The sequence below is a fragment of the Pseudomonas sp. GW821-FHT02H09 genome (genome assembly GCF_059421425.1).
Map to the genome: position 1 here is coordinate 112,554 of NZ_JBWKVA010000016.1, position 45,964 is coordinate 158,517.

39 protein-coding genes and 2 pseudogenes (1 of these 41 running past the window's edge) are annotated in these 45,964 nt (G+C 61.2%); 28 read left to right on the forward strand and 13 right to left on the reverse strand.

Annotated elements, in window-relative coordinates; translation table 11 throughout:
- The 4 genes from AC07VR_RS21050 to AC07VR_RS21065 form a co-directional block, all read left to right on the forward strand.
- Positions 1–879 carry the 3' portion of an NAD(P)/FAD-dependent oxidoreductase gene (locus tag AC07VR_RS21050; protein ID WP_495012431.1) on the forward strand. Its footprint begins 276 nt before the window's first position, so the window shows 879 of its 1,155 coding nt (coding positions 277–1,155); its start codon lies off the left edge, out of view; its stop codon occupies positions 877–879.
- Positions 876–2,033: an acetylornithine deacetylase gene (gene argE, locus AC07VR_RS21055; RefSeq protein ID WP_495012432.1), complete on the forward strand. Its 1,158-nt coding sequence runs from the start codon at positions 876–878 to the stop codon at positions 2,031–2,033. Before AC07VR_RS21050 ends, argE begins: the two co-directional genes overlap by 4 nt.
- A gap of 250 nt (positions 2,034–2,283) precedes the next feature.
- On the forward strand, positions 2,284–3,741 hold the full coding sequence (locus tag AC07VR_RS21060; protein ID WP_495012433.1) for an NAD-dependent succinate-semialdehyde dehydrogenase: 1,458 nt from the start codon (positions 2,284–2,286) through the stop codon (positions 3,739–3,741).
- A gap of 26 nt (positions 3,742–3,767) precedes the next feature.
- A complete protein-coding gene (locus tag AC07VR_RS21065) occupies positions 3,768–4,847 on the forward strand; it encodes a tartrate dehydrogenase (RefSeq protein WP_494992991.1) in 1,080 nt (359 codons plus the stop codon).
- Between the two features lie 126 nt (positions 4,848–4,973).
- Here AC07VR_RS21065 and AC07VR_RS21070 read toward each other — a convergent pair whose 3' ends face one another.
- Positions 4,974–5,900, reverse strand: a complete 927-nt coding sequence (locus AC07VR_RS21070) for a 2-hydroxyacid dehydrogenase (RefSeq protein ID WP_495012434.1) — start codon at positions 5,898–5,900, stop codon at positions 4,974–4,976.
- Between the two features lie 272 nt (positions 5,901–6,172).
- On the opposite strand from AC07VR_RS21070, the gene gabT reads away from it, so the two are divergent.
- From gabT to AC07VR_RS21115, 9 genes are all read left to right on the forward strand, one after another.
- Complete coding sequence (gene gabT, locus AC07VR_RS21075; RefSeq protein WP_495012435.1) at positions 6,173–7,465, forward strand: 4-aminobutyrate--2-oxoglutarate transaminase; 1,293 nt, start codon at positions 6,173–6,175, stop codon at positions 7,463–7,465.
- A gap of 95 nt (positions 7,466–7,560) precedes the next feature.
- Positions 7,561–8,217, forward strand: coding sequence for an HAD family hydrolase (locus tag AC07VR_RS21080; protein ID WP_495012436.1), 657 nt, complete (start codon positions 7,561–7,563; stop codon positions 8,215–8,217).
- Between the two features lie 45 nt (positions 8,218–8,262).
- A complete protein-coding gene (locus tag AC07VR_RS21085) occupies positions 8,263–8,751 on the forward strand; it encodes an Lrp/AsnC family transcriptional regulator (protein ID WP_003174918.1) in 489 nt (162 codons plus the stop codon).
- A 334-nt stretch (positions 8,752–9,085) separates the two neighbouring features.
- Positions 9,086–9,853: a COG4705 family protein gene (locus tag AC07VR_RS21090; RefSeq protein WP_495012437.1), complete on the forward strand. Its 768-nt coding sequence runs from the start codon at positions 9,086–9,088 to the stop codon at positions 9,851–9,853.
- A gap of 29 nt (positions 9,854–9,882) precedes the next feature.
- Positions 9,883–10,320: a hypothetical protein gene (locus AC07VR_RS21095; RefSeq protein ID WP_495012438.1), complete on the forward strand. Its 438-nt coding sequence runs from the start codon at positions 9,883–9,885 to the stop codon at positions 10,318–10,320.
- 139 nt (positions 10,321–10,459) lie between these two features.
- Complete coding sequence (locus AC07VR_RS21100; RefSeq protein ID WP_495012439.1) at positions 10,460–11,125, forward strand: response regulator transcription factor; 666 nt, start codon at positions 10,460–10,462, stop codon at positions 11,123–11,125.
- Positions 11,101–12,486: a sensor histidine kinase gene (locus AC07VR_RS21105; protein ID WP_495012440.1), complete on the forward strand. Its 1,386-nt coding sequence runs from the start codon at positions 11,101–11,103 to the stop codon at positions 12,484–12,486. The genes AC07VR_RS21100 and AC07VR_RS21105 overlap by 25 nt, the downstream gene beginning before the upstream one ends.
- 84 nt (positions 12,487–12,570) lie before the next feature.
- Positions 12,571–12,942 (forward strand): hypothetical protein, encoded by a 372-nt coding sequence (locus AC07VR_RS21110; protein ID WP_495012441.1) that lies wholly within the window; start codon positions 12,571–12,573, stop codon positions 12,940–12,942.
- A gap of 3 nt (positions 12,943–12,945) precedes the next feature.
- Entirely contained in the window at positions 12,946–13,128 is a 183-nt protein-coding gene (locus tag AC07VR_RS21115) for a DUF1289 domain-containing protein (RefSeq protein ID WP_494992983.1), read from the forward strand.
- Between the two features lie 45 nt (positions 13,129–13,173).
- Here the strand turns inward: AC07VR_RS21115 and AC07VR_RS21120 are convergent, their stop codons facing one another.
- The 4 genes and pseudogenes from AC07VR_RS21120 to AC07VR_RS21135 form a co-directional block, all read right to left on the reverse strand.
- Positions 13,174–13,368, reverse strand: a complete 195-nt coding sequence (locus tag AC07VR_RS21120; RefSeq protein ID WP_494992982.1) for a hypothetical protein — start codon at positions 13,366–13,368, stop codon at positions 13,174–13,176.
- A 237-nt stretch (positions 13,369–13,605) separates the two neighbouring features.
- Entirely contained in the window at positions 13,606–14,928 is a 1,323-nt protein-coding gene (locus AC07VR_RS21125; RefSeq protein WP_495012442.1) for an ABC transporter ATP-binding protein, read from the reverse strand.
- A 14-nt stretch (positions 14,929–14,942) separates the two neighbouring features.
- Positions 14,943–16,685, reverse strand: a complete 1,743-nt coding sequence (locus AC07VR_RS21130) for an ABC transporter permease (RefSeq protein ID WP_494992980.1) — start codon at positions 16,683–16,685, stop codon at positions 14,943–14,945.
- 557 nt (positions 16,686–17,242) lie between these two features.
- A pseudogene (locus AC07VR_RS21135) lies at positions 17,243–17,476 on the reverse strand (flavohemoglobin expression-modulating QEGLA motif protein); the annotation flags it as partial.
- A 217-nt stretch (positions 17,477–17,693) separates the two neighbouring features.
- Here AC07VR_RS21135 and ggt point away from each other — a divergent pair.
- Both ggt and AC07VR_RS21145 read left to right on the forward strand, forming a co-directional pair.
- Positions 17,694–19,421, forward strand: coding sequence for a gamma-glutamyltransferase (ggt, locus tag AC07VR_RS21140; RefSeq protein WP_495012443.1), 1,728 nt, complete (start codon positions 17,694–17,696; stop codon positions 19,419–19,421).
- Positions 19,422–19,586: 165 nt separating this feature from the next.
- The gene (locus AC07VR_RS21145; protein WP_495012444.1) at positions 19,587–20,057 is read left to right on the forward strand and encodes a YbhB/YbcL family Raf kinase inhibitor-like protein; all 471 of its coding nucleotides are present in this window, start codon (positions 19,587–19,589) and stop codon (positions 20,055–20,057) included.
- A gap of 237 nt (positions 20,058–20,294) precedes the next feature.
- On the opposite strand, the gene AC07VR_RS21150 is transcribed toward AC07VR_RS21145, so the two are convergent.
- From AC07VR_RS21150 to AC07VR_RS21160, 3 genes are read right to left on the reverse strand one after another with little or no spacing between them, the layout of a single operon-like run.
- A complete protein-coding gene (locus tag AC07VR_RS21150) occupies positions 20,295–21,455 on the reverse strand; it encodes an iron-containing alcohol dehydrogenase (protein ID WP_495012445.1) in 1,161 nt (386 codons plus the stop codon).
- A gap of 2 nt (positions 21,456–21,457) precedes the next feature.
- Positions 21,458–22,849 carry an aldehyde dehydrogenase family protein gene (locus AC07VR_RS21155; RefSeq protein WP_495012446.1) on the reverse strand — a complete coding sequence of 464 codons (1,392 nt, stop codon included), beginning with the start codon at positions 22,847–22,849 and terminating at the stop codon, positions 21,458–21,460.
- 37 nt (positions 22,850–22,886) lie between these two features.
- Positions 22,887–24,260 (reverse strand): glutamine synthetase family protein, encoded by a 1,374-nt coding sequence (locus tag AC07VR_RS21160; RefSeq protein ID WP_494992974.1) that lies wholly within the window; start codon positions 24,258–24,260, stop codon positions 22,887–22,889.
- 275 nt (positions 24,261–24,535) lie between these two features.
- On the opposite strand from AC07VR_RS21160, the gene AC07VR_RS21165 reads away from it, so the two are divergent.
- From AC07VR_RS21165 to AC07VR_RS21205, 9 genes are all read left to right on the forward strand, one after another.
- Positions 24,536–24,853 carry a Rieske (2Fe-2S) protein gene (locus AC07VR_RS21165; protein ID WP_495012447.1) on the forward strand — a complete coding sequence of 106 codons (318 nt, stop codon included), beginning with the start codon at positions 24,536–24,538 and terminating at the stop codon, positions 24,851–24,853.
- Positions 24,854–25,091: 238 nt separating this feature from the next.
- Positions 25,092–26,540: a Fe-S cluster assembly protein SufB gene (gene sufB, locus AC07VR_RS21170; RefSeq protein WP_494992972.1), complete on the forward strand. Its 1,449-nt coding sequence runs from the start codon at positions 25,092–25,094 to the stop codon at positions 26,538–26,540.
- Between the two features lie 15 nt (positions 26,541–26,555).
- Positions 26,556–27,320: a Fe-S cluster assembly ATPase SufC gene (gene sufC / locus AC07VR_RS21175; protein ID WP_495012448.1), complete on the forward strand. Its 765-nt coding sequence runs from the start codon at positions 26,556–26,558 to the stop codon at positions 27,318–27,320.
- Positions 27,317–28,636, forward strand: coding sequence for a Fe-S cluster assembly protein SufD (gene sufD / locus AC07VR_RS21180; protein ID WP_495012449.1), 1,320 nt, complete (start codon positions 27,317–27,319; stop codon positions 28,634–28,636). The genes sufC and sufD overlap by 4 nt, the downstream gene beginning before the upstream one ends.
- Positions 28,633–29,907 (forward strand): SufS family cysteine desulfurase, encoded by a 1,275-nt coding sequence (locus tag AC07VR_RS21185; RefSeq protein WP_495012450.1) that lies wholly within the window; start codon positions 28,633–28,635, stop codon positions 29,905–29,907. The genes sufD and AC07VR_RS21185 overlap by 4 nt, the downstream gene beginning before the upstream one ends.
- The gene (sufU, locus tag AC07VR_RS21190) at positions 29,904–30,362 is read left to right on the forward strand and encodes a Fe-S cluster assembly sulfur transfer protein SufU (RefSeq protein WP_494992968.1); all 459 of its coding nucleotides are present in this window, start codon (positions 29,904–29,906) and stop codon (positions 30,360–30,362) included. The genes AC07VR_RS21185 and sufU overlap by 4 nt, the downstream gene beginning before the upstream one ends.
- A gap of 6 nt (positions 30,363–30,368) precedes the next feature.
- Complete coding sequence (gene sufT / locus AC07VR_RS21195; protein ID WP_495012451.1) at positions 30,369–31,217, forward strand: putative Fe-S cluster assembly protein SufT; 849 nt, start codon at positions 30,369–30,371, stop codon at positions 31,215–31,217.
- A gap of 10 nt (positions 31,218–31,227) precedes the next feature.
- A complete protein-coding gene (locus tag AC07VR_RS21200) occupies positions 31,228–33,216 on the forward strand; it encodes a thioredoxin domain-containing protein (protein ID WP_495012452.1) in 1,989 nt (662 codons plus the stop codon).
- Positions 33,217–33,738: 522 nt separating this feature from the next.
- Complete coding sequence (locus tag AC07VR_RS21205; protein ID WP_495012453.1) at positions 33,739–34,632, forward strand: pirin family protein; 894 nt, start codon at positions 33,739–33,741, stop codon at positions 34,630–34,632.
- Between the two features lie 166 nt (positions 34,633–34,798).
- On the opposite strand, the gene AC07VR_RS21210 is transcribed toward AC07VR_RS21205, so the two are convergent.
- Positions 34,799–35,350 (reverse strand): GNAT family N-acetyltransferase, encoded by a 552-nt coding sequence (locus tag AC07VR_RS21210; protein WP_495012454.1) that lies wholly within the window; start codon positions 35,348–35,350, stop codon positions 34,799–34,801.
- 798 nt (positions 35,351–36,148) lie between these two features.
- Between AC07VR_RS21210 and AC07VR_RS21215 the strand changes: the two genes are divergently transcribed.
- Positions 36,149–36,811, forward strand: a complete 663-nt coding sequence (locus AC07VR_RS21215) for a hypothetical protein (RefSeq protein WP_495012455.1) — start codon at positions 36,149–36,151, stop codon at positions 36,809–36,811.
- 110 nt (positions 36,812–36,921) lie between these two features.
- Positions 36,922–37,442 (forward strand): annotated as a pseudogene (locus AC07VR_RS21220) (IS5 family transposase); the annotation flags it as partial.
- 36 nt (positions 37,443–37,478) lie between these two features.
- Here the strand turns inward: AC07VR_RS21220 and AC07VR_RS21225 are convergent.
- From AC07VR_RS21225 to AC07VR_RS21240, 4 genes are read right to left on the reverse strand one after another with little or no spacing between them, the layout of a single operon-like run.
- Positions 37,479–38,945: an efflux transporter outer membrane subunit gene (locus tag AC07VR_RS21225; protein WP_495012456.1), complete on the reverse strand. Its 1,467-nt coding sequence runs from the start codon at positions 38,943–38,945 to the stop codon at positions 37,479–37,481.
- 21 nt (positions 38,946–38,966) lie between these two features.
- Positions 38,967–40,532: a DHA2 family efflux MFS transporter permease subunit gene (locus AC07VR_RS21230; protein ID WP_494992961.1), complete on the reverse strand. Its 1,566-nt coding sequence runs from the start codon at positions 40,530–40,532 to the stop codon at positions 38,967–38,969.
- The gene (locus tag AC07VR_RS21235; RefSeq protein WP_495012457.1) at positions 40,529–41,656 is read right to left on the reverse strand and encodes an HlyD family secretion protein; all 1,128 of its coding nucleotides are present in this window, start codon (positions 41,654–41,656) and stop codon (positions 40,529–40,531) included. Before AC07VR_RS21235 ends, AC07VR_RS21230 begins: the two co-directional genes overlap by 4 nt.
- Before the next feature lie 23 nt (positions 41,657–41,679).
- A complete protein-coding gene (locus AC07VR_RS21240; protein ID WP_494992959.1) occupies positions 41,680–42,201 on the reverse strand; it encodes a winged helix-turn-helix transcriptional regulator in 522 nt (173 codons plus the stop codon).
- A 671-nt stretch (positions 42,202–42,872) separates the two neighbouring features.
- On the opposite strand from AC07VR_RS21240, the gene AC07VR_RS21245 reads away from it, so the two are divergent.
- Together AC07VR_RS21245 and AC07VR_RS21250 are read left to right on the forward strand one after the other, a co-directional pair.
- Positions 42,873–44,810 (forward strand): DUF47 domain-containing protein, encoded by a 1,938-nt coding sequence (locus AC07VR_RS21245; RefSeq protein ID WP_495012458.1) that lies wholly within the window; start codon positions 42,873–42,875, stop codon positions 44,808–44,810.
- Positions 44,811–44,819: 9 nt separating this feature from the next.
- On the forward strand, positions 44,820–45,964 hold a 1,145-nt coding region (locus tag AC07VR_RS21250), incomplete at its 3' end, for a PEP/pyruvate-binding domain-containing protein (protein WP_495012459.1).

A 45,964-nucleotide genomic window follows, 5' to 3' on the forward strand; every position in this document is an offset into this window, starting at 1 on the left:
TGTTACCGCGAAGACGAAATCGCCGAGCTTGAAGCCTATGCCGCAGCCCCGGAGGCGGCGCAGCTTGACCTGAAAATCTATCAAGGCGCCGAGCTGCACCAGCGTTTCCCGTTCCTCGGGCCGGATGTGAAGGGCGGCTCCTACGCACCCCACGACGGGCACGCCAATCCGCGTCTGGCGGCACCGGCGTTTGCCCGGGCGGCACGACGCCTCGGCGCGCGGATCGAAGAACAGACGGAAGTTGCCGAGGTGCAGAAGGTGGGCGGTGAGTTCAACATCACCACCACCGATGGTCGCCAGTTCAACGCCGAACGCTTGTTGATTACCGCCGGTGCCTGGGGGCAGAAGCTTTCGGCGCAGTTCGGCGAGCCGGTGCCACTGGATACCCATGGCCCGCAAATGGCCGTAACCGAGCCGGTGCCGTATGCCTTGCCGACGGTGATCGGCGTGTACACCAGGATCCCCGAGGAAGTGATTTATTTCCGCCAGATCCCTCGCGGCAACATCGTCATCGGCGGTGGCTACCGCAGCAAACCGGACATGCTCACCCGCAGGGCTCAGGTCGAGCCGCGCAGCATTCTCAACCAGATCCAGCAGATGCGCCGCCTGTTGCCGGGTGTCGGCAACCTGAACATCATCCGGGTCTGGAGCGGCATCGAAGGTTACCTGCCCGATTCCCTGCCGGTGATGGGTCCCAGCGGCACCGTCGACGGGTTGTTCTACGCGTTCGGTTTCTGCGGTCACGGGTTTCAGCTCGGCCCGGGCGTCGGCGATGTGATGGCCGAACTGATCAGCACCGGCAGCACCAGCACTTCGATTGAGCCGTTCTCCATCCGCCGGTTCGCCCCTTCAGCCGAGCAACGGAGCAAGGCCTCATGAAACCCCGTGTACTGGATATTCTCAAACGCTTGATGGCCTTCGATACCGTCTCCTCGGAGTCAAACCTGGCCTTGATCGAGTATGTGCGCGAACTACTGCTGACCAAGGGCATCGAGTCGCTGATCGTCAAGGACGAAAGCGGCCACAAGGCCAACCTGTTCGCCAGTACCGGGCCTGGCGAGTTGCCTGGCATCTTGCTGTCCGGGCACACCGATGTGGTCCCGGCGGCAGGCCAGGCCTGGACCTTCCCGGCGTTTCAGGCGACGGTGCAGGACGGGAGGATTTACGGCCGCGGCAGCTGCGACATGAAGGGCTTCATTGCCCTGGCCATCGACGCCATGCTCGATGCGGCGGACAGCCCGTTGAGCCGACCGCTGCAGCTGGCGCTGTCCCATGACGAGGAGACCGGTTGCGTTGGCGTGCGGCGTTTGCTGGACGTGTTGCACCTGGCACCGGTGCGACCGTTTTTGTGCCTGATCGGTGAACCGACCAATATGCAATTTGTGCTGGGACACAAGGGCAAGGGCTCCTACCGCACGTACTGCCGGGGCCAGGAAGCCCATTCCTCGCTGGCGCCGCGATCGGTCAACGCGATTCACGTGGCTTGCGATTTCATCGCGGCACTGCGTCAAAGCCAGCAGCAGTTGCAAGAGCAGGGCGCCCAGGATGCGGACTACGACGTGCCTTACAGTACCGTGCATGTCGGGCAGATTGTCGGCGGCAAGGCGCTGAACATCGTGCCGAACCTGTGCACCCTGGATTTCGAAGTGCGCAACTTGCCGGCGGACGATCTGGATCAGTTCCTGGAGCAGATGCAAGAGCGTGCCGAAGTGATCGTGCGCGAGGCTCAACGGCTGTCCAGCGTCGCGGCCATCGAGATCGAAACCCTGAATGTCTATCCCGGCCTGGAGACACACCCGAGCGTTGAAGCGGTGCGCTTCCTGAAGAACTTCGCCGCGCCGGATACCAGCATTGCCAAAGTGTCTTTTGGCACCGAGGGCGGGTTGTTCAAACAGCGTCTGGATGTGCCGGTGGTGGTCTGCGGGCCAGGCTCCATCGAACAGGCGCACAAGCCGGATGAGTTCATCGAGATCAGCCAGATGGAGGCCGGGGAGCGCTTTCTTGAAGGGTTGCTCGGGTCGTTGAAATTGTGATGATCGTTCCCACGCTCCGCGTGGGAATGCAGCCCGGGACGCTCCGCGTCCCAAGAGCGGACGCAGAGCGTCCATTGAGGCATTCCCACGCGGAGCGTGGGAACGATCAGTAACGGACCATAAAACACCTCGGTAGAGCCTGCCGTCCCACCGCGATTTTCAGCATCCGACGCTGCCGTTGCGACGCTTTCAGCATCCTCGGTCGTGGCACCTCCCTAGACTGGCAAGTGTCTCGGATCAGGACTCGACCATGCTCAAGAATCGTTTGAAAGACCCAAGCCTGCTGGTAGAACGTGCCTACATCGACGGTCAGTGGATCGGCGCCGACAACGCCGCGACCCTGGACGTCATCGACCCGGCCAACGGCCAATGCCTGGCCCGGGTGCCGGCCATGCAAGGCGCGGAAACCCGCCGCGCCATCGAAGCGGCAGAGCGGGCGTGGCCGGCGTGGCGTGCACGTCCGGCGGCGGAACGTGCGGCGCTGCTGGAGCGCTGGTATCAGGCCATGATCGACAACCTTGACGATCTGGCGCTGATCATGACCTGTGAGCAGGGCAAACCGTTGAATGAAGCCAAAGGCGAAATTCGCTACGGCGCCGGTTTCGTCAAATGGTTCGCCGAGGAAGCTCGGCGGGTTTACGGCGAAACCATGCCGGCCCCCAGCGGCGACCGCCGACTGTTGACCCTCAAGCAACCGGTCGGGGTCTGCGCCGCCATCACCCCGTGGAACTTCCCCAACGCGATGATCACTCGCAAGTGCGCGCCAGCCTTGGCGGCCGGCTGTCCGATCATCGTCAAACCCTCGGACCTGACGCCGCTGTCGGCGCTGGCCCTGGCGGTACTGGCCGAGCGTGTCGGCATCCCGGCCGGGGTGTTCAACGTGCTGACCGGGATGCCCACCGGCATCGGCGAAGAGCTGACCGGCAACCCGACGGTGCGCAAGATTTCCTTCACCGGTTCCACCGCCGTGGGCCGCTTGCTGATGCGCCAGAGTGCCGAACACATCAAGCGCTTGAGCCTGGAACTGGGCGGCAATGCGCCGTTCATTGTGTTCGACGACGCCGATCTGGAACAGGCGGTGGCCGGCATCATGCTCAGCAAGTTTCGCAACGCCGGCCAGACCTGCGTCTGCGCCAACCGCATTTTGGTGCAGGACGGCATCTACGAACGCTTCGCCCAGCGGCTGGTGGAGGAGGTGGGCAAGCTCAAGGTTGGCAACGGCCTCGACGCCGACGTCACTATTGGCCCGCTGATCAATCCGGCGGCGGTGAGCAAAGTCGCCCGGCACATTGACGACGCCCTGAGCCAGGGCGCGCGTTTGCTCTGCGGCGGTGTTCCCGAGGGCGACAGCCAGTTTGTCCAGCCAACGGTACTCGGCGAAACCCACGCCGGCATGCTGCTGGCCAATGAAGAAACCTTTGGCCCGGTGGCGCCGCTGATGCGCTTTACCGATGAAGCCGAAGCACTCGCATTGGCCAATGCCACGCCCTATGGCCTGGGCGCCTACTATTTCACCCAGGACTTGCGCCGCTCATGGCGTTTCGGCGAAGCGCTGGAGTTCGGCATGGTTGGCCTCAACACCGGAATCATTTCCATGGAAGTCGCGCCGTTCGGCGGCATCAAACAGTCGGGGCTTGGCCGTGAAGGCAGCAAGTACGGCCTGGATGAATACCTTGAAGTCAAAGCCTTCCATATCGGTGGGCTGTAATTCACAGACACGGGGAGGCATGATTGATGAGCAAGACATTCAGAATCGCCGCGATTGCCGGCGATGGCATCGGCAAGGAAGTTCTGCCCGAAGGGCTGCGAGTCCTGGAGCAGGCCGCGAAGAAATGGCAGCTGGATTTGAGCATTGAGGTGCTCGATTGGGCCCACTGCGATTACTACCTGGAGCACGGGCAGATGATGCCCGACGACTGGTTCGAACAGCTCAAGGGCTTTGACGCGATCTACTTCGGCGCCGTGGGCTGGCCGGACAAGGTGCCGGATCACATTTCCCTCTGGGGTTCACTGCTCAAGTTCCGTCGGGACTTCGACCAGTACGTGAACATCCGCCCTGTGCGGCTGTTTCCGGGCGTGCCGTGCCCATTGGCCGGGCGCAAACCGGGGGACATCGATTTCGTGGTGATTCGCGAGAACACCGAGGGCGAGTATTCCTCGGTCGGCGGCAAGATGTTCGAAGGCACCGAACATGAGTTCGTCTTGCAAGAGTCGGTGTTTACCCGGCGCGGCGTGGACCGGATTCTCAAGTTCGCCTTCGAGCTGGCCCGGACCCGACCACGCAAACGCCTGACGGCGGCGACCAAGTCCAACGGCATTTCCATCAGCATGCCGTACTGGGACGAGCGCACGGCGTTGATGGCCGAGCAGTACCCGGACATCACCTGGGACAAACAGCACATCGACATTCTGTGCGCGCGTTTCGTGCTGCAACCGGACCGCTTTGATGTGGTGGTGGCGTCGAACCTGTTCGGCGACATCCTCTCCGACCTCGGGCCGGCCTGCGCCGGAACCATCGGCATCGCGCCTTCGGCCAACCTCGATCCGGAGCGGCGTTTTCCGTCGCTGTTCGAGCCGGTGCATGGCTCGGCACCGGATATCTATGGGCAGAACATCGCCAACCCGATTGCGATGATCTGGTCCGGGGCGTTGATGCTGGATTTCCTCGGCAACGGTGACGAGCGTTATCGCGCCGCGCATGACGGGATTCTGCAGGCGATCGAGCGGGTGATTGCCGACGGGCCGATCACCCCGGACCTGGGCGGGAAGGGCTCGACTCAGGAGGTGGGCAGAGCGATTGCCGACAGACTCTAAACCCAATGATCGTTCCCACGCTCTGCGTGGGAACGCAGCCCGGGACGCTCTGCGTCCCAAGCGGACGCGGAGCGTCCGGTGAGGCATTCCCACGCGGGAGCGTGGGAACGATCAATGGGGGTGTGTTCAGTAACCTTGTTTTCGATCGATCTGGCCCACCATCGACTCGCCCCGTTGATGCCGGCGAATGTTCTCCAGCAACACCCCGAACGCACTTTCCGGTTGAGTCATCGCCGCGATATGCGGCGTCAGCAGAATCTGCGGATGATCCCAAAAAGGATGGTCCGCCGGTGCCGGTTCTTCCTGCAGCACATCGAGTACGGCGCCGCTGAGCTGTCCGCTGTCCAGCGCCTCAAGCAGATCACTTTCCACCAGATGCCCGCCACGTCCCATGTTGATCAGCGCCGCGCCATGGGGAAGTTGCCGGAACAGCCTGCGATCGAGGATGCCCTGGGTCTGTTCGGTCAGTGGCAACACACACAACAGAATGTCGCACTGGCTTAGAAACGCCGGCAGTTGTTCGGCACCGGCATAGCAATCGACGCCCGCGATCCGGTGGGCACTGCGCGCCCAGCCGGACAACGCAAAGCCCAGGGGCTGCAAAGTGGCGAGAATCTGCCGGGCCTGGGTACCGAGGCCCATGACGCCCACCCGGCGCTTGGCCGCTGGTTGCAGTAAGTGGGCTTGCCAGCACCGCGCCGCCTGTTGCTGGCGATAGCGGAGCATGTCCCGGTGCAGGCTGAGCACCGCAAAACTGGCGTATTCGCACATGCCGCGGGTGATGCCGGGGTCCAGCAGGCGCACCACCGGCAAGCTCGCCGGCAGGCGGCTGAGATCCAGTTGATCGACTCCTGCGGACAAGGCGAACAGCACGTGCAGATTGGGCAGCAGAACCTCGAGATCGTCAGGTGCCTGCCAGGCAGCGAGGTACTGAATGTCCTTGGCGTCGCCGATGTCCGGCCAGGCGCGCCATTCGATATCCGGGGCGTGCGCGGCGAACAGCGCTTTCCACTGTTCGCCGCGCACAGGGTCGGCTTTATAAAGCAGGGCCATGGGCATTTCCTGAAAGGTGAAGGTGCTGTCCAGCATGGCGCAATGACAGAGCAGGATCTGTCGAAAGGGCCGGATTAAACGCGTTGCGCCACGTTCTATTGGCCATGACCCGGCAGAATCGACGGGCTGAAGGAATCTGCCGTTTGGCAGGGTGAAAACAGTCGATCCGAATTTCTCAGGGGGCAAGTTCGGCGTAGTTCGTTTCGCGCAAGCCTTAACCTGAACACCATCGCAACCACTTCCCGGTTGCCGGACTCACGATGGGAAATGCCATGAATAGCAAAGTCGACGAAACCCCTCATTTGCTCCGTCAGCGCGATCAATTCGTGCCACGTGGTCTGATTACCGCTCACCCGTTGGTGATCGATCGGGCCCAGGGTGCCGAGTTGTGGGATGTGGATGGCAAGCGTTACCTGGATTTTGTCGGCGGCATCGGTGTGTTGAACATCGGTCACAACCACTCGAAGGTGGTCGCTGCGGTGCAGGCCCAGTTGCAAAAGGTCTCCCACGCGTGTTTCCAGGTGGTTGCCTATAAGCCTTACCTCGATCTGGCCCAGCGTTTGTGTGAGTTGGTCGGTGGTCAAGAAGCCTATAAAGCGGCCTTTTTCACTTCCGGTGCCGAAGCCGTGGAAAATGCGGTCAAGATCGCCCGCGCCCACACCAACCGCTCGGCAGTGATCGCGTTTCGCGGCGGGTTTCACGGTCGCACCTTGCTCGGCACCACGCTGACCGGCATGAGCCAGCCGTACAAACAGAACTTCGGACCGTTCGCGCCAGAGGTGTTTCATACCCCATATCCGAATACCTATCGCGGTGTCAGCAGCGAGATGGCACTCAAGGCACTGGACGAGTTGCTGGCCACCCAGGTTGCCCCTGAGCGGGTCGCGGCCATCATCATCGAACCGGTGCAGGGCGACGGTGGTTTCCTCTCGGCGCCGGTGGAGTTCCTCCAGGCCTTGCGTGCCCTCACTGAAAAGCACGGCATCGTGCTGATTCTCGATGAAATCCAGACCGGTTTCGGCCGTACCGGCAAGTGGTTCGGTTTCCAGCACGCCGGCATCCAGCCGGACCTGGTGACCGTCGCCAAAAGTCTTGCCGGTGGCTTGCCGCTGTCCGGAGTAGTCGGTAAGGCCGAGATCATGGACGCACCGCTGCCCGGCGGCTTGGGTGGCACCTACGGCGGTAACGCCCTGGCCTGCGCTGCTGCACTGGCGGTGATCGAGGCCTACGAGCAGGAGCAATTGCTGTCCCGTGGCGAAGCCTTGGGCGAGCGTCTGCGTCAGGGGCTGCTGCGCTTGCAGGCCCGCCACCCGCGTATCGGCGACGTGCGAGGCACCGGGTTCATGCTCGCACTCGAATTGATCAAGGATGATGAGGCCCGTAGCCCGGATGCAGACCTGACCCAGCGGCTGATCGATGAAGCCCGGGCAGGCGGCCTGCTGGTGATCAAATGCGGGGTGTACCGCAACGTGCTGCGCTTCCTCGCGCCGCTGGTCACCCGGGAAGAACAGATCGACGAAGCGCTGCGGATTCTTGAAGCGGCACTGGCACGAGTCTTGAACTGAACTCATGCCTGCTCGGGGCGGTGCCGCAGGCTATCGCCCGGGAGCATTTATGGAGCATGAATTGATGGAACGCATCATCGGAGGCTTTGTACACCATGGGGCTGACTGATTATCGAGCACTGCTCATCGATTGCGATGAGGTCCTGGTCGATCGGGACTCGGGTGTCTGGACGGCATTGCAACCGCTGCTCGAAAGCTTGGGCGGTAATCCGGACAAGGAACAGGTGCTGGCCGAGTACGGCGAGGTCGTGCGTGCGCTTTACCCGCGTTTCGGTGAGCTGGGCTTCAGTGGCCTGCTGTGTTTCGCCCATCGCCAGTTGGCCGAGCGCTGGGGGCTGAGGGCCAGTTGGGAGGAGGGCATGAGCTTTGCCCGCTCGGTCACCAGTTGGTCGCTGTTCGAGGATGCGCCCGGCGCGATGTTGTACCTGCGCAAGTTCTATCGCATGCTGGTGCAAGGCGACCGGGATGCCGAAGATCGAGGGCTGCTCTGTGAGCGTTTGGGGATCATGCCCGATGATTTCATTTCACTGGCCAGCGATCCCTTGCTGGATCACGACTGGTTGCAGGCCAATGAGCTTGAAGTCGGGACAATTCTGCAAGTGACCCGGCCATCTGCCGGTCGGCAGGCTGCCACCCATGTGTGCCTGATCTGTCGTGGTCGGGCGAAACACCTTCAGCCTTGCGCCGCGGATTACTGCATAAACAGCATGGCTGATCTGGTGGCTCAGCATCAGCTGTCTTTACGGCGCTGATTTTGCTAGAAGATTGTCCTACAAACGGCAATCAAGAGGTACCCAATGGAAGGTTTAGTGAAACTGGACCGGATCGATATCAGCATCTTGGTTGAGCTGCAGAAAGACGGTCGCATGACCAACGTCAGCCTGGCCGATGCCGTGGGATTGTCGGCAAGCCCCTGTTTGCAACGGGTCAAACGGCTTGAATCGGCCGGGTATATTTCCAGCTACAAGGCTCACCTGAATCTGGCGAAGATCACCGATTCGGTCACGGTCTTCACCGAGATTACGTTGAGCGACCACAAGCGTGAAGACTTCGCCAAGTTCGAATCCAATATCCGTCTGGTGGACGAAGTGCTCGAATGCCATTTGATCAGCGGTGGCTATGATTATCTGGTGCGCTTCATGACCCGCAGCATCCAGCATTACCAGGAAGTGGTCGAAAGCCTGCTGGACAAGAACATCGGCATCTCCAAGTACTTCAGTTACATCGTCATCAAGTCTCCGGTGCTCAAGGACGGCGTGCCGCTGCGCAAATTGCTGCGTCACTGAACTGACTCTGCAAACATCCTCCTGTTATGCAGCTTGCCGCGCCTTTAAAAGAGGCGCGCGACGGGCTGCTTTGACGTACCAATCAATCGGTAGCGTATTTGGAGTGCGCCTCGATAGAGCCTTGGGCCTGCTGGGTCTCTCGTTGCGCCTGATTTTGGTGTGTTTCGCATAAATAGCTGTTTCCGGCCACAAAAATGCTCGTCGAGGGCACCGTGTGCAGCGGGTTCGCAACAGCGCTCCCGACGAATGTCGACGTTCCTCAGTCCCAGCTAAGTTTGCCTGCGTAGTCTCTCTCCTGCGCCAATTGCAGCGCTGTTATGGAGACGCACCCCACATGAAGCCGCTTACAAAAGCCGATTGGCTCAACAAAGTCCCCGAAGTGACGCTGTCGTTCTGGGTCATCAAGATCATGTCCACCACCGTGGGTGAAACCGGTGCCGACTTTCTTGCCGTCGATGCGGGTTTAGGACAGGGTTTGACCAGCATCGGCATGGCTGTGCTGCTGGCGATCGCACTGTTCGGGCAACTTCGCACACGCGCCTACACACCCTGGATTTACTGGCTTACCGTGGTGCTGGTGAGCGTTGTCGGGACGCAGATTACCGATGTGCTCACCGACAAGCTGGGCATCAGCCTGTATGCCAGCACGGCCGTATTTTCCGTACTGCTGGCGATCAATTTCATGGTCTGGTTCAGGTTTGAACGCAGCCTGTCCATCAATGAAATCGTCACGCCGCGCCGGGAGTTGTTCTATTGGGCGACGGTGCTGTGCACCTTTGCGCTGGGCACGGCGGCCGGCGATCTGGCCACCGAGGCGCTGGGCCTTGGCTTCACACTGGGCGCTGTGATTTTCGGCGGGCTGATCGCCGGGACTTTCGCCGCCTGGCGCCTGGGTGGCAATACGGTCCTGACTTTCTGGATCGCCTACATCCTGACCCGTCCTTTCGGCGCCTCCCTGGGAGACTTGCTGACTCAAGCCAAGACCTATGGTGGCCTCGGCATGGGCGCCATGTGGACCAGCGCCATTTTCCTCAGTGTCATCCTGATTCTGGTGGCCGCCGCGCAGATGAGCGTCGGCAGTCGCAAACTCGTCACTGAATAACACGTTCAAAAGCCTATCAAGGAATCATCATGGTCTACGTTCAAACCGCCATCCGTAAAGCCGCCATCCTTTCAGCCATCGTCGTATTTGGCCTGGCCGCCGGGTGTTCGAAACCTGCTGACGCCCCAAAAACGAGCGCTACTTCGGGCGCGGCCAGTGTTCAGCAGAGCTCGGCCTCGAAACTGGGCGACCTGTCGGCGTTCCAGAGCATTGCGGCAAACGTCGCCGATCTCGTCGACAAGAACGACTTGCCGGGCGCGAAAACACGTATCAAGGACCTGGAATTGTCCTGGGACTCCGCGGAAGCCGGCATCAAGCCTCGTGCTGCCAGTGACTGGCATGTACTGGACAAGGCCATTGACCTAGCACTTGAGGCCTTGCGCGCCAGCACCCCGAAACAGAGCGACTGCAAGGCGGCAATGGATGATTTGCTGAAAACCTTCAATTCGCTGCAAGGAAAGAAATGACGGCAAGAAGCGAAGGGGACGGCTTTCAATCCAGATAAATCTCTTCGCGCACGCTTGAACAGGTGATTCAATGCGGGCTCGACACTCACGCAGGTATACCCGCGTGAGTGTCGAGCCTCACTTATCACCGGAGAGGGCCATGCGGATATTGCTGGTCGAAGACGATCCCATGATCGGGGATGCGATCCAGGGCGCGCTGACGGATGCCAGTTACGCCGCCGACTGGGTCAGGGATGGGCTGACCGCCCTTACTGCGCTGGACACTCAACATTATGACCTGGTGCTGCTTGACCTTGGCCTGCCCGGCAAGGACGGCCTTGCGGTATTGAGCAGCATTCGTGCCGGCAACAACGGCGTTCCACTGCTGATCATCACTGCCCGCGACAGCCTCGACGATCGCTTGCGCGGCCTCGATGGCGGCGCTGACGACTACCTGCTAAAACCCTTTGAAATGGCGGAATTGCTGGCCCGCATGCGTGCCGTTCTGCGCCGCAAAGGTGGCAGCGCGTTACCCGTGTTCAGCAACGGCGTGGTGTCGCTGGATCCGATCTCGAAACAAGCCAGCACCGAAGAAAATCCCGGCGTCCAGCTCTCCAGCCGTGAGTTCTCGCTGCTGCAGGCGCTGTTGATCAGGCCGGGCGCGATTCTTTCGCGCAGCGATCTCGAAGACCGTATCTATGGCTGGGGCAATGAAGTGGAAAGCAATGCGGTGGAGTTCCTGATCCATGCACTGCGTCGCAAGCTGGGTAGCCACATCATCAAGAATGTCAGGGGTATGGGATGGATGGTTTCAAAAAGCGACTGAGCGAGTCAGTCCAACTCAGGCTGTCCGTTTCCCTGTCGCTGGTCATCCTGATCGTCGCTATCGTGGCCGGTATTTTCGCCTTCGTCTCTGCCTTCGATGAAACCCTCGAAATGCAGGACAATACCTTGCGTCAGGTGGCCGCGCTGTTCGAGCGTCAGCAGATGACGCTGGCCTATCCGCAGCACGGCGGGGGTATCGAGGGCGACGATGAAGAATCCAGGGTCATCATTCAGCACCTGACCGATGGCAGCAAGGCGTCGGGCAACGTTGATGCCGGGGCACCGCTGCCACTGCCGACCACGCTGGCCGATGGGCTGTCGACGCTGGAAGTCGGTGGCGAACCGTTTCGTGTGTTGGTCAAGACCATGAAAAGTGGCGAACGCATCGCCGTCGCGCAGGAAACCGGCGCGCGCGACAAGGACGCCCGCGAGAGCGCCTGGCGCGGCCTGCTGCCGTTTTTCATCCTGTTTCCCGTGCTCTTGCTGGTGGTTGCCGATCTGGTGCGCAAGCTGTTTCGACCCATCGCGGTACTGGCTTGTGAAATCGACCAGCGCGGCGAGCAGGAACTGCACCCCATTGACGAAAACCATCTTCCCGCCGAAATCCGCCCCTTCGTGCTGGCCATCAATCGATTACTCAACCGTGTGGCTCAGTCGATGGAAACCCAGCGCCGCTTCGTCGCCGACGCCGCCCACGAACTCCGATCGCCGCTGACGGCGCTGTCCCTGCAAGCCGAACGCCTGGCTGGCGCAGACATGTCGACTCTGGCCCGGGAGCGTCTGTTTCCGTTGCGGCGGGGGATCGAGCGCGGCAAGAATCTCATTGATCAACTGTTGGCGCTGGCCACCGCACAATCGACCTCGATGCTGCCCACATCGCCGGTTTCCGTGCATGGTGTCTATCGTCGCGTGCTGGAGGACCTGCTGCCGCTGGCCGAAATCAAGCAGATCGACATCGGCGTCGAGGACGAACAGGATGTGCAGGTGCTGATCAACGAGATCGACCTGCTCGCCGTGGTCAAGAACCTGGTCGATAACGCCATTCGCTATACACCTGCGGGCGGGCGGGTGGACCTTTCGGTGGGCATGGAGGCGGGCGGGGCGCTGTTGCAGATCAGGGACTCCGGCCCCGGGATTGCGGCTGAGGAACGGGAGCGTGTATTCGATCCGTTTTATCGCAGCCTGGGGAGCCATGAGGTGGGGTCCGGACTGGGGCTGTCCATCGTCAAGGCGATAGCGGATCGCAACGGGGCACGGATCCGCCTGGGATTTTGCGATGAGACGGGAAGAAGCGGGTTGTGTGTTTCGGTGTGGTTGCCGTCAGCGATCACCCGCAGAGCCCCCGTCGTCGCCCGTCTGTAGGAGCGGATTCATCCGCGAAAAGAACACATGGCTGGCCCATATACCCCTTCGGCCAGCTCTGGATACTCATACAAGGATCAACCCATGCTTTTAAGCAAACGCGATCAGGCGCGAATCGAGCGTCGCCTGGTGGCTACCCTGACCGAGGCTTGTGAGACGGCCAAAGCGGAAATTACAGGGTTCTCCTGGCTGACCCACGAGGTGGATTACACGGTGTTCCCCGCCAGCCTGATGGTTACCTGGATCTTCGACACGCAGGTCAACAAGAGCCAGGCCCTGGCCAGCGGGCGAGGTGAGCGCATGGTCGAACTGACTGCCGCGGCGTTCAGTGACGCGGATATTGTCGTCAGTCCGGTCTCGGCCTACGTGCAATTTGACACTGAAGAGCAATGTCAGCGCGCCAATGCCGGAAACTGGCAGCAACGCCTGGCGCGCAAGCGCTCGACTCGAGGTTGACGCATGGCCAAAGATATCGAAAACCCGTGTATTGCCGTTTGTCAGCTGCGCGGTGAGCTGTGTGTGAGTTGTGGCCGCACCAAGGAGGACATCAGAAAATGGAAGCGCATGAAGCGCCCCGAAAAGATGGCCGTCGTGCAACGAGCGAGCCTGCGCCTGCAAAGTCTGCAAAAAAAGAACGCGTAAGCCGCTGGCTTCATCGCGGACAAGCCATCCGACACTGGAACCGTTTCAGTCGTGCAACAGTCCCGAACTGTATTGATTGAAACTGTTACCCAGCGTTGCCCCCCCAACATTCAGCTTGGGGTTACTGGTGTCAGACTGACGGCAACTCTCTGAAAAACAAGTGCTGGTAGTCATTCCAGAGCAGGCGCTCAACAATAAAGTGCTGACCATTAAAAAAACTTTGACGTGATTCAACTTCATTTTTCAGTCTCGCCTGGCTGGAAGCTACACAATGCATGATCCGATAACCTTCCGAACGCCGCCACATACCCTGCCATTGTTCCAATCTGTCGCAGGAGTGGCGCAGCATTAGCGTCAAACGCATGGCTGTTGGAGTTTGGTACAGGTTCTGTATTTTTCGTATTTCTTCATGGGGATCCTGTCGGCCAGCAGGGCACACAATCGTGCTCTGCCTTGGCCTGTCTCCCGTGGCGAGTGCTACAGGCTGCCTTCGACGTCTTCCAGACTGAACGTCTCGGTGTGGTCGTTATAGGAAAAAATTTCAGCGTATCGTCCCCAGCTGATTACGCTTTCCAGTGTTTCTTCCACAAAAGCTTCACTGAGTGAATCTTCCAGTTCCTGCTCGAAACGTACACGTGGCGCCCAGTGCCCGTGCCGTTCCTGCAATACCTGGCGGATTCGCGCGGCCAATGGCACCTGTCTGAGCAGATGTTCCGCGAACATGACTTTGCGTTCCTGGGTGCCGTACTCGGCGAACAGCTTGCCAGCCTCGGTGAGTGTGATCTCGGCACCCTTGAGTTCAGCAAACCCCAGATGTTCCAGCATCTCTGCCACCGGGAACAAATCGTCCACTTCCAGCAACAACCGCTCTGCAACGTTCGGCAAGCCTGCATGGCCGTTATAGGGTTCGGCCGCCAGTGCTTCGATCAGGCCAGCCATCAGGTTGGTTGAGACATCCGGCAACTGACTGCCCACCTGCAGTTCGGCCTTGCCGGTCTTGGCGTCGGCTCTTCGCCGGTTGGTCATCAATGCATAGATGTCATCGACCATCTTGCGAAAGGGCTTATCCAGACGGTTGCGTGGGTGGGCGAACGGCACCTTGATTTCCGCCACAACCCGCCCGGGATTTGACGACAAGACCAGAATACGGTCGCACATCAATACCGCTTCTTCGATATTGTGAGTCACGATCAGGATGGATTTGATCGGTAGCTGCTCCCCGCTCCACAAATCCAGCAAATCGGTTCTCAGCGTTTCTGCCGTCAGTACATCCAGGGCAGAGAAAGGCTCGTCCATCAATAACAAGGTGGGGTTGACCACCAGGCCTCGGGCGAAGCCCACCCGTTGACGCATCCCGCCGGACAGCTCACGCGGGTAGGCGTTTTCAAACCCGTCAAGGCCGATCAGGTCAATCGCGGCCAGCGCGCGCTTGCGCGCAGCTTTTGGTTCTACCTGCAGCGCCTGGAGACCGGCCTCTACGTTTTCCAGTACGGTCAGCCACGGAAACAGGGCAAAGGTCTGAAAGACCATGGCCACACCTTCAGCGGGACCCGACAACAATGAGCCGTTGTATCGGACCTCGCCAGAGGTGGATTGTATAAGGCCGGCGATGATGCGCAGCAACGTCGACTTACCCGAGCCGGAGCGGCCCAGCAGGCCCACAATCTCGCCTTCGCGCAGGGTCAGGTCAACGTTGCTAAGAACTTGCCGCTCATCCTTGCCATTGCCAAAGCCCTTGCTCACCTTGGTGAGCGAGTAGATTTCGGAGGCTGCGCTGGAGTATTCGGTATGGCTATTCATGAGACCGACTCGGGTTAATTCAAACGGAGTTTGTTTTCAGCAATGGCGTACATCGGTCGCCACACCAAACGATTGAAGGCCACGACAAACAGCGACATGACCACCACGCCCAAGGTGATTTTCGGAAAATCGCCGGCCGCCGTGGTTTGCGCGATATAGGCACCCAAGCCATGTGCCACCACCTTGTCTTGTCCCCATGAAACGAACTCGGAAACGATACTGGCGTTCCAGGCCCCGCCAGAGGCGGTAATCGCCCCGGTCACATAATACGGGAAGATGCCGGGGAGCATTACTTTGCGCCACCACTGCCAGCCGCGGATGCGGAAATTGGTAGCCGCCTCTCTGAAGTCATTCGGAAACGCACTGGCGCCGGCAATCACGTTGAACAGAATGTACCACTGAGTACCCAGCACGATCAGTGGGCTCAGCCAGATATCCGGGTTCAACTTGTAGTGCAGGATCACTATGACAAACACTGGAAACAACAGGTTGGCCGGGAACGCCGCAAGGAACTGGGCCAAGGGCTGGATTTTTTCCGCAAGGTGCGGACGCAGACCAATCAGCACCCCAAGTGGAACCCAAATGAGTGACGCGACGGCAATCAGCAGAACCACCCGCAACAGCGTGATCAAGCCCAGACCGAGCACATGCCAGAGCTCTGCAAAGGTCGCTTCGCTGCTGACGTAGAGCACTATGTGGTACAGCGCGTAGAGGGCGAGCGCAGTAATCAGCCCGCCCCAGACCCAGTCAATGATTCGTGAGGTTGCCGGGCTCGTGTTCATCGCTATGGCCTGGGCTCGTGGCAAGCTCAGGCGCATGTGGCCAATGCGGGTCATGGCGCGGACAAAAGGTCGTAACAGACGCTGAATGACCCGGGTGCGCTGGATCAGATTCAGCACCCAGGACTCCGGTGCGCCGCCCTGGGAGGCCGTGTCTTCCATACGGAACTTGTCCGCCCATGCCACCAGCGGCCGAAACAGGAACTGGTCATAGATCAGGATGACCACAATCATCGCCAGAATGACATAGCCCACCGCATGCATGTCGCGCTGTTCAATGGCGGTCGCCAGATAGGAGCCCACGCCTGGCAGCGTGATGGTCTTGTCACCCACGGTGATGGCTTCAGAGGCAACCACAAAGAACCAGCCCCCGGACATGCTCATCATCATGTTCCAGACCAACCCCGGTATGGCGAACGGAACGTCCAGCTTCCAGAATTTTTGCCAGCCGGAAAGCTGCAGGCTGCTGGATACCTCTTCCAGATCACGGGGCAGCATGCGCAGTGACTGGTAGAAACTGAAGGTCATGTTCCAGGCCTGGCTGGTGAAGATGGCAAAAATGGCGGCGCATTCCGCGCCCAGTACTCGTCCTGGAAACAGCAACAGAAAAAATGTCACGGTAAACGAGATGTAGCCTAGAACCGGCACCGATTGCAGGATATCCAGTACCGGCACGAGCAATTTCTCTGCCCGCCGGCTTTTGGCAGCCAACGTACCGTAAACCAGGGTGAATATCAGCGAGGCAACCATCGCCGCGAGCATGCGCAATGTAGTGCGTACCGCATATTCGGGCAGGTTGGCCGGATCCAGCGAAATAACCTGGCTCTGCAAGGTCGAAATCGGCGCCCATGTCTCACGCGCACCGATCGAGAAAAACAGCAAAAAGCCGACAACCAGCGGCAGGGCTACCAGATCCCAGCGATTGGGCAGCAGCCGCCTTGCCGTAGCCGGGATGTAATGACGGAATACCTTTTTCATGTTCAGCGATTCCAGCAGCGTTCTGAGTGTGGTTCGTGACCACAGGTCAACACCTTCCAGAGTACAAACGCACGAAACTGCGTAGCAGAGGCAGTCTAAGCACAGCACACTCTAGAGCAGTGGTAAAAAAAACGACGGAGGGAGGCCACGCAAATGAACGCTACAGGGCAGTTGCCGGGGGAGCGGCCGAGTTACTCAGTGGTACAGACTGCTGAATAATGTCGCGCACCGGTTACGCCGTGTTCGGCATCCCATACATGGCCCACCGAGAATGGGCAGGATCCACGACTGGAGTCTCCTTTGGCGGGGTTGAAATGGGTATTGAGGCTGGAAAAGCGAAACCGCACCCTGACGGTAACGTCATCAAGCCATTGGCTTGGGTGTTGCGTGTGTTGTAGCTGCCAGCAGGCCAGGCGCCAATGAATCGCTTTTCAGGGCGGGATTATACGTATCAAAATATTACAGAAGTGTAAAATTCACATAACTTTTAAATATTAAAGGATCGCGCTCTGCACAGCGTCTGGTTCGGCTCTGCGCACTGTGCGTATCCATTGTCAGCCGTCGGGGTGCCCCTCATCGCAGCGACCCGCAAACGCTTCCAGGGAGGCGATGTCAGCACCGTGCTCGCGTGGGCGCAGCTCTACCCTGGGCAGTTCTGCACCTCCGGCGCGCGAGTGCGCCAGGAAGACTTCCTCGACCCCGTCCGGCCAGGCCAGGGCATCCAGCACGTGGATCTTGCGGGCCAGACCGGGTAGCGCGGTATCGAGTTCGGACAGGGGCGCTGTGCTCACGCAAACCTCCTTGGGGGACGAGGATCAGTTTTCCCAAACTCAGGCTCTGCCAGAGCATCGTGTTGCGGCTGGAGTCCAAGAGATTGCCCGCCTGGCGGGTGCGCGAGTCCGATGGCTGTGATTTAGCCGGTCGAGCAGGCTGAAACTGTCCTACAGTCTTTTGGCTGTCGGCCATCCGACACGACATTTACTTACCTTAAAACAAGAGAATCGACTCATGAATTTCGAGCCCCTTGCCAAATCATTTATTGCCACGGCACTCGCTCTTGGATTCACCTGTGCACAAGCAGCTTCGCAAGCCCCGGTCGCTGCCGAGAATGGCATGGTGGTCACGGCCCAGCATCTGGCCACCCACGTCGGCGTCGATGTGCTCAAGGACGGCGGCAACGCAGTCGATGCGGCGGTGGCGGTCGGTTATGCGCTGGCAGTGGTTTACCCCGCTGCGGGCAACATCGGCGGTGGCGGTTTCATGACCATCCAGTTGGCCGATGGCCGCAAGACTTTCCTCGACTTCCGCGAAAAGGCGCCCCTGGCAGCCACCGCGAACATGTATCTCGACAAGGATGGCAATGTCGTCCCGGACCTCAGTACAAAGGGACACCTGGCAGTCGGCGTCCCGGGAACCGTTTCAGGCATGGAGCTGGCGCTGAAGAAATACGGCACGATGAAGCGTGCCGATGTCATTGCACCAGCCATCAAATACGCCGAGGACGGCTTCGTGCTTGAACAGGGCGACGTCGATCTACTCGAAACCGCGACCGACGTCTTCAAGAAAGACATGCACGACTCGGGCGCGATTTTCCTGAACAAAGGTGAGCCGATGCAGGCCGGCCAGAAGCTGGTGCAAAAGGACCTGGCCAAGACGCTACGGGAAATCTCCAGTAAGGGGGCTGAGGGCTTCTATAAGGGCTGGGTTGCCCAGGCTATCGTCGACTCGAGCAAGGCCGGCAAGGGCCTCATCACGCAAGCCGACCTTGATAAGTATCAGACCCGCGAACTCGCGCCGATCGAGTGCGACTACCGTGGCTACCACGTCGTCTCCGCACCGCCGCCGAGCTCGGGTGGGGTCATTATTTGCGAGATCATGAACATCCTCGAAGGCTATCCGATGTCCAACCTGGGCTTTCACTCGGCTCAGGGGCTGCACTATCAGATTGAAGCCATGCGTCACGCCTATGTTGACCGCAACAGCTATCTAGGCGACCCCGACTTCGTCAAGAACCCGCTGGCGCACCTGCTGGACAAGGATTATGCGGCTAAGCTGCGCGCCGCTATCGCCCCGCAAAAAGCCGGTATTTCCCGCGAGATCAAACCTGGAGTGGCGCCTCACGAGGGTAACAACACCACGCATTACTCGATCGTCGACAAATGGGGCAACGCGGTCTCGGTGACCTACACCCTCAACGATTGGTTTGGTGCAGGGGTCATGGCCAGCAAGACCGGCATCATCCTCAACGACGAAATGGACGACTTCACCTCCAAGGTCGGCGTGCCCAACATGTACGGTCTTGTGCAAGGGGAAGCGAACGCTATCGCCCCAGGCAAAGCCCCACTGTCCTCAATGAGCCCGACGATCGTCACCAAGGACGGCAAAACACTCATGGTCGTCGGCACGCCAGGCGGCAGCCGGATTATCACTGCGACCTTGCTGACGATCCTCAACGTCATCGACTACAAGATGAATATTCAGGAAGCGGTCGATGCGCCACGATTCCATCAACAGTGGTTGCCTGAAGAGACTAATCTTGAAACGTTCGCCGTCAGCGCTGATACCCAGAAAATCCTCGAAAGCTGGGGACAAAAGTTCATCGGCCCGCAGAACGCCAACCATGTCGCGGCGATATTGGTCGGGGCACCTTCGCTCGGCGCAAAACCGGTCGGCAAAAACCGTTTCTACGGCGCGAACGATCCGCGTCGCAACACGGGCCTGTCACTGGGCTACTAAGTGATGTGAAGCCCTGTTTCAGGGCTTCGTTGAGCGGCGCAAGTTCAGCCTGATCGCGTTGAACCTGCGTCGCGTGCAACAAGAGTGCTTGTTATCGGGAACAGCGGAACCAGTCCGCGCGGCACAAGTCTGGTGTCAAACACACGTTAAAAAGAGGTAGCGGTCATGCCATTCATGCTCGAATCTCCCGCTTTTCATGCCCAAGGTCCGATACCGGCGCAATACAGCTGTGAAGGCCGGGATGTTTCTCCGCCGTTGGCCTGGAGCGGTTTCCCCCCAGGCACCCAGAGTCTGGCGCTGATCGTGGACGACCCGGACGCGCCGGACCCCGCTGCCCCCAGGATGACCTGGGTGCATTGGGTGCTCTATAACCTGCCCGCGGCGACAACCGAGTTGCCCGAAGACCTGCGCATGCTGCCGCCCGGCACGCTGCCGGGGCTCAACGACTGGCAGAAAACCGGCTACGGTGGCCCTTGTCCGCCTATCGGCAACCATCGGTATTTTCACAAGCTCTACGCGCTGGACACGGTCTTGCCGGACCTGAAACTACCCACCAAAGCCCAACTCGAAAGCGCAATGCGCGGCCATGTACTGGCAAAGGCCGAGCTGATTGGCACCTATCGTAAAATGAGGTGAGCGCAGGAGCTGCCGAAGGCTCGGGCCGCGTTCGGACGATCTTTGGCTGACGGCTTTTGTGCAGGAGCAGCCGGTCGAAGCTCGATTGCTCGCGATGGACTTACCACGGCCGACTGTAGGAGCCGAGCTCGCTCGCGATGGACGTTAACGATAACGCGTGCTTTCTGAATAAACGCGTCGCCCTTGAGTCCATCGTCGGAACGCCGCCCGGACCAATCGAGCGTCGACCGGCTGCTCCTACAGACGGCCGTGGTAAGCCGCTGCGAAAATTTCTGCCGCGCCATTTCGTGTCAATGGCAGCGGGTTGCCGCCGGCGCAGGGGTCGACAATCGCCATGTCCGCGATCAGATCGGCCTGCCGATCATCCACTCCCAGCTCAACCAGCGTATGCGGCACGCCAATGTCCTTGCGCAGCTTGAGGACGAAGGCCAGAAAGCTGTCGAAACCCGGGGTGGGCAGACGCAGATAAGCTGCCAGGCGGGTGATGCGTTCCTCGATGGCCGGGCGATTGAACTTCAGGACATAGGGCATGAACGTGGCATTGGTCATGCCGTGATGGGTGTCGTACAGGGCGCCGACCGGGTGCGCGAGTGCGTGCATCCCGCCCAGCCCTTTCTGGAATGCGGTGGCGCCCATCGCGGCAGCCGCCAGCATGTGCGCTCGCGCATCGAGGTCGGAGGGTGTGTGGACTGCCCGTACCAGTGCATTGGCCACCAGGCGCATGCCTTCCACCGCGATACCTTCGGCCATGGGATGAAAACCGGGGGCGCAGTACGACTCCAGGCAATGGGCAAAAGCATCCATGCCCGTGCCGGCGGTGACTTTTGCCGGCATGCCGACGGTGAGGGCCGGGTCGCTGATCACCACCCGCGGCATCATCTTCGGGTGGAAGATGATGCGTTTGGTGTGCGTACGCTCGTCGATGATCACCGCCGCACGGCCCACCTCGGAACCGGTACCGGCGGTGGTCGGCACCGCGATGATCGGGGCGATACTGCTTTCGTCGGCACGTGTCCAGTAGTCGCCGATGTCTTCGAAATCCCAAACCGGTCGGGTCTGGCCGCTCATGAAGGCGATGAGCTTGCCCATATCCAGGCCGCTGCCACCGCCGAAGGCGACCACGCCATCGTGTTTCCCGGTATGCCAAGCCTGGAGCCCACCCGCCAGATTGGCTTCCACCGGATTGGGCTTGAGGTCACAAAACAGCGCTACACCGAGGCCCGCAGCGCGCAAGGAGTCCAGCGTTGCCGTGGTGATCGAGGAACGTGCCAGGCCACTGTCTGTGACCAGCAACGGTCGCTGGATACCTTGACTGCGGCAGATCTCGGCCAGCTCGGCGATGCGGCCGACACCGAAGCGGATGCTTGTGGGGTAGTTCCAGTTCGCGGTCAGGCTCATGTTCAGATCTCGTGGCGCAGATGGAAGGATTTTGCTCGAGTCAGGTTTTCGTAGCCAATGCGCGACAGCGTTACGCCGCGCCCGCTGTCCTTCACTCCGGTCCAGGCCAGGGCCGGGTCCAGATAGTCGCAGCGATTCATGAAAACGGTGCCGGTTGCGATCTCGTCGCCCAGGCGTTCGGCGGCGGCGAGATCTTGCGTCCAGATGGAGGCGCTGAGCCCGAACGCACTGTCGTTCATCAAGGTGATGGCTGCCTCGTCGCTGGCAACCGGCATGATCCCGACCACCGGGCCAAAACTCTCCTCGCGCATCACCGACATGTTATGGGTGACGTCCACTAACACCTGCGGCGCGAGGTAGGCGCTGCCGGGCGCGTCGGCGGCAAAAGCCTTTGGATCGATCAGTGCACTGGCCCCCAGTGCCAGTGCTTCGGCGATCTGCCGGCGAACGGATTCGGCGGCGCTCGGTGTCACCAGCGGGCCCAGTGTGGTGGCTTCGTCCAGTGGGTTGCCCAGCACGTATTGGCGAGTCAGGGCGACGAAGCGTTCGACAAAGGCCGGGTAGATTTTTTTATCGACATAGATCCGCTCGATGGCACAGCAGCTCTGCCCGCTGTTGAAGAAGCTGCCGTCCACCAGGTTCTCCACCGCATGCTCAAGGTTGGCGTCTGCGCGGACATAGGCCGGGTCTTTGCCGCCGAGTTCCAGCCCCAGGCCGAGGAAGCGTCCCATGGCGGCGACTTCCATGGCCTTGCCGGCGTCCACCGAACCCGTGAAGTTCACCTGCTGCACGCTTCCTGAGGCGATGATCGCGGCGGTCTGCCCATGATCGAGCAGCAGGTTGTGGAACAGGCCTTCGGGCAGATTGGCGCGGCGAAACGCCTCGGCGAAGCGCTCACCCACCAGCAGCGTTTGCGTGGCGTGCTTGAGGATGACGCTGTTGCCGGCCATCAGCGCCGGGATGATCGAATTCACCGCAGTAAGGTAGGGGTAGTTCCAGGGCGCGATGACCAGCACCGTACCCACCGGTTCGCGTTTGATATGGCGCCGAAAACCCGCGAGAGGGGCGGGTGCTACCGCCGCCAGGGCTTCAGGCGCAATAGCGATCATGTGCCGGGCGCGTTCTTCGAAACCGCGCAGCTCGCTGGCGCCAAAGCGGACCGGGCGGCCCATCTGCCAGGCCAGCTCCGGCACGATTTCGGCGCTCATCGCCAGCATCGAGTCCACGGCGGCGCTGCAACAGGCTGCGCGTTCGCTCAGCGGCCGGCGCTTCCATTGCGCCTGGGCGGCGCCGGCAGCCGCCAGAGCCTGCTCGATCTGCGCCGCCTCGGTGCGGCGGCGTTCGGCGTAGACCCGGCCATCGACCGGTGAGATGAGTTGAATCATTGCGGTCATGACTTTCTCGATAATGGACAGCTCAATAATGGATTTCTCAATAGCGCTCAAAGCCGCGCTGCAGTTCCCAGTCGGTTATCCGCCGGTCGTATTCTTTCTGTTCCCAGTCGGCGGTATGCACGTAGTGGTTGACCACCTCATCACCGAATGCCTCGCGCAACATGGTCGAGGCCCGCAGCGCGGCGCAGGCATCGCGCAGGGTCTTGGACACTTCAGGCAAGTGCTCGTCGAGGTAGGCATCGCCCTCAAAGGGCGGCGCAAGGCTGAGCTTCTCGTCGATGCCGGCCAGGCCCGCGGCGATCAAGGCGGCGAAGGCCAGATAGGGGTTGAGGTCGGCGCCGCCGATACGGCATTCGATGCGGATGGCTTTGCTGCCCTCTGCACACAAGCGAAAGCCCGCGGTGCGATTGTCCCGACTCCACACCGCCCGCGTCGGCGCGAAGGTGCCGGCCTGAAAACGCTTGTACGAATTGATGTAGGGCGCGAGAAAACAGGTGATGTCGTTGGCGTATTTGAGCTGCCCGGCCACCCACGAGCACATCAGCCTGGACATGCCAAACTTGGCCTTGGGGTCAAAGAACAGGGGCTTCCTGGTATTTTTGTCCCACAGCGAATTGTGTATATGGCTGCTGGAGCCCGCGGCGTCATAGCGCCACTTGGCCATGAACGTGATCGCCTTGCCCTGCAGTTGCGCGATCTCTTTGCAGGCGTGCTTGATGATGACGTGGTGGTCGGCCATGGTCAGGGCGTCGGCATACCGGATGTTGATCTCTTCCTGGCCCGGCCCCCATTCACCCTTGGAGTTTTCCACGGGAATGCCTGATGCCTGCAGGTGTTTGCGAATCGCTCGAAGCACCGGCTCCTCGCGGGTGGTCTGCAGGATGTTGTAATCCTCGATGTAGTGGCCGGCGGTCTTCGGGTTGCGGTAGTTGCGCTCGTGGATAGCCTCGTAACTCTCGTCAAACAGATAGAACTCCAGCTCGGAGGCGAACATGCCGCTGTAGCCGCGCTCGCGCAGTCGCTCGACCTGCTTTTTCAGGATCGCCCGCGGGCTGTGGGGCAGGTCCCGCCTGTGGTGATGATCGAGCACGTCGCAGAGCACCAGCGCCGTGCACTCAAGCCAGGGCACGCGACGCAGTGTGGCCATGTCGGGTTTGAGCACAAAATCGCCATAACCTTTGCTCCAACTGGCAGCGGCGTATCCCGGCACCGGCTCCATGTCGATGTCGTCGGCCAGCAGGTAATTGCAGCAGTGGGTTTCTTCATGGCCGCTGTCGATGAAAAACTCGACCTGGAATCGCTTGCCGACCAGTCGCCCCTGCATATCGACCATGCAGACCAGCACGGTATCGATTTCACCGCAGGCGGCGGCGAGCTTGAGTTCTTCAAAGCTGAGTAGGGGCTCGGTCATCACGTCAGTCCTGCGTGAAATGCTTGGGCCTGTCTGAAATAGCTGTTGCAGACGCTCTTCAGAAAACCCAAAACCTGCCGGAGCGAGCATCATGAGCAATGAGCTGCTGAAAGCTTAGCCTACTGTTGCTGCGCGCAAGTTTTGGGGGAGCGAAACCCGACGAATCAGGAGCAGATCCAGAAGCTAAAATGACATTCAAGAGGGGGCCGTGCAGCTGTTGAGTCGGGTGACTCAGCATCATGGCCCGAGCGCCGGTCGCACCCTGGAGTGGCACCATGAGTGAATTCGTCAAGGTCGCCTGCGTGGGCGATATCGAACCCGGTACCGGCAAGACCGTGAACCTTGGGGGAACGCCCGTCGCGCTGTTCAATGTGGGCGGCCAGTATTTCGCCATCAACAACAGCTGCCCGCACGAGGACGGCCCACTGGGCGAAGGCACGCTTTGCGGCAGCGTCGTGACGTGCCCCATACACGCCTATGAGTTCGACGTGATCAGCGGCGAATGCCTCACGGAATCGGCTTATCAAGTCGAACAGTTCGAGGTCCGTGTGGACGGCGACGACATCCTGGTGCGCGAGCCGGCAGAGACTTGAGCACTGCGGGCTGCGGGCTGCGGGGCTGGGGGGCTGCAGGCTGCGGGCCTTGTAGGAGCCGAGCTTGGTCCGGGCGGCGTTCCGACGATGGCGATATCAAGGACGCCATCGCCGGCAAGCCGTGCTCCTACAGGTTTTGCGTACCCCCCGTTCGGACGATCTTGGCGATCTCGCACGCGCCGCAAGGGAGTATAGTAAAAAGATCAATTCGTCCTGCCAGACGCAGGAGGAGTCAGCGATGAGCACTGACAATGCCAGGATCCGCGAACTCAGCAGCCGGGCGTACAAGTACGGCTTCGTCACCGATTTGGAGAGCGACGCCGCCCCGCGCGGGCTCAACGAAGACGTCATCCGCCTGATCTCGGTGAAGAAGAACGAGCCGCAGTGGCTGCTCGACTGGCGCCTGAAAGCGTACCGCCACTGGCTGACGATGCGCGAGCCAACCTGGCAGAACGTCCATTACGAGCCCATCGACTACCAGGACATCATCTATTACTCGGCGCCCAAGCCGAAAACGCCGGGGCCCAATAGCCTCGACGAGGTCGACCCCGAGCTGCGCGAGATGTTTGGCAAGCTCGGCATCTCGCTCGCCGAGCAGGAGCGCCTGACAGGCGTGGCGGTGGACGCTGTGGTCGATTCGGTCTCGGTGGCGACTACTTTCAAGCACAAACTCGCCGAAGTCGGCGTGATCTTCTGCTCCTTCTCCGAAGCCGTGCAGAACCATCCGGAGCTGGTACGCAAGTACCTGGGTTCGGTCGTCCCCTACAGCGACAACTTCTTCGCCACACTGAACTCGGCGGTGTTTTCCGACGGCTCCTTCTGCTACGTGCCCAAGGGCGTGCGCTGCCCAATGGAACTGTCGACCTACTTTCGCATCAACGCCGCGGATACCGGCCAGTTCGAGCGCACGCTGATCGTCGCCGAGGAGGGCGCCTACGTGAGCTACCTGGAGGGCTGCACCGCGCCGATGCGCGACAAGAACCAGCTGCACGCGGCGGTGGTCGAGCTGGTCGCGCTGGACAACGCCCAGATCAAGTACGCCACGGTGCAGAACTGGTACCCGGGTGATGCAGACGGGGTCGGCGGCATCTTCAACTTTGTCACCAAGCGCGGCAAGTGCGCAGGCGCGCACTCGAAGATCTCCTGGACTCAGGTCGAAACCGGTTCCGCCATCACCTGGAAGTATCCGGGGGTGATTCTCCAGGGCGACTATTCGGTCGGCGAGTTCTACTCGGTCGCCCTGACGACCAACCACCAGCAGGCGGACACGGGTACCAAAATGATCCACATTGGCCGGCACACGCGCAGCACTATCCTCTCCAAGGGGATCTCAGCCGGCCATGGGCAGAACACCTACCGCGGCCTGGTGAAAATCCAGAAGGCCGCGACCGGCGCCCGCAACCATACGCAGTGCGACTCCCTGCTGCTGGGCAGCCAGTGTGGCGCGCACACCTTCCCCTATGTCGAGGTGAAGAACCCGAGCGCCCAGGTCGAACACGAAGCCTCCACCTCGAAGATCAGCGATGAGCAGCTCTTCTACTGCCGGCAGCGCGGCATCCGCGAGGAGGACGCGGTGCCGATGATCGTCAACGGCTTCTGCCGCGAGGTGTTCAAGGAACTGCCGATGGAGTTCGCGGTGGAAGCCCAGAAACTGCTGGGCGTGAGCCTGGAGGGCTGCGTGGGCTGAGGCCCGGGGTGGAGCATGCTCGAGATCAATAATCTGCACGCCAGCGTCGAGGGCCGTGAAATCCTGCGGGGTATCACGTTGCGGGTCGACGCCGGCGAGGTGCACGCGATCATGGGGCCTAACGGCTCGGGTAAAAGCACGCTGGCCCAAGTGCTGGCGGGCTTTGATACCTATGAGGTCAGCGGCGAGGTGCTCTACGAGGGCCAGGATCTGCTCGCCATGGCGCCGGAAGAGCGCGCGGTCGCCGGCATCTTCCTCGCGTTCCAGTACCCGGTCGAGATCCCTGGCGTCGGCAACCTCTACTTCCTGCGCACCGCCCTCAACGCCGTGCGCAAGCAGCGCGGACTCGAGGAACTCGACGCGCTGGATTTCCTCGCGCTCGCCAAGGAGCGCATGGCGCTGGTCGAGATGGACCAGAGCTTCATGAACCGCTCGGTCAACGTGGACTTTTCGGGTGGCGAGAAGAAGCGCAACGAGATCTTCCAGATGGCGATTCTGGAACCCAAACTGGCCATCCTCGACGAGACCGACTCGGGCCTCGACATCGACGCGCTGCGGATAGTCGCGGCCGGCGTCAACGCGCTGCGCAGCAAGGATCGCGCGCTGCTGGTCATCACCCACTACCAGCGATTGCTCGACTACATCGTCCCGGATCGCGTCCACGTCATGGCCAACGGCCGGATCGTGCAGTCCGGCGACAAGGCCCTGGCCGTCGAACTCGAGAAGCACGGTTATGGGAGCTTCGAGCAGGCACCGTCAGCGCCCGGAGCCATGCGATGAATACTCCGGCGAGCGTAGCGTTTCTCGCGCGGCTTGAGCCCAGGGCCAACGACCGGCAGCCCGCCTGGCTGGGAGAATTGCGCAACGCAGCGTTCCAGTGGGTGGCCGAACACGGCTTTCCTGCGGCCAAGGACGAAGCCTGGAAGTACACACGCGTTGCGCCGATCCTGGAGACTTCTTTGCGGCCAGCCGAGCCGGGCGCGAGCGGGGGCCTGTCCGACGCCAGTATCGAGCAGCTCGTCGGCAACTATGGCGGCCCGCGGCTGGTCTTCGTCAATGGCTATTTCGCTGCCGAGTTTTCGGTGCTTGAGGCGCTACCTCCAGATACCCGGGTGACCCATTTCGCCAGGCTGCTGTCGGCCGACAGCGGGACGCTCGAAGCGCCGTTCTCCCATGCCTTCCGCACACGACCGCAGGCGTTCACCGCGCTCAATACGGCCCTCGCCGAGGACGGAGCCTTGGTGCAGATACCTGCCCATACGACGGTCGATGAGCCGATCCATCTGGTGTTCCTCTCGGCCCCGGGCGTCACACCGCTGATGACCCAGCCGCGCGCCTTGGTGCTGATGGGAGCGGGGAGCCGCGCGACCCTGGTGGAAAGCCACGTCGGCAGCGGGGCAGAGGTCTACCTCAGCAATGCCGTCAGCGAAGTGGTACTCGACGCGGATGCGGCGCTTGAGCATTACCGGGTGCAGAACGAGAGCACGGCGGCGTTCCATGTCGCGCTGCTCAATGTGCGTCAGGCCCAGGGCAGCCACTTCGCCGCGCACTCCTTTGCACTGGGTGCGGCGCTGGCACGGCAGGAGGTGCGGATCATGCTCGAGGGTCCCGGCGCGCAGGTCGCCCTGAACGGCCTGTACCTGCCCCGGGGCGAGCAGCACCTGGACAACCAGACGACCATCGAGCACCTGGCACCGCGCTGCACCAGCCGCGAACTCTATAAGGGCGTGATCGATGATCGCGGGCATGGGGTCTTCGACGGGCGGATCATCGTGCGTCCGGGTGCGATGAAGACGGATGCCAGCCAGACCAACAAGAATCTTTTGTTATCGGGGTTGGCCCAGGCCAACACCCAGCCACGGCTGGAGATCTTCGCCGATGACGTCAAGTGCGCCCACGGCGCCGCCATCGGCCAACTGGATGAGCAGGCTATTTTCTACCTGCGCTCGCGGGGGATTCCCCTGGCGGTGGCGCGGTCTATGGTGATCTATGCGTTCGTCAGCGAGATGCTGGAGCTCATTCACCTGGAGCCGCTGCGGGCCCATGTGGAGCGACTGGTCGCCGCGCAGCTGCGGGGCCTGGAGGTGTCGGCATGAATGACCTCGAAAGCAGCCTTCAGGCACGCTCGAAACAGCTCGACGTTGCGCCAGGCTATGACGTCGAGCGCGTGCGCCAGGCGTTTCCGATCCTCAAGCAACGGATCTATGGCAAGCCGCTGATCTACCTCGACAGCGCCGCGACCAGCCAGAAGCCGCAGGCGGTCATTGACGCGATGTCACGCTTCTTCCTGCAGGAGAACGCCAACGTGCACCGAGGTGTGCATTACCTCTCGGTGCGCGCCACTGAGGAGTACGAGAAGGCTCGGGCCAAGGTCCAGGGCTTCCTCAATGCCGAGCACGTCGAGGAGATTGTCTTCGTCCGTGGCACGACCGAAGCGGTCAATCTCGTGGCGCAAACCTATGGCAAGGCGCAGCTGCGCGCGGGCGACGAGGTGCTGATCAGCACCATGGAGCATCACTCCAATATCGTGCCCTGGCAGATGCTCTGCGAGCAGACCGGCGCCCGGTTGCGGGTGGCCCCGATCAACGACGCAGGCGAACTGCTGCTCGATGAGCTGGAACGGCTGATCGGGCCCCGGACCCGGCTGGTGGCCGTTACCCATGTCTCAAATGTGCTCGGCACCATCAACCCGATCCGGCGCATTGTCGAACTCGCCCATGCCCGTGGCGTGCGCGTAATGGTCGACGGCGCCCAGGCGGCCCCCCACCTTAAGGTCGATGTGCGAGCGCTGGGTTGCGACTTCTACGCTCTGTCGGGTCACAAGATGTACGGGCCCACCGGTATAGGCGTGCTCTACGGTCGCCACGAGCTGCTCGAAGCCATGCCGCCCTACCAGGGCGGCGGCGACATGATCCTCTCAGTCAGCTTCGAGAAGACCCTCTACAACAAACCGCCGTACAGGTTCGAAGCAGGGACACCGAACATGGCCGGCGCGATTGGTCTCGGCGCGGCGGTCGACTTCCTGGGCCTGCTTGGGCCAGCGGCCATCGCCGCCCACGAGCAGGCGGTGCTGGCCTATGCACAGAAGGCGCTCGCGGCAGTGCCGGGCCTGCGGCTGATCGGCACCGCGGCGCAGAAAGTCGGCGTCCTCTCGTTCGTTCTGGACGGCATCCATCCGCACGATATCGGTACCATTCTGGACCGTGAAGGGGTCGCGATCCGCACCGGGCACCACTGCGCGCAGCCGTTGATGAACCGCTTCGGTCTGGCCGCCACCGCCCGCGCCTCGCTCGGCTGCTACAGCACCGAGCAAGATATCGATGCGCTGGTGGCAGGTCTGGCCAAGGTCCAGGAGGTGTTCCGGTGAGCAACGATGAACTGCGCGACCTCTACCAGGACGTGATCATCGACCACGGCAAGCGGCCGCGCAATTTCCGCGAGCTCCTGGACGCCACCTGTACGGCGGAAGGTTTCAATCCGCTGTGCGGCGATCAGCTCAGGATTTATATCAAGCTCGCGGACGGCGTGATCGAGGACATTGCCTTCCAGGGGGCCGGCTGCGCCATCTCCCAGGCCTCGGCATCCCTGATGACCCTTGCAGTCAAGGGGAAGAAGCCGCAGGAGGCACTGACACTTTTTGCCCATGTGCATGCGCTGCTCACCGAGGGGCCAAACGCCCGGGTGACGCCCGCGCAGCTTGGCAAGCTCGCGGTGCTTTCAGGGGTCTGGGAGTTCCCGGTGCGGGTCAAGTGCGCCACCCTGGCCTGGCACACGCTGCGCAGCGCCCTCGAAGGTGGCAGCTCACAGGTCACGACGGAGTAATAAGCCATGGCAGCCGATCTACCCATCCCCAGCATTCGTCTCAGCGACTCGGCGCAGCGAATCTTGCGCGACGCCCTGGAGGATGGGCGCGTGGACGGGGTGCGGCTCAATATCGACGAGCGCTTCGTGCATAAGTTGCTCTTCGAGCCCGGCGAGGAAGGCGATATGGCCGTCGAAACGGACGGCATCAGCCTGTTGCTCGATCCGGCGAGCGCACGGCGAGCCGATGGCCTGTCCATCGATTTCGTGCATGACCTGCGCGGCGCCGGTTTCCAGTTCGACAACCCGAACCAGCCAAGACGGCCCCAGTGGATAGAGCTTGCGCGGGACTGCGCGGTGACCCTGATTCCGGGCGGGGAGCGGCTGCAGTTGGGGCGCGGCGAGCGCGTGGTGGTGACCCAGGCACTCGGTGGCAGCTTCACGGTTCAAATCTCCAGGGGCCGGCTGGCGCGGATCGCCGCCGCCGACGCCGATGCCCTGGGGCTGGATGTTCACCAGGGCGGGCAGCCCCAGGCGAGCGCCCAGCCGGCGGCGAGCGGCGCCTTCGACATCCGGCAGGTGCTCGATATGCTGCGCACCGTCTACGACCCGGAGATTCCGGTCAATGTGGTCGATCTCGGGCTGATCTACCAATGCCAGGCCCGGCCGCTCGCCGACGGCGGTCAGCGAGTCGAGATCAAGATGTCCATGACCGCGCCCGGTTGCGGGATGGGCGACGTGCTGAAGGAGGAGGCGCGCACCAGGGTCGAAACCATCCCCGGGGTCAGCCAGGTCGAGGTCGAAATCGTCTGGGAGCCGCCCTGGGATCAAAGCCGCATGTCCGATGCAGCCCGCCTGCAGTTGGGTCTGTTGTGAGGAGTCAGTGATGAGCAATCGACTCGCCAGGGAAACTTCACCTTATCTGCGCCAGCACGCAGAGAACCCCGTCGATTGGTATCCCTGGGGCGAGGAGGCGTTCCGCCGCGCGCGCGACGAGGACAAGCCCATCCACCTGTCGCTGGGTTATGCCGCCTGCCACTGGTGTCACGTAATGGCCCATGAGTCGTTCGAGAACCCGGAGGTTGCGCGCCTGATGAATGAGCGCTTCATCAACATCAAGGTCGACCGCCAGGAGCGGCCTGACCTCGACGACATTTATCAAAAAGTCGTGCAGATGATGGGGCAGGGCGGCGGTTGGCCGCTAACGGTATTCCTCACGCCGGAGCGCGAGCCGTTCTTCGGCGGCACCTACTTCCCGCCGCAGGAGGGTTACGGCAGGCCTGGGTTCACCCAGCTCTTGCACGGTCTGAGCGCGGCCTGGCAGAACAACCGCGCGGCGATGCGCCAGAACGTCGAGCTGCTCCTCCAGGGCTACCGCGAGATGGAGACGCTGATGGTGGAGGGCGAGACGCCGCCGGAGCAAGACCCACCGGCCGTTGCTGCCCGACTGTTTGCGAAGAACACCGACCCTGTGCATGGTGGCCTGGGCAGCGCACCGAAGTTTCCCAACCCGGCGTGCCACGATCTCGTCCTGCGCCTCTATCAGCGCTTGCACGAGCCGGACTTGCTGCAGTCCCTTGCGCTGACCCTCGATTGCATGGCCGCCGGTGGACTCTACGATCACCTGGGCGGCGGCTTCGCTCGCTACTGCGTGGATGAGCGCTGGGCCGTACCGCATTTTGAAAAGATGCTCTACGACAACGGCCAGCTGGTGAAACTCTATGCCGACGCCTATCGCGCGACCGGCAAGCCTGCCTGGCGGCGCGTGTTCGAAGAGACGATCGACTACCTGCTGCGTGACATGACGCATCCTGAGGGCGGTTTCTACGCCAGCGAAGACGCTGACAGCGAGGGTGAAGAAGGCAAATTCTATGTGTGGACACCCGCGCAGGTGCAGGCCGTCCTCGGCGACCCGGACGCCGCGCTGGCCTGTCGGGCCTGGGGTGTGACCGACAGCGGGAACTTCGAGCATGGCAGCACCGTGCTGCACCGCGCCGTCGCACTGGACGTGACGCAGGAAGCGCAACTGGCGGGCCTGCGCGACAAGCTGTTGGTGGCGCGTGCCCGGCGCGTTCGTCCGGGGCGCGACGAGAACATCCTCACCAGCTGGAACGCGCTGATGATCCAGGGTCTTTGCGCCGCCTATCAGGCGACCGGAACCGCAACTCACCTGGACGCCGCGAGACGCGCCGCCGATTTCATTCTGGACCGTCTTTCGACGCCCGAGGCTGGCCTGTACCGGGCTTGGCGAGAGGGCACGGCCAAGGTTCCGGGCTTTCTCGAGGACTACGCCTTCCTCGCCAACGCGTTGCTCGATCTCTACGAGTGCGACTTCGATCAGCGTTATCTCGAACGCGCCACGCGGTTGGTCGAGCTGATCCTCGAGAAGTTCTGGGAGGACGGGCTCTACTTCACGCCCAGTGATGGCGAGCCGCTGGTGCACAGGCCCCGCGCACCGCACGACAATGCCTGGCCGTCGGGCACCTCGAGCAGCGTATTCGCGTTCTTGCGACTCTTTGAGCTGACCGGCCGCGAGCTATACCGCGAGCGTGCCGAGCAGGTGTTCACGATGTACCGCGCCGCAGCCGCCCGGAGTCCCTTCGACTTTGCCCATCTCCTGGCGGCGCAGGACTTCGTACAGCGTGGCCCGGTCAGCATCGTCATCGCTGGCGAACGTTGCGCCGCCAGCGCCTTGGTGGCGAGCCTGCGACGCCGCTACCTGCCGGCACGGGTCCTGGCCTTTGCCGAGGATGTGCCCATCGGCGTGGGCCGGCATGCGATCGCGGGGCAAGCCAGCGCCTATGTGTGCCGTAACCGTACCTGCGAAGCGCCAGTAACCAGTGCCGCGGAGCTCGTAGAGCGCTGCCTGGGGTGAACGTCTATGCACATTCCCTTGGGCTAGTAGCTATTGCTGGAAGTTGTACCTCGGTACTTTCTGTTTGCGGGTACTTTTTGTCCGCGCCCCCACGCTCTGGAATATCGACGGATAACACAACATGCCATGAGCAGGCTTATTAGCGGCCTGACAGAACATCCTCCTGCAAATGCTTGACGATCTGCTCAACGAACGCGCCGGCTCAGGGTGTTGGGCGGCATTCCCATGCGCCGCGCCAGCAAAACTGCCTGCCTGCACCACCTGAACAAACATCGAGATTTCGTTGAGGTCCAGCACCGTATTACTTCCAGGAATGGACGGGTTCAAGTCAATTATGCCTACTACTCAATCAATAGGCGTCTGGATACGCTGGGCTCAATTTCGTAAACCCTTTCAGGAAAAACGCTACATGACACTTTCAACGACGGCTTTGAACCGCATCGTCTGGGCCATTCGTATCTTCGTGGCCTTGCAGCTGCGGCAGGCCAATACCTCTGACGCCGCTTCGAAAATGGAGAGAACATGAACATGAGTCCCGCCACCGCTCCCCAAAAAAATGCCTCGCGCGACATCAGCCTGCGCACCCGCGGTCATGGGCACGGCCCCATTGTTCGACTCATGAGTCCTTCGGACCTGGGCCAGTTACTCAAGCCGTTTGTGTTTCTCGACCTGATCGACGCCGATACGTCGCTCATTGGCAGCATGCCGTTGCATCCCCATTCGGGGATCGCGACCATTACCGTGATCACTGAAGGCAACCTTCGCTTTGATGATCCGGATGCAGGTTTCGGACTCATCGGCTACGGCGGTGTCGAATGGATGCGCGCAGGCGGGGGTGTCTGGCATGGGAAAGAAATGTCTGCCGGCACCTCGGCGCGGATCCAGGGGTTTCAGCTGTGGATCGCGCTGCCCGCTGACCTGGAAAACGCACCGGTCGACAGCCAGTACCTGGAAGCACACGCCATCCCGCAGGTAGGGCCGGCGCGCGTAATCGTCGGCGACTACCAGGGCATTCGCAGCCCCGTACGTGCCCCTTCGGGCCTGAACTATCTATTGGTGACACTGGCCGCGGGTCAAAGCTGGGAGTACCAGCCACCGTCCGGGCATGAGGTGCTTTGGCTCAGTGTCAGTCGGGGAACGGTTCATACACCGCAGCTTGTCCAGGCGGGAGAACTCGTCGCCTTCGTGCCAGGTAACGGTGCGTTGAAACTCGAGGCTGGGGACAAGCAAGACGTGGTGTTTGTGCTCGGGTCGGCCATTGCTCACCCGCACGATCTGCATATGGGTAACTACTCCGTGCACACCAGCCTGGAAGCGTTGAAAGCCGCAGAGGCAAAGATTACGGAGTTGGGCAAACGTCTACGGGCAGAGGCCGGGCAGCGGTCCGGATCGGTTTCAGTACCGATCTACAAATGACCCGACTCCGCTGCTGAAAGCGTTTTGACTGATGCAGGTTCAGGGGGGCTGTCAGAAAATTTGTGTTCGGCCATCACCACCGCTCGCTTCGACAGCCTGAGCAACCACCTGCATCTGGGCGTAAGCGAGCGGAGCCATGTAATGCCCCAAGAGGTCGACACCGCCATCACGCGCTTGTCGCGTGCATGGAGTTGTTATGCGATGTATTCCAGTCTTGGCAAGTCAACCGGTACAAGCGCACCGGCCGACCATGAAATTCAAGAACGTCGAACTCGTTAAATCCAGCATGTTCAGCAACTCTGAGCGAGGCCACATGCTCCGGCTCGATTATTACGACGACGGATGCCAGTTGCCTGCGAGCAAAAGCGAAATCAAGAACTCCTTTGGCTGCTTCGCACGCAAGACCCTGGTTCCAGTACCTTCTGGCCAACCGATAACCCAAATTAGCTTCTTCTACTCCGTCAACCAATTCTGGCCCAACACCACAAAATCCAACGAGGTCATTGGAAACCTTTTCCACCAGCGCCCATGGACCCATTCCGTGAGATGCATAGCATTCCAGACACCAGTCAATAAAATTACGCGTGGCATTCTCGTCGCAAACCCCACGAACAGAGTACTTCATCACCTCAGGATCGCTCAGAATCTCTGTAAGTGCGGGCAGATCCTGCCGCGATAATGGCCGCCCGATCAGCCTCTGTGTTTCAAATAAGTGCACTCGTTCCTCCTTGTGCATAACGCTAAATTAAGGGGCACGCCTTAGTGCGTCCCTCTTGAATGCAAGGTTAGTTGGCAGCATCCCGGCCACGTACAGACTCCGATTATGGCTAACTGTAATTAGATTCTGTACGAAAATTCGCTGAGTTAGACAATCCCGAATGTTTTCACGCAACCCAGACCAAAAGTGAATGCTGTCAATCGCAGCTACTGGGGGCGGGGATTGAAGTCCTTCAACTCGCAGACATGCTGCGCAAGTTTTACCTTAAGTCTGCACGTGTCAGTGGCAGTTCTTTGCTGTTATTGGGAATGATACTTGAATGTAATTCGGTCGATATTGGTCTGTTTGCGCATGCTTATTCACTGTTCGTGCGATCAACGGCACCGGTTGGGAAGCAGCCCTGCTGCTACGCGCATTAGAGAGAAGGATGCTGGCATTAGGCGGTAGCGTTAAGGTGTTAATTTGCCACCGTCTGTCGGCAGTACTGAACGATCAGGGGGTACCGGCCTCTGAACATCCAGCGGACGGCATCCTTGTGAACCTGATCTGCGTCAGTAGTAAAAAAGAAGTGGACGTTGAACCTCATGTGCATTGAATGCAAATGGGGCTTTTTTTACTCGGAATTTGGAGTGGCCGAATGCCAGGATCCGTGACTCGCTGGGCGAGCCGATTTTTTTTGTAATACCAAGTCTTTGATTTGGTTCCGTTTGTACGAGATTGATCATGGTTGTGATGAAGCAATTCATAAGCCTGTTAAGTGATCAGTTTGCACTATTGTATTAAGTGGGGGAATTAACCGTGGCGTTAAATACAATTATCAGCCTTCTCGAGCAGAAAGAGACCATGGAGTTTTTGCGGTTAGGACTTGTTTATGTTCATCTTGTGGCCTGTTGCGTAGCTATTGGTCTGGTATTTACCAGTGATGTTGCGATGGTCAATGATTTATTAAAGGGTCGTGTGTCGACCGAACACGATAATGCGCATATGCAGAGTCTTCAAAAGACTGTGGTTATTGCATTGGTATTTTTGTGGATCACAGGGGCGGCTGTGATCGGTGTGGATTATCTTGATAAGGGAATGAGCTATTTTGCGAATCCGAAACTCCAGGCCAAAGTCATCATTGTCCTGCTACTGACGTTTAACGGTATGTTGTTGCATCGTGCCGTGCTGCCTGCGCTGCAAAAGGCCGGGTCGTTGTTCGATCTCACGTTTGGCGTTCGGATGCTGGCTATTTTCTCCGGCGCGCTGTCGGGCGTGTCCTGGATGTATGCCGCGATGCTGGGCGTTGGGCGCCCCCTTGCGTGGAAATATTCGCTGTTCGAGTTGCTGATGGCTTATCCGGTGCTGATTGTGCTTGGGTTCGCGATGATGCTGGCGCTGACCCAGTGGGCGCGAAAGCAGAGCATGGCAACGCGGGATGAGGAAGTTTCATCGCCGCAAACCAGTATGAATGCACGCTAGGTTTGTACGAAAACCCTTGAAACACCGAAATGGGTAAAATCGCCGCCATCAAAGGCAGGAGCCCCTGATGGCCAAGCGATACAAACTCAGCGATGCGTCCTGGGAAATGATCGACGGTCTATCAACGCTTTCGCGACTGGCGCAATCGAGGCATCTTTGACCAAATGCTCAAGCGCCTGCATATCAGGCTCAACGAGCAAGGGTTGATTGATCTGGACACCTGGATGATCGACTCCACCGCGATACGCGCAACCCGAGCCTCTTCCGGCACCAGGAAAATAGGGGGCCTGAAGAACCGCTAGACCATGCACTGGGCCGCAGTCGCGGCGGCCTCACGACCAGGATTCATATGCTCTGCGATTCGACCGCAATCGCTCTGTGTTTCAACCTGTCAGGTGGACAGGCCAGCGATATTGATCATGCGCAGCCGTTGCTTGATCAGGTTCAAGTCCCAGGCAGCCAGAGGGGACGACCTCGCAAGTGCTGTCGCTGGCTATTGGCGGACAAAGGATACGATGCTGAACACCTTCGGCGCTATTGCGACCGCTACCGGATGCAGCCGGTGATTCTTTTGCGCACCATGAAGCGTAAGCCCAAGCCTGGCTTGCCCAGACTGTTCGACAAGCCCAAGTCTCAAAAAGTTGGGTTTTCGCCGACCGTACCGGCGCTACTCTACGGTCCATCCGCCCCCTAGAGCGCGGAACGTGGCCACTGCGGCACGCGCATCGTTGGCATTGAGTTCTGCCATCTGGTCTCGTGTGCGGAGTAGTTCGCGGTCCTCGTTCAACACTTCGATCAGGCTCACCGCACCGCCTTGGTACGCCTCGCTCGCTGCTTGTCGCGCGGCTTGTCTGGAGGAGATTTCAAGGGCCAGATCCTGACGTTGGGCTTCTAGTTGAGTCAGGGTCACCACGGCATTTTCGACGTCTTCGCTGGCGCGCAGCATCGACTGGCGGTATTCAGCCAGCGCCTGGGCATTTGCGCCTTTGGCCTGGGCGACCTGCGCGTCGACACGGCCGAAATCAAACAGGCGCCAATGCAGCCCCAACAGCGCCTGTGGCTGGAATGCCTGTTCTGTAAAGAGTGAACCGCCATGCAGGCTGGAGAAACCCAGGAGGCCACCCAGCGAAACCTTCGGGTAAAACTCCGCAGTGGCTACGCCAATCCGCTCGTTGCTGGCGGCCAAACGCCGCTCGGCCGCGATCACATCAGGGCGCCGGCGCAGCATTTGTCCTGGGGCGATGTCGGAAGGAATCTGTGGAATCTTGTAATCAAAAAAATCGGGCGGGGTACCGGCCAGATCGCGGGCATAAGTACCGGGCGCGGCGCCCATCAGCACGTCGAGGCGGTTGAGTTGCACCGCCAGTTCGGTTCGCAAGGGCGGCAGGGTGGTACGCGCCTGTTGCAGCACTGCCCGGGCCTGGGCGGTCTCGCGCTGGTTGCCCAGCCCTTGGGCCAGGCGTGTCTCGACCAGATCGAGCAAATCGCTTTGGTTTTTTACCTGCTGTTCGGATACCTGAATACGCTGCTGAGCACCGCGAATGCGCAAGTAAGCGTCAGCTGCTTCGGCGGCAACGGAAACGCGTACACCTGCCTGGCTGGCTTGCGCGGCCTGGGCGTCGTCCAGCGCTGCCTGCTCGCCGCGCTTGAGCCCCCCCGCCAGATCCAGCTCCCAGCTCGCGCCGGCGCCGATGTCGCTCAATGTCTGGTTGCGGTCATAGCCGGGCTGGCTGCTAGCCAATTGGCCCTGCGGGCTTTTCAATGACTGGCGTTGCCGCACGACCTGGCCATCGAGGCTTCCTTGAGGCAGGCGCGTCGCGCCGGCCTCTCGGGCGACGGCACGAGCCTGCTCCACGCGGGCCATGGCCACGGCCAGGTCAAGATTCTGCGCCAGAACCCTCTGAATCAACTGGGTCAGTTGCGGGTCTTCAAAGCCTTTCCACCAGCTTTCCAGCTCGGGTGCGGGGCGCCCGGCGTCGCGGCGCTGCAAGGCGTCCTGCGCCATGAACTGAGTGGCGGCCTGATCGGCGGGGCGCTGGTAGTCAGGACCCACTGTGCAGCCGGCCACCGTGATGGCCAGCGCAGCCAGCACAAAGCGCCCATAGGGAAGCATGCGATCAAGCAAAGTGTTCATCGAATAATCCTTCAAGCGTGATTAATGAGCGTCGGCGGACGGTTGTTTGGGCGGCTGAACTTTACGCATCAACGGCACCAGCAACGTGGCGACCACGAAGCAGGCCATGATCATCAGGAAAGCGTCGGCATAAGTTAGCGTTTGTGCCTCCCGCCAGGTCAGGGCCCACAGTTGATGCAGTGCGACCTGGCTGGCATCAATGCTGTTCTGCCCGAGCAGTTGTGCATTCACGGTCAGTTGGTCGAGCCAGGTATTCATGGCTTCGTTGCGGGTATTGAGGTGCTCGGCCAGTCTTAGAAAATGCAGGTTGGTCCGGTCGTTGAGCACGGTGGCGCAGGCGGCGATGCCAATGGCTCCGCCCAGGTTGCGCATCAGGTTGAACAACCCCGAGGCGAGCTTGAGGCGGTTAGGGGCCAAGGCGCCGAGGGTGAGGGTGACGACGGGCGGAACGGCCATTTGCTGGGCAAAGCCCCGTATTGCCTGCGGCAGCAGCAGCTCTTTGGCGCCCCAGTCATGGGTGATGGGGGAGAAGTCCCACATCGACAGGGCAAACAAGGACAGCCCCAGCATGAGAATCCAGCGCAGGTCGATGCGGTTGGCCAACATCGCATACACCGGGATCGCCAGCAGCTGGAACACGCCGGTGGAAAACACCGCCAGGCCGATGTCCAGCGAGCCGTATCCACGTACGCGCCCTAGAAACAGTGGCGTCAGGTAGATGGTGGCGAAAATGCCGATACCGGTGATAAAGGAAAACAGGCAGCCCAGGGCAAAATTGCGATCGCCCAGTGCGCGCAGGTCGACGATGGGTTCGGAAATTTCCAGGCAGCGCCATATGAACAATCCGCCACTAATGCCCGCAATCCAGGCGGTGGTAGCGATGGTGCTGTCGCTGAACCAGTTCCAGCGCGGCCCTTCCTCCAGGGTGTACTCCAGACAACCAAGAAACACAGCCATCAGGACCATGCCGATATAGTCAGCACCCTTGAGCAAGGCAGGGTTGGGCCGGTCAACCTTGACCAGCATCGGCACGACAAAAGTCACGAACAGGCCGGGTACCAGGTTGATATAGAATAGCCAGTGCCAGGATGAAATGTCGGTGATCCAGCCGCCCACTGCAGGGCCCAGGGTCGGGGCCAGCGAGGCGATGGCGCCGATGGTGGAGGCTGCGATCACCCGCTGCTTGCCGGTGAAATACATGAATGCCGTGGTGAACACCAACGGGATCATCGAGCCGCCGAGAAAGCCTTGCAAGGCGCGAAAAGCGATCATGCTCTCGATGTTCCAGGCCAACGCGCACAGCAGGCTGGTCAAGGTGAAACCGGCTGCCGACACGGCGAACAACCAGCGCGTGCTCATCACTCGCGAGAGCCAGCCGGACATGGGGATCACGATGATTTCCGCGATGAGGTAGGCTGTCTGCACCCAGGCCGTATCGTCTGCGCCGGCCGACAGGCCGCCGCCGATGTCCTTGAGCGAGGCGGAGACGATCTGGATGTCGATCAGGGCGATGAACATGCCGACGCACATGGTGGCGAAGGCGGCGACTTTTTGTGCCATGGTCAGTGTGGGCAGTGGGCTGCTCATGGCTGGCCTGCCAATGCAGCGTCGTTGTGCTGCAACGCATCATGAGTGTTCACTTGAGCAACAACCGACAACCCGGGACGTAGTGCACCCAATTCGGCATCGGCGATGTCCAGACGTACCCGTACCGGCACTCGCTGGACGATCTTGGTGAAGTTGCCCGTGGCGTTTTCCGGTGGCAGCACGCTGAACTGCGCGCCAGTGGCCGGTGCCAGGCTTTCGATGTGACCGTGAAACTCACGGCCGGGCAGGATATCGGCCCGGATGCTGACACCTTGGCCAACCTGCATGCGCGCCAGTTGGTCCTCCTTGAAGTTGGCGTCGATCCACAGCCCCTTCGCCGGCACGACCGAGATCAGTTGGCTACCAGCGGCGGCGTAGGTGCCGACCCTGGCGCGGCGGTTACCGACATAAGCATCCACGGGCGCGCGCAACTCGGTATAGCCGATGTTCAGCTGGGCCTGTTCGCGCTCGGCTTGTGCTTGTTGCAGCGCTGCCCGGGCCTGGCCGCGTTGACTTTCGATCACCGCCAGTTGACGGCGTGCCGCCAGCAGTACGGCGTCAGCCCGAGCGCGATCAGCTCGGGCGGTTTTCCAGGTGGCATCGACCCGCTGGGCACTCTCTACCGACACAGCCTGGCTGCGCACCAGATTCTGATAGCGCGTGCGATCATCTCCAGCCCGTTGCGCTTCGGCATCCGAGGCATCGATCTGTGCCTTGGCCTGGTCGATCACCGCCTGTTGCAGCTGTTCGGTCGCATCGAGATTGATCAGGCTGGCCTGCTGCGCCGCCACGGCGCCATCGGCCTTGGCCAATGCGGCGCGATAGTCGCGCACATCGATACGGGCAAGCAGATCGCCGGCTTTGACAAACTGGTTGTCCAGCACCGCCACCTCACTGATATAACCCGGCACTTTGGCGCTGATGACCGTGACATCGGCGCCCACGTAGGCGTCGTCGGTATCTTCGATGAAGCGGTCGACCAACCACCAATGGCTGCCATAGCCGACGGCGCCGATCACGGCGAGGGCCAGCAGCCCCAGGCGCAATGCTTTCTTGCGGCGGGCGGGGGCGGATGAGGCGGGGGTGTCTGCTTGTTTGGGCTCAGCGCTGACTTGAGCTTCCATGGCGAAATGACCTCTGCGGAAGGTTAATTGGGAAAGTGACTGACCAGAGCATCGGTCTGGCGGTAGGCCTGGCCGGTACGGACACGCCATTGAGTCAATTCATCGGCATCGTGCGACACATGTACTCGGTGGCCCTCATGGGTGATGGGCTTACCGGTATTGGCATCCATCAACGCCAGCGCCACGGGTTGTCCGGTTGTTTCGTCTGCCAGGAAAACTTTGTCTGAACCGCTGGAGTGGCGGGCGCCCCAGGCCATCAGCGTCAGGATGACCGGGCGTAGATCCCGGCCCGCTTCGGTGAGGTGGTACTCATGGCGTGGCGGGTTGTCCTGATAGGGGCGGCGCTCCAGCAAACCGGCTGCCACCAGATCATTCAGGCGGCGGGTCAGGGTGTTCGAGGCGATACCAAGGCTGTTGAGGAACTCGTCGAAACGGCGCAGGCCGTAGAAGGCATCGCGCAGGATCAGCAAGCTCCAGCCGTCACCAATGTGCTCGAGGGCATGGGCGACCGGACAAGGCATGGGTTGGAAGCTGGCTCTTTTCATCGGGATTCTCCAGATCGGTGTTCGTTTATATTTCGGTCATAATATTACATAGTGAATTTCATAATGAAAGTTACTCTGACGAAGAATCGGTGCCGATCGTCGGCCAGCTCTCGGCGCCGGGCCGGTACGATTGCCTGCTCGCTCGATGGCGCAGGGGGAGGGAAGGATGCGAATGGATATGCGGGGCTTTGTTGGTCTTTTTTAGTCTGGGCTCAGCAGGCCTTTGGTGCCCCGTATTCCTTGAAAACCGCGTGGCTGGTCGCGCTTGGGTGACCAGGCAAGTCCTCGGCGGCGGGAGGCCGCGTACCGAACTACGATCAGGGGGGACGGTCAGGCCCGGTTAGTAGTCAGCGACAACAGATCTTCAGCATCTGCATGTGCTTTGACCGCGTCATTGCCTTGCGTGACCGACAGTTCCAAAGCGTGTCCCGCAGCACATCCGGGCTCCGTGTTCTAGAACAACTTGAACAGATAGAGCAAAACAAGGGTAAAAAAACGATGTGATTACCACCACTGGGCATCTCCCGCTGCAACCAGCCTTCCCCCCTCTGTCCAGCAGGTTTATGACGAACGGCCACGGCCTCCGCTGCCGATCATCCAGTCGCCCCCAGGGCGACACCCTGCGCGACTAATCTGAAGAGACAGGGGAAAGGTCCGGGCGAGGGTTCATCATGGTGGACAAGAGCAAGATCATGCTTGCCCTGGGCGAGGAGGTCATCGCCCTGCCGGCCTTGGTGAACACGGCGCTCGCCGCCAATGATCGGCTGAAATACCGATTCGCCCTGTTGCAGGCGGCTCGCTCCCATGCGCGACAACCAGACTTGCCATTTTCCTCAATGCACGTCGAGCGTTTGGCCTGCGGTGTGGATAGCGTAGAGCTGGATACAGTGGTCGGCAGTGCCCTGCAGGAGAATGGCCGCTATCGCATCCCTTATGCAGAGGGACTGGTCTGCGGTATCGTCGAGGACATGCAGGAAATGCTGGTGCCGCTCGGTCTGCAGACAAGCGGCGAAGAGGCGGAATTCACTACGCGACTGGCGCGTCTGTCAGAACGGATCCAGCGCCCTGCCGACGACCTGCTCGACGACCAGGCCCTGGGCCTGCTGACCTCAGGCGACCGCGAAGCCGGTGACAGCTGGCATCTGCTGGTGATGGATGCGCACAAGGCGCTCAACCAGGTGCAAAGCCGGCTTGCCGCGGAGTATCTGGAAGGGGCGGCGGTCTACAACATCGACGAGGCGGATCGGGACGCGGTGCGCGCGTTCATGGCCGGCCTCCACCAGACGGCGCCGCTCAAGTTCAACCATCCGGGCCTTGGCACCACGGTGACCCGTTCGGGCGACACCCTGATCATCCAGAACGACATCGGCACCACCGACGCCCATGTACTGGTGGTGCATGTGCGCGTGGACGAGGTGACCGTCACCTACACCGATGTCCACCTCCAGCGCTTGCAGTTCTTCCAAGGCTTGTTCGATGCCGTCGAAGTCGACTGGGAAGGCGCCCGTTCGCGCGAGGACCCGAGCATGGAGGATGGGCTCTATCGCCTGTGCATCGGTCGCTTCCGCTCCGCCCAGCGCGACAAGCTGCTGCAGTTCCTCGACTTGCTGGGCTCGCGGCTGGTGTTCCTGATCGACTGGAACAAGGCGCGCAAGCAGCTCAAGGCGTTCCTGCCGAACGAGGAGACGATCGCGCTGCTGTCCTGGGCGGCGAAGAACGGCTATGGACACATAGCTTTCCTGCTCTGTGGTGGCCAGCAGTTGCTATACGACACGCTCGAGTCGGCTGGCCACGGCAGCCTGCGCTATGGCGAACAACTCCAACAGATCATCGGCCTGCCGCAGGCGCGCCACCTGCTGCAGTTCGTGCTTGCAGCCTGCAGCAATGCTCTGCTCGCCGGGCGCTCCCAGGCGTTGGTGCGCGACGAGGTGCAAGCCGAGTTCTTCAGCTACTTCCACAGTGCTGAACAGGACTTGTTCGACGCGGTGGTCGAACACGCGGCCTACACCGTCGAGATCGCCGAAAGCCTGCGCGACGCCTGGCTGCAACTGGGCATCGCCGATTTCAACCAGTGCCTGGCGGCCCGTGCCCTGCGCGCCAAGGACTGGGAGCGGCGCGCCGACGACCTGGTGCTGCGCGTGCGCGAGAGGAGCCCACGCGTCGAATGCGGTGAATTCATGCTCCGGCTCGCCAGCCGTGCCGACGACGTCACCGATGAGCTGGAAGAGGCCGCCTTTCACTGCTCGCTGCTGCCGCGCAGCCCGTTGGCACACCCGGCCGCTGCTCCGTTGGCGGCGCTGTTCGCGCTCGCCCTGTCGGCGACTCAGGAATACCTCAAGGCGCTGGTCGCGGCACAGGCGTTGGGGCGGGGAACGGCGCGCGAGGACATGCAGGATTTCCTCCAGGCGGCGCACCGGGTAGTCGATCTGGAGAAGATGGCCGACGACACCCTGCGTCAGGTCCGCCATGCCTTGCTCGCCGAGGAGATCGAGGCGCGCGAGCTCTATGTGCTCGACGCCATCGCCGGCAATCTGGAGCGCGCGACCGATGCCCTGAGGCACACCGTGCAGATGCTGCGGGATCAGACGCTGGCCCGCGCGGCCCTGTGAGGAGTACCTATGAGCGACCTGCCCCTCATTCAGCAGATCTTCCATATCGGTGTCGGCGAGCCGGCACCGGCGGCCGGCGCCGATCGGCTCGGGGTCAAGGCCTGGAACCTCGCGGGCATGGCCGCGGCCGGTCTGCGGGTGCCGCCAGCCTTCGTTCTCACCACCGACTGGTACCGGGCCTGGCATCAGGCAGGAGGCGCGCTGCCGACACTCGGCGGTGCGCTGGTAGATCACATGCGCTGGCTGGAACAGCGCAGCGGCACCAGCTTCGGCGGCCACCGCCGGCCGCTGCTGGTGTCGGTGCGTTCCGGCGCGCCGGTGTCCATGCCGGGCATGCTGGAGACCCTGCTCAATATCGGACTGTGCGACGCCACTACCGCAGGAGTGCTGCGCATCACCGGCAACCCGCGCCTGGTGTGGGACTCCTACCGGCGCCTGGTGAGAAGCTACGCAGAAGTGGTGCATGCCGCACCGGCGAGTCGCTTCGATGATCTGACCGCCCGGCATCTCGCCACCGCGGGGGTCGCCGCTCCGGCAGAGCTCGACTTCCACGCGCTGCGCGCGCTCACCCGGGAGAGCCTCGAGCTGTTCCGCGCGGTAACCGGCCAGGAGTTCCCCCAGAATCCGCAGGACCAGCTGCAGGGCGCGGTACTGGCGATCCTCAGATCCTGGGACTCGGGCAAGGCGGCGACCTTCCGCCGGCTCAACGACATCCCGGAAGGCCTCGGCACTGCGGTCGCGGTGCAGGCGATGGTGTTTGGCAACAGCGGCGGCACCTCGGGCTCGGGGGTCGCCTTCAGCCGCGACCCCGCGACCGGCGAGAAGCACCTGTACGTCGACTTCCAGTTCAACAGTCAGGGCGAGGACCTTGTCTCCGGCCGCCACGCGCTGGGCGACCTGAACCTGTTCGAGCGCTGCATGCCGACGCTGGCGGCCGAGGTGCAGGAGGCCGCCACGGTGCTCGAGGCCGCATTCGGGGACATGCAGGAATTCGAATTCACCATCGAGGAAGGCGTGCTCTACCTGCTGCAGACCCGCTCGGGCAAGCGCACCCCTTGGGCGGCGGTGGTGGTGGCGGTCGAGCAGGTGCGCGAGGGCCGGATCGACCCGGCGCGCGCCCTGGAACGGCTCGCGGGTCTGGATCTGGAGGCTGT

Coding starts and splice junctions, on each gene's coding strand:
- AC07VR_RS21230 (WP_494992961.1), bottom strand. CDS start 40,532: ATGAGCAGCCCACTGCCCACACTGACCATGGCACAAAAAGTCGCCGCC.
- AC07VR_RS21235 (WP_495012457.1), bottom strand. CDS start 41,656: ATGGAAGCTCAAGTCAGCGCTGAGCCCAAACAAGCAGACACCCCCGCC.
- AC07VR_RS21125 (WP_495012442.1), bottom strand. CDS start 14,928: ATGAATAGCCATACCGAATACTCCAGCGCAGCCTCCGAAATCTACTCG.
- AC07VR_RS21090 (WP_495012437.1), top strand. CDS start 9,086: ATGAAGCCGCTTACAAAAGCCGATTGGCTCAACAAAGTCCCCGAAGTG.
- sufC (WP_495012448.1), top strand. CDS start 26,556: ATGCTCGAGATCAATAATCTGCACGCCAGCGTCGAGGGCCGTGAAATC.
- AC07VR_RS21225 (WP_495012456.1), bottom strand. CDS start 38,945: ATGAACACTTTGCTTGATCGCATGCTTCCCTATGGGCGCTTTGTGCTG.
- AC07VR_RS21065 (WP_494992991.1), top strand. CDS start 3,768: ATGAGCAAGACATTCAGAATCGCCGCGATTGCCGGCGATGGCATCGGC.
- AC07VR_RS21185 (WP_495012450.1), top strand. CDS start 28,633: ATGAATGACCTCGAAAGCAGCCTTCAGGCACGCTCGAAACAGCTCGAC.
- sufB (WP_494992972.1), top strand. CDS start 25,092: ATGAGCACTGACAATGCCAGGATCCGCGAACTCAGCAGCCGGGCGTAC.
- AC07VR_RS21080 (WP_495012436.1), top strand. CDS start 7,561: ATGGGGCTGACTGATTATCGAGCACTGCTCATCGATTGCGATGAGGTC.
- AC07VR_RS21160 (WP_494992974.1), bottom strand. CDS start 24,260: ATGACCGAGCCCCTACTCAGCTTTGAAGAACTCAAGCTCGCCGCCGCC.
- AC07VR_RS21240 (WP_494992959.1), bottom strand. CDS start 42,201: ATGAAAAGAGCCAGCTTCCAACCCATGCCTTGTCCGGTCGCCCATGCC.
- AC07VR_RS21120 (WP_494992982.1), bottom strand. CDS start 13,368: ATGAAGTTGAATCACGTCAAAGTTTTTTTAATGGTCAGCACTTTATTG.
- AC07VR_RS21105 (WP_495012440.1), top strand. CDS start 11,101: ATGGATGGTTTCAAAAAGCGACTGAGCGAGTCAGTCCAACTCAGGCTG.
- AC07VR_RS21150 (WP_495012445.1), bottom strand. CDS start 21,455: ATGAGCCTGACCGCGAACTGGAACTACCCCACAAGCATCCGCTTCGGT.
- AC07VR_RS21100 (WP_495012439.1), top strand. CDS start 10,460: ATGCGGATATTGCTGGTCGAAGACGATCCCATGATCGGGGATGCGATC.
- AC07VR_RS21115 (WP_494992983.1), top strand. CDS start 12,946: ATGGCCAAAGATATCGAAAACCCGTGTATTGCCGTTTGTCAGCTGCGC.
- argE (WP_495012432.1), top strand. CDS start 876: ATGAAACCCCGTGTACTGGATATTCTCAAACGCTTGATGGCCTTCGAT.
- sufD (WP_495012449.1), top strand. CDS start 27,317: ATGAATACTCCGGCGAGCGTAGCGTTTCTCGCGCGGCTTGAGCCCAGG.
- AC07VR_RS21205 (WP_495012453.1), top strand. CDS start 33,739: ATGAACATGAGTCCCGCCACCGCTCCCCAAAAAAATGCCTCGCGCGAC.
- AC07VR_RS21085 (WP_003174918.1), top strand. CDS start 8,263: ATGGAAGGTTTAGTGAAACTGGACCGGATCGATATCAGCATCTTGGTT.
- AC07VR_RS21165 (WP_495012447.1), top strand. CDS start 24,536: ATGAGTGAATTCGTCAAGGTCGCCTGCGTGGGCGATATCGAACCCGGT.
- AC07VR_RS21060 (WP_495012433.1), top strand. CDS start 2,284: ATGCTCAAGAATCGTTTGAAAGACCCAAGCCTGCTGGTAGAACGTGCC.
- AC07VR_RS21110 (WP_495012441.1), top strand. CDS start 12,571: ATGCTTTTAAGCAAACGCGATCAGGCGCGAATCGAGCGTCGCCTGGTG.
- AC07VR_RS21130 (WP_494992980.1), bottom strand. CDS start 16,685: ATGAAAAAGGTATTCCGTCATTACATCCCGGCTACGGCAAGGCGGCTG.
- AC07VR_RS21070 (WP_495012434.1), bottom strand. CDS start 5,900: ATGGCCCTGCTTTATAAAGCCGACCCTGTGCGCGGCGAACAGTGGAAA.
- ggt (WP_495012443.1), top strand. CDS start 17,694: ATGAATTTCGAGCCCCTTGCCAAATCATTTATTGCCACGGCACTCGCT.
- sufT (WP_495012451.1), top strand. CDS start 30,369: ATGGCAGCCGATCTACCCATCCCCAGCATTCGTCTCAGCGACTCGGCG.
- AC07VR_RS21245 (WP_495012458.1), top strand. CDS start 42,873: ATGGTGGACAAGAGCAAGATCATGCTTGCCCTGGGCGAGGAGGTCATC.
- AC07VR_RS21145 (WP_495012444.1), top strand. CDS start 19,587: ATGCCATTCATGCTCGAATCTCCCGCTTTTCATGCCCAAGGTCCGATA.
- AC07VR_RS21200 (WP_495012452.1), top strand. CDS start 31,228: ATGAGCAATCGACTCGCCAGGGAAACTTCACCTTATCTGCGCCAGCAC.
- AC07VR_RS21155 (WP_495012446.1), bottom strand. CDS start 22,849: ATGACCGCAATGATTCAACTCATCTCACCGGTCGATGGCCGGGTCTAC.
- AC07VR_RS21095 (WP_495012438.1), top strand. CDS start 9,883: ATGGTCTACGTTCAAACCGCCATCCGTAAAGCCGCCATCCTTTCAGCC.
- gabT (WP_495012435.1), top strand. CDS start 6,173: ATGAATAGCAAAGTCGACGAAACCCCTCATTTGCTCCGTCAGCGCGAT.